Below are 57,671 nucleotides of genomic sequence, written 5' to 3'. Positions count from 1 at the left end.
CATGGAGATGCCAATGTGTCAGTGCCAATCGGGAGTCCGATTGATGGTATAAAGTTACTTGTATTAGATAGCGGATTACGATTGAGCCCTATCGGGGTTGCCGGCGAATTGTATATTGGCGGTATTGGCTTGGCTCGAGGCTATTTGCATCGTGCAGACCTAACAGCCGAACGTTTTATAGCTAATCCGTTTTCTAACGATGGTGAGCGGTTATATCGTACTGGTGATTTGGTGCATTGGAATGTGCAAGGGCAACTTGAGTACTTAGGCAGAACTGACCATCAAGTAAAAATTCGCGGCTTCCGTATCGAACTGGGGGAAATTGAAGCGTGTTTGCATGCGATTGATGAAGTGAATGAAGCGGTTGTTATTGCCGATAAAGGCCCTTCAGGCCAGCGTTTGGTCGCTTATGTCTCTGCTGCAGAAAGTATTGAACTTGACTCAGAGCAAATACAAAACCAATTGGCTGAAGCGTTACCAGATTACATGGTACCAAGTCTATTGATGGTGTTACCAGCGCTGCCGTTAAACAGCAACGGAAAAATAGATCGAAATGCGTTGCCACAAGCATCATTAACGAGTTCACAAATCTATCAAGCACCACAATCGGATAACGAAGCAATGTTGGCCAATATTTGGCAGGAGACATTAGGTGTTGATAAGGTCGGGCGATTAGATAATTTTTTTGAGCTGGGAGGCGACTCGATCATCAGTCTGCAGATTGTCGCTAAAGTCCGCCAAGTAGGTTATGTAGTAACGCCGAAGCAAATGTTTGAGCAGCAAGATATTGCGCGTTTAGCCTTGCAATTGGAAGCGCTTGATGTATCGTCAATTCCGGAACAAACGGTCACAGGGACTGCTAAGTTATTACCCATCCAAGCAGAGTTTTTTGCTAAACCAATGATTGAGTATAATCACTGGAATCAGGCAATTATGCTGCGTTCTGAACAGCATTTTAATGAACTAGCATTGCAAAATGCGGTCTCTGCAATATTACTTTACCATGACGCATTACGTTTACGATATACGCGCTCTGAGTGTGACCAATGGCAGCAGAACTATAGTGCTTTTGATGAGTTGCTGCTTGAAAGTAGCTACTGGTCGCGTTCGGTACAAGAAAAAGATGTCACGGCATTAGCAGAAGAAGCGCAGCGCAGCCTCGATATTGAGTCTGGGCCGATAGCACGGTTTGTGAATATGCAGCTTGATGATGGCAGTGCGAGACTCTTAATTGTTATACATCATTTGGCGGTAGATGGCGTGTCTTGGCGTACATTAATTAATGACTTTATGACAGCCTATGAGGCAGCTCAGCGCAATGAAGAGATAGCATTGGGGCTGAAAAGCCATAGCTATCAATATTGGGCAGAGCAAATTAGTCAGTATCCTCAGCTTTTTGAGGGCGAATTCTCATATTGGCAATCACACTCAGTAAAGCCTTTACAATTGCCTAATTTAAATGCGCAAGGTAGTCAGGCTATGTCTGAGAGTGGCGTAATCAGTGTGGTATTGGAGCAGGCCACAACGCAAGCACTCTTGCAAAATTCATCACACGCATATCGAACTCAAATTAATGAGTTATTATTGAGTGCGCTGAGTGAGGCAGTTTATGGATGGACCGAAGACACACACATATGTGTTAACTTAGAAGGGCACGGTCGAGAGACATGGGAAGACACTTCAGATTTAAGTCGTTCTGTTGGTTGGTATACGTCTTTGTTTCCTGTTTCTCTTACCCGAGCAAAAGCGCTATCAGGTACCATTAAAAACACGAAGGAGCAGTTACGCTCGGTGCCAAATAAAGGCATAGGCTATGGGGCGTTTAAATATTACGGAAGCCCACAGGAGCAAGCGGAACTACAACAGCAACCGATGGGTCAAATCGAGTTTAACTATTTAGGTCAAACCGATAATACATTTGAAAAAACGGAGCAAGGACTGTCATTAACATTGGCTGATGAATCCGTTGGCGCTTCTTTTAGCCCTAAGTATCCTCAACAGACAGAGTTAGTGATAAATGGCAAAGTATTTGCCGGTCAATTGCAATTTGATATTAGTTTTTCAACGGCCCGCTTATTACATCATGATGTTCAGGTATTTGCTGATAAATTATATCAGTCTTTGTGTGCCGTGGTTGAGCATTGCCAACAAGCAAGACCTACACTCACGCCATCAGATGCCCCACTGGCGAAAATGAGTCAAGCAGAACTTGACGAGCTCCCAATTGAACTCAGTCAATTACAGACGTTATATCCATTGTCACCCATGCAAGAGGGGATGTTGTTTCATAGCCTTTATGATGAAGGTGAAGCTTACATAAACCAAACTTGCTTAGAAATCGAAAATTTAGATGTGGAGCGCTTTAAGCATGCTTGGCAGCAAGTAGTGTCACGCCATGATGCATTGAGAACCGGTTTTTTGACCGAGCGACAACAAACATTGCAGTATGTAATGCGTAGCCTTATACCGCAGTGGCATGAATTAGATTGGCAATCTTACGACGAACATGAACTCCCTCAGCTGTTAACTCAGCAAGCGCAGTCAGACAGTAAAGCTGGATTCGATTTAACTAATGATCCAGGTTTAACACGTTTAACGTTGGTGAAATTAGCGGCTCAGAAATACCATTTCATATGGACTACGCATCATTTGCTTACCGACGGGTGGAGTAGCTCAGCCATGATGGGTGAGGTACTACAGGCGTATGAAGGTAAGACACTCCCTGTCGCACAAGGTCAATACGAACAGTATATTGCTTACTTAATGAAGCAAGATCAGGTGAGTAATCTTGCTTTCTGGGCGAAAGAAACAGGCCGCCTATCAGAGCCAAGCTATCTTACATCGGTCATTGGTGATGAACATACGGATGGGGAATATAATGCATATGCTATTGAATTTGACGAGCCGCAAACACAGAAACTAATTGAGTTTAGTCAACAAAACCGAGTCACACTGAATACGTTGATCCAAGGTAGCTGGTCGTTCTTACTGAGCCGTTATTTAAATCGCGCCAGTGTATGTTTTGGTGCAACGACTTCGGGTAGGCCCACTGATTTATTTGCTTCTGAATCAAGCCAGGGGATGTTTATTAATACAGTTCCTGTTGTTGCTACGGTTGATCCTGCCATGACTGTTTCTGCATGGTTACAAGCTTTACAAAACGATAATTTACAAGCTCGAGAACATGAATTCACTCCACTTTACGATATTCAGAAGCAAGCTGGGCAGTATTTAGAGCTAAATAAAGAAGGTTTGTTTGATACCTTAATGGTATTTGAAAACTATCCAATATCAAAAGCTGTACAAACCCGCGATGAACAAGACACTCAGTTTTCAGTACTCGCAGCGCGCGAAGAAACAACCTATCCACTCACCCTTGGCGTTTTAGTTGATTCTAGCTTAAGCATAACGTTTACCTATCAGGGCTGGAAAATATCAGCAGCAGGGGTTGAAACAATTGCTAAGCAGCTAAAAGGGCTGCTTCTAGCGTTCATAGCGAATAACACTCAATTATTATCAGCGCTATCACTTGTCACGCCAGCTCAAGCAGAGTCGTTACGCACACAAGGCTTTGGAGATGAGTTTGTCCCGTATATATCGGGCACAGAAACTCCGATATATATTCCCAATGGTGCAGCACCGACTTTACGAGCTGAGCAATATCAAGATGTTGTTTCAACATTAAACCAGCTGGCAGAGCAGACACCGGATGCAGAAGCCGTTGCGTGTGATGGTCTCAGTTATACGTTTAAAGAGCTGTATGAGAAATCATCGCAATTGGCGTATTACTTGCGTGAGCAAGGGGTGGTTGCAGAGCAAAAAGTGGGGGTTGCACTAGAGCGTAGCCGCGACTTACCAGTGGCCTTTTTGGCGATATTAAAGGCGGGAGCGGTGTATGTGCCAATGGACTTGAGCTATCCAGAGCAACGCTTAGCCTACATGATAAAAGACAGTCAGATGCAGCATATACTGGTGTCAGATAACCGCATTGCTGAATTGGCAGGAGAGGCGCAGTTACATTGTTTGCCAGAGATAACGCTCAATGATAGTTGGCAAATGGAAACGGTCTACCCAGCACAAGGGGCGTATGTTATTTATACCTCGGGCTCGACAGGCAATCCGAAAGGGGTGTTGGTAAGCCGGGGGTCCATTGGAATGCACTGTCGTTCAATAGGGCGTCGTTATGGTTTAAGCGCGTCAGACAGAGAATTGATATTCATGTCATTCTGTTTTGATGGGGCACATGAGCGTTGGTTATCAGCCGTGACACATGGCGGTACAGTGGTCATTAGGCCAGAAAAGCAGTGGGACTTACAAGAGACGTATGAAAACATGCACGCACAGCGCGTGAGTGTGGTGGTATTCCCACCGGTATTTTTACGAGAGTTGGCTGCGTATGTTGAACAAATAGGTAATCCTCCACCGGTTCGAGTGTATTGCTTTGGTGGAGATGCGATGCCACAAGCGTCTTTTGAATTAGCCCAACGGGTTTTAAAACCGGCATTCTTTATTAATGGCTATGGTCCAACAGAGACGGTTGTGACGCCGTTGACGTGGAAAGCGTTACCAGGAAGCAGCTTTGACAGTGTGTATGCGCCGATAGGTGAGGTGTTAGGACAACGTCAAGCATGGATATTGGATGACCAATTGAATCTAGTACTGCCGGGTATGATAGGTGAGTTATACATGGCGGAAGAGGTCGGGTTAGCAAGAGGGTATTTGAATCGTCCCGATTTAACCGCGGAGCGCTTTGTGGCGGACCCGTTTAAAGAAGATGGCTCACGCTTATATCGCACCGGAGATTTGGTGCGCTGGAATGCGGATAATCAAATGGAATATTTAGGTCGTACTGACCATCAGGTGAAAATCCGAGGTTTCCGCATAGAGCTAGGTGAGATAGAGTCCTTGTTACGTAAATCAGCGGGGGTGAATGAAGCGGTTGTCATAGCGGATGATACGCCGTCGGGCAAGCGTTTAGTGGGGTATGTATCAGGGCATGACGAAGGCTTATTAGATGTGGCTGCTCTAAAAGCGACGCTAGCACAGCAATTACCAGATTATATGGTACCCAGTGTGTTGATGGCACTGGCGGAGCTGCCAACGAATAGTAACGGTAAGATAGATAGAAAAGCGTTGCCAAAGGCACAATTAGAAAGCGAGAAAGCTTATGTTGCGCCAGAAGGGGAGCTTGAAACATTACTGGCTGAAATTTGGCGTGAGGTGTTAGGTGTTGAGCAAGTAGGACGTTTTGATAATTTCTTTGCACTAGGTGGGGATTCAATTAACAGCTTACGCTTAATTGCATTAGCAAAAAGTCATGATATTACATTGAGTGTGCAGGATATTTTCACCAGTACTGACTTATACTCACTTGCACTACAAAGCCTGAGTTCGGGCGAGAACACTATATCGCCTTTACTTAGGGCTGAGCGTGCACAGCAAACGTTATCTTATGCGCAAGAGCGTCAATGGTTCTTGTGGAAGTTAGCACCCGAAAGTGATGCTTACCACATTACCGGTGGTTTGATCTTAGAGGGCACACTGGACTTTACTGCACTGCAAACGGCATTTGACTATGTTCTTGAGAAACACGATGCATTGCGTACAAGGTTTGTTGAGCATCAAGATGCCAGTGTGACACAAGTAGTCGAACAGGGTGTGAAAGCAAATATTCAACGTTTAGATGGTTCTACTAAAAATGTAGAGTCAGATACATTTAAGTCTGATTTAGTGAAAAAGCCGTTTGATTTAACGACAGATAAATTGTTACGCGTTGGCTTAATTACGCATGCGCAAGATAAGCATGAGTTGATTGTGGTAATGCATCATATTGTGTCTGATGGTTGGTCGTTAAATTTGATTATTGCCGATTTTGTAGCTGGTTACTCAGCGGCGTTAAAAGGGGATTCACTGGCAGTCGAATTGCAACCACGATACAGCGACTATGCTCAGTGGCAAAAACAGTGGCTGGAAGAAGGAGAAGATGCACGACAGTTGGCATATTGGAAAACAAACTTAGGTGATTCTCACCCAGTTCTGGAATTACCTGCCGATTTGCAAAGTGATCAACAAGAATATAGTAATGGTATTGCTATTCACGCTATTCCAAAGGCATTGAAAGCACAATTAAGTCATTACGCCAAAGACCAAGGCAGTACTTTATTTGCTTTGCTTATGAGTGCGTGGCATGTCTTACTTCATCGTTACTCTGGTCAATCAGATATTCGAGTTGGTATGCCTATAGCGAATAGGCAGCATATTGAAAGTCAGAGCATTGTTGGCTTTTTTGTCAATACGCAAGTGATCCGCAGTGTGTTATCAGCAGATATGGCACTGGGACAAGTCGTGAATGTTATTACGGAAAGTTTACAAGGGGCTCAGGCGAATCAAGACCTCCCTTTTGAAAAGCTGGTTGATGGGCTTGAATTAGAGCGTAATTTAAACCGCTCTCCGTTGTTTCAAGTGATGCTAAATTATCAGCGTCAAGAAGATAACTTGTTGTCACAATTACCTGAATTGACGATTAGTGAAGCAAAGTTACCGACCAATAGTGCACAATTTGAATTGTTACTTGAAGCTATTGAAGATACTGAAGGCGAAGTGACGTTATACTTAAATTACGCTATTGAACTTTATAGTGACAACCGAGTTCAAGAGCTTCTTGATGGCTTTATGTCGATACTCACAGATATTGCATTACGTCCAGAGCAAACTGTGAGTAGTGTCGAGCTACTATTAGAGCACACGGTTGGTCATCTTATTGCCTTTGGCCGTGGTAATGAATGCAATAAGCCTAAAATGTTATTACATGAAAGCATCGAATACCATAGTGTGAATACACCGAACCAGATTGCTTTGAGGGATGAAGAAGAGTCTATTACTTATGGGCAGCTGGCACTAAAAGTGAGTCGGCTATGCGCTTATTTACAGGCGAATGATGTGCTTGTGGAAGACCAAGTTGGGGTGATTTTTAATCGTAATATCGATATGGTTGTGAGTTTACTCGCTATCCATCAGGCGGGTGCAGCATATGTGCCTATTGATCCTAATTTGCCGAGTGATCGTGTTAAATATATTGTTAGCAGCAGTACTTTAAAGCTTATTCTAACTGATGGTTCAGCAGCTAACTTTACTGAGTTAGCGCAATTGTCTGAAATACACGAGTTACAGGATATCGTTTATTCGTCGGATGAGCCTCACCACTATCCGCACATGTCAAAAGATAACTTAGCATATGTGATTTATACCTCAGGTTCTACTGGGCAGCCTAAAGGCGTTGCGGTAACGCATCAAGGGTTATCTAACTATTTGTCCTATGCGCAGGCAGCCTATTTACCAAATGTATCATCGAGTTTAGTGAGTTCAACACTCTCTTTTGATGCCACAGTAACGAGCTTGTTAGTGCCGTTATATAGCGGTAAAACAGTGACATTGCTGGCATCGGGGGACGAAGAACTCAGTAATTTAATTGCGCATTTACAACAAAGTAATGATGCGACGTTATATAAAATAACCCCTGCCCATATCGATGCGATGCTTGCCAGTGATTTACTCACCACAAATGAGCAAGCGCATTGCTTTGTCGTAGGGGGAGACAAGCTATTGAGCTCAACGGTTGCTCAATTGAAAGCCTTGTTCCCTTATGCACAGATCATTAATGAATATGGACCGACAGAAACTGTCGTTGGATGTTCAGTATTTAACATTGGTAATGAGACTAATGAGCGCTGGGATGTGATCCCTATCACAGATGCAATTGAAAATACTCAGCTTTACGTATTAAGTGATGCGTTAACACTGATGCCAATAGGTGTGCCAGGTGAATTATATATCGCCGGAGAAGGACTTGCACGTGGCTACTTAAACCAAGGAGCTTTGACCTCAGAAAGGTTTATAGCAAACCCCTTTAGCGACGATGGTGCGCGTTTATATCGAACGGGAGATTTGGTGCGCTGGAGCTTTGATGGAGAGCTTGAGTATTTAGGACGCACAGACCATCAAGTGAAAGTACGAGGTTTTAGAATTGAATTGGGTGAGATAGAGGCCAATTTATGTAATATCCCAACCGTAAATGAAGCCATTGTCGTCGCAGATGAAACCGAAAATGGGACACAATTAGTTGCTTATATTGTGGCTGATGATGACATCGAGTATGACGCATTAAAAGAGATATTGCGGAACAATTTACCGAGTTACATGATCCCCGATATATTTGTCACACTAGCGAGCTTTCCTTTGACTCATAACGGTAAAGTTAATCGAAGTGCCTTACCTAAAGTGGACCGAGCCGCGGAGCTTGATTTTGTTGCCCCCGAGGGGGAACTAGAGATTATGTTAGCCGCTATTTGGCGCTCAATCCTGGGTGTTGAACAAGTGGGTCGTCATGACAATTTCTTTGAATTAGGTGGGGACTCCATAGTCAGCTTACAAATAATTGCAAAACTTCGTCAGGCTGGGTACTTGGTAACCCCTAAACAAGTGTTCGAGCAGCAAAGCATAGCGCGCCTAGTTAACTGTTTGATTGTTATGGAAGATGAAGATTTAATTGAGCAAAGTGTTTTTGGGGAAGTTGAGTTACTGCCGATTCAATCCAGCTTCTTTAAAAATGAGATGGTCGATCGCTCTCATTGGAACCAAGCTGTAATGCTACACAGTGATCAAGCGCTAGATGATGTTGCACTTAATGCGGCGATAAGCCAGTTGGTTGAAAGTCACGATGCGTTGCGAATGCGATACTATCAAGATGAAATGGGGGGATGGAGTCAAGAATATACAGAGTATCGAGAGGATTTTGTTGAACAAAATATGTGGTTACATGATGTTGATGTGGCCGATATAGAGCAATTAGCACAACAGGCTCAAGAAAGTTTAGATATTACCCATGGCTCAATGATGAGAGTCGTGCAAATGCGAGTGAATGATGGCACATATAGGCTGTTATTCGTTATTCATCATTTGGTTGTTGATGGTGTATCTTGGCGGGTTTTATTAGATGATTTAGCCGTTGCATATGAGCAAGCTATTGAAGGTAAAAGCCTTACATTGGCGTTAAAAAGTCACAGCTATCAATACTGGGCTGACCGTGTACGTGAGTACCCGAGTCAATTTAAAGACGAGTTTGCGTATTGGTCTGAGCAAGTCACTCAGCCATTACAATTACCTAACTTAAATGCGCAGGGCAGTGCACTTGCATTGCATCGTGCAGCAGTCAGTGTCAATTTAGATAAAGTGCGTACTGAGTCATTATTACATGATGCGCCAAAAGTATATCGTACACAGATAAATGACTTGTTACTGAGTGCATTAAGTGAAGCTTTGTATCAATGGTTAGGTCAATCTGAAGTGTCTATAAACTTGGAAGGTCATGGGCGAGAACCATGGGAGCAAGGCGTAGATTTAAGCCGGACTGTGGGTTGGTTTACCACACTCTATCCAATTGTATTGCAGCGTATGCCCTCGTTGGCACACACAATCATCGCCAATAAAGAAAACTTACGGGCTATTCCAAACAAGGGGATAGGGTATAGTGCATTTAAATTTAATGGCACAGATGAAGAACAAGCGCAGTTACAGCAGAGCTCACTCAGTCAAATAGAATTCAACTATTTGGGGCAATTCGACAATGGCACAGTGCACGATAGTACCTCGGTTTGGCGTTTAGCATCTGAAAGCTCTGGGAAAGCAACGAGTGACAATATCGCTATGAATAGTGAGTTGGCGATTAATGGACAAGTATTAAATGGGGCACTGTCTTTTGAGATAAGTTTCTCACAAGCGCGTTTGAATAATGAAGATGTGGCACAGTTTGCCGCACATTTTGAGGCTGCATTACAGCAGGTTGTGGCGCATTGCCAAACGACGCAAGGCACATTAACCCCATCAGATGTGCCACTAACTAAATTATCGCAAACACAACTAGATGCGTTACCACTTAATCTGAGTAATGTGGATGATCTGTATCCATTGTCACCCATGCAAGAAGGCATGCTATTTCACAGTATGTTTGAACAAAGCAGTGCGTATATAAATCAAACCTGTTTTGAGGTGAAAGGGCTAGATGTAGCGCGCTTTAAACAGGCTTGGCAATCAGTGATTGCGCGTCATGATGTATTGCGAACTGGCTTTGTGTGTACTGATAACTTTAATTTGCAGTTTGTTGCGAAAGAAACAGATCAATCTTGGCAGGAACTGGATTGGCAAAATAGCAAGTTAGATAAGGCAGCCGTTATCACACAAGCACAAGCGGATCGAGAGCGAGGGTTTGATTTCATTAACGACCCCGGCTTAACGCGGTTAACACTGATACATACAGGAGCGACAGAGCATTATTTAATATGGACAAGTCACCATTTATTAACAGATGGTTGGAGTACATCTGTAATGATGGGGGAGATACTACAAGCATACGAAGGAATGAGTCTGCCGAAAGATACAGTGCAATATAAAGACTATATTACTTACCTAAAAGAGCAAGATGCTTCTACTAACCTGGCTTATTGGCAGCATGAAACAAATCGACTGACTGGCCCAAGTTACCTGACTTCGGTATTAAATGGGGATTCTGAGTTTAGGCAGTATGGTAAGCAGTATATTCATTTTGATGAAACACAAACTGTTAGCTTAACAGCGTTTGCAAAGCAAAATCATGTAACAATAAATACCGTTATTCAAGGTGCATGGGCATTACTGCTGTCGCGATACTTAAATCGGGATACAGTATGCTTTGGTGCAACCACCTCAGGTAGGCCAACCGATATGGCTGGTAGTAGTGCATGCTTGGGGATGTTTATCAATACCATTCCTGTGATTGCTGAAATAGATCCGGCACAGTCGTTAAGTACTTGGTTACAGTCAATTCAAACCGCGAGTGTTCGTTCTAGAGAATTTGAGTTTACGCCGCTTTATGATATTCAGAAGCAAGCTGGGGAACGTTTAGATCTGAATATAGAAGGTTTGTTTGATACCTTAATGGTATTTGAAAACTACCCGATCTCTGAGACACTCCAAAATGGAGAAGGAAAAGACACTGCATTCGATGTTGTTAATTCAGCTGAGGAAACCAACTATCCGGTATCTCTCGGGGTTGAAATCGAAGCATTATTGAAAATCACATTGACTTATCAACATGACAAAGTAAGTACGGTAAGTGCAAACATGCTTTCAAAGCAGTTGGAGTCTTTGATTTTAGCAATGGTATCTAACCAAAACCAATTATTATCAGCGCTATCACTTGTCACGCCAGCTCAAGCAGAGTCGTTACGCACACAAGGCTTTGGAGATGAGTTTGTCCCGTATATATCGGGCACAGAAACTCCGATATATATTCCCAATGGTGCAGCACCGACTTTACGAGCTGAGCAATATCAAGATGTTGTTTCAACATTAAACCAGCTGGCAGAGCAGACACCGGATGCAGAAGCCGTTGCGTGTGATGGTCTCAGTTATACGTTTAAAGAGCTGTATGAGAAATCATCGCAATTGGCGTATTACTTGCGTGAGCAAGGGGTGGTTGCAGAGCAAAAAGTGGGGGTTGCACTAGAGCGTAGCCGCGACTTACCAGTGGCCTTTTTGGCGATATTAAAGGCGGGAGCGGTGTATGTGCCAATGGACTTGAGCTATCCAGAGCAACGCTTAGCCTACATGATAAAAGACAGTCAGATGCAGCATATACTGGTGTCAGATAACCGCATTGCTGAATTGGCAGGAGAGGCGCAGTTACATTGTTTGCCAGAGATAACGCTCAATGATAGTTGGCAAATGGAAACGGTCTACCCAGCACAAGGGGCGTATGTTATTTATACCTCGGGCTCGACAGGCAATCCGAAAGGGGTGTTGGTAAGCCGGGGGTCCATTGGAATGCACTGTCGTTCAATAGGGCGTCGTTATGGTTTAAGCGCGTCAGACAGAGAATTGATATTCATGTCATTCTGTTTTGATGGGGCACATGAGCGTTGGTTATCAGCCGTGACACATGGCGGTACAGTGGTCATTAGGCCAGAAAAGCAGTGGGACTTACAAGAGACGTATGAAAACATGCACGCACAGCGCGTGAGTGTGGTGGTATTCCCACCGGTATTTTTACGAGAGTTGGCTGCGTATGTTGAACAAATAGGTAATCCTCCACCGGTTCGAGTGTATTGCTTTGGTGGAGATGCGATGCCACAAGCGTCTTTTGAATTAGCCCAACGGGTTTTAAAACCGGCATTCTTTATTAATGGCTATGGTCCAACAGAGACGGTTGTGACGCCGTTGACGTGGAAAGCGTTACCAGGAAGCAGCTTTGACAGTGTGTATGCGCCGATAGGTGAGGTGTTAGGACAACGTCAAGCATGGATATTGGATGACCAATTGAATCTAGTACTGCCGGGTATGATAGGTGAGTTATACATGGCGGAAGAGGTCGGGTTAGCAAGAGGGTATTTGAATCGTCCCGATTTAACCGCGGAGCGCTTTGTGGCGGACCCGTTTAAAGAAGATGGCTCACGCTTATATCGCACCGGAGATTTGGTGCGCTGGAATGCGGATAATCAAATGGAATATTTAGGTCGTACTGACCATCAGGTGAAAATCCGAGGTTTCCGCATAGAGCTAGGTGAGATAGAGTCCTTGTTACGTAAATCAGCGGGGGTGAATGAAGCGGTTGTCATAGCGGATGATACGCCGTCGGGCAAGCGTTTAGTGGGGTATGTATCAGGGCATGACGAAGGCTTATTAGATGTGGTTGCTCTAAAAGCGACGCTAGCACAGCAATTACCAGATTATATGGTACCCAGTGTGTTGATGGCGCTAGCGGAGTTGCCAACGAATAGTAACGGTAAGATAGATAGAAAAGCGTTACCAAAGGCACAATTAGAAAGCGAGAAAGCTTATGTTGCGCCAGAAGGGGAGCTTGAAACATTACTGGCTGAAATTTGGCGTGAGGTGTTAGGTGTTGAGCAAGTAGGACGTTTTGATAATTTCTTTGCACTAGGTGGGGATTCAATTAATGGATTAAAGGTGACCAGTCAATGGCAGCAGCGTCATCACTTACCATTCAATATTAGATTATTGTGGCAAGCGCCAGATCTGAGCTCATTAGTAAACGCCTTATTGAGTGATGCGATCCCCAGTGTACATAGTTTGAATTCGCTTATTGCGACGGGGCCAAATCTTTTTTGCTTACATGAAGGAAGTGGACTCACCATAGCTTACCGACCACTGGCGCAGCGTTTAGACGGGCGAGTAAACTGCATTGGTATTGCACCTGATGATGCTTTTGATATGCAATCTGATCTGCAACAGTTGGCAAACCACTACGCGAGTGAAATTTTACGGTATCAGCAATCAGGGCCTTATTATTTAGCTGGTTGGTCAATGGGGGCACCAATCGCTTTGTTGGTAGCAAATACACTTTCAGATTTGGGCCATACAGTTTCAATGGTGCAACTTATCGATAGTTGGAATCCATTTGAGTATCAAAATAGCGAGATTTTAATGTGGCACCAATGGATCTCAAAGTGGGTTATGCAACATGTTATTGCACGAGAAGATGAGGTTGAAGCTGTTGTCGAAACTTATATTGCAACTAATACTGAAGCGGTTATGCCATTGGTTGACTTATTGATGCAGTATAAAGAGAGCTTTAGCGAAGAGGTTACTAATTTACCTGCGACAGAATTGGTAACATTAATTCAAGTTGCATATCATTTGTACACTACCTCACGTCGACCGATAAATTACAAAGTGGTGAACTCTGCAGGCATACACTGTTGGTGGTCGAGTGACACATCCACAGAGAGTACTGCCAATTATTACTGTGGGTTGGGTCAATCTCTCCCTGAAACGAGGTTGGAGTATGATCACCAAGGCATAGTAATGAGTTCTGAAGTACTGGATGGCATTGAACAAGCGATGGAAAAATTTTTATAGGCGTACATTACTATTAAAAATAGCTGGGTAAAAAGTGCCGCTTTCTTATAGAAAACGGCACTTTTTATTGTCCTCTTTTTACTCTTTGCAAGCGATGACTAGAAGATGCTGAAAGTGGTATCAATGACCATAAATATTACAGGGCTGAAAAGGCGCACTATATCAAGATGTACAATAAGGAAAAGAGTGACGGGTGAAGTGAGAGAGGTTAAGTAACCCAATACTGACGATCGGGTTACTGTTGAGGTGTTGTTAGCTTAGATTGAGTGCATCCGCAATTTCAGCGGAGCGAATCGCTAAGATCGATAAAAGAGAATCGCTGATCCCATGTGTCGCTTCATTAATTCCTTGCGTAAATATTTTCGGTTTAAAGGTATCGGCAGTACGTAATTGATAGTCGCGAGCAATATCATTTTCCAGCCATTGAGTTACTGACTCTAATAAAGGTGGACGCGAGGAATAATGATAGCCTGTTGCAAGTATCATGTGGTCATACTTTTCAAGCTGACTATTGTGCTGGCCGTGACGAAGGGTTAAACAGATCTGATCCCCAGAGAGAGTCGCAGCGTCAATATGGGTATTATTTTTGAGGGAAAAACGGGTTTCGTTTTTTAGCCTTTGTGTGTATAAGCGGCCGTATATGTCATCTAATAATGGCTCATCGACAACCGCATAATTGGTATTTCTGAATTCAGTTAAAAAAGCACTGCGTTGCTCAGGTGTGTTTTGATACATTAAATCGGTGTAGCGTGGGTCAAAGATTTCATTGACAAAGGGACTTGAGTCAGCAGGCTTCATAGCGCCAGCGCGAAAGATAAGATCAACTTTTGGTTGATGCAAAATATTTTGCACATCGACAAATATTTCAGCGGCACTTTGACCCGCACCAATAACGGCGACCTTATCACCTGCTTTAATTTTATGTTTATTCATCAAGTATTGAGAAGAATGCCACACATTTTCATGTGTAAAGGCATCACTAAATACCTCAGGGACCTTTGCATTACCACCAGGGCTTAAAATGATATTTTTAGCATGACGAGTGTGCTCTAAACCTTCTTGATTTCTCGTTGTTATTGCAAGATATTCAACATGATTTTGCTCCACTACAGGCGTAATCTCAACGACTTGCTCATCGTAATGGCAATGTTCATTGAAGTGTGATGCGGCCCAGCTTAAGTAACTATTGAACTCTAATCGAGATGGATAAAATGTTTTTAAGTTAATATAGCTGTCTAGTCTGTTTTGATGATGCAAGTAGTTGACGAAGCTAAAGTGACTGGTTGGGTTCCTTTGGGTAACAAGATCTTTCAGGTAAGAAATTTGCATTGTCGTATCATCAAGTAACATCCCACCATGCCATAAGAAATTGGGTTGTTTCTCAATGAAGCAAACCTTGTCGGTGAGTTTACCTTGCTCTTGTAACGCAATGGCTAAAGCTAAATTAGCAGGGCCAAATCCTATCCCGATAACGTCGTATAATTTCATGTTTGCCTCAACAGAGCGCGTATGTGTGGCGCTTTAACGATTAGTATTCATCCTGAGACGAAAGCTTATGATAATTATTTAGGTTTTCCTTAGTTTCTTTGTGGTTTATTGCAAGTAACGGGCGAGTACAGGTATGTACGACAGATTGGTTATATAGAAATGCAGTAATCAAGTCTGCGATCGCTAACTTTATGCTCTGTTGCTTCGTCTAGAGGATCTAAGCAAATAAAGCCATGCAAATTATCAAGTGACTTGTGTGCTTTAAACTCTTTACTAGTGATTAGCGAAATAATTATGACAAGCGTGCGAGATACTGAGTTAAATGATGTGTCACTCAAAGAAAAAGCCATTGAACTTACGCAAAACTTAGTTCGATTCCCGTCCATTACACCAGATGACGCTGGCAGTTTTGACTATATATGTAGATATTTAGAACAGCTGGGATTCACGTGCAAAGAAGTAACACGACAGGGGGTTAGAAACCTCATTGCGTCAAAATCTTTTGGGGCAGGTAAAACCTTTGCTTTTGCAGGGCATTTAGATGTTGTGCCAGCAGGTCCTCTAGAGTTGTGGACCAGTCCCCCCTTCGCTGCAGAAATCATTTCAGAACGTGTGTATGGGCGTGGGGTTGCAGATATGAAAGGCGGTATTGCGTGTTTTATTGCCGCGGTAGAATCTCTGTTGACACGCTGTGATACGGGGACTCTCATGTTACTAATTACCTGTGATGAAGAGGGGGAAGCAGAGCATGGTACCGCCTCTATTATGGACACACTTAATGCGTTAGGGGATGAGCATTTGCCGGACTATTGCTTAGTTGGTGAGCCATCGAGTAAAGCCCGTTTAGGGGATACGGTGAAAATCGGTCGACGAGGTTCGCTGTCAGGTCATGTGCGTGTATTTGGTCAACAAGGCCATGTTGCGTATCCGCATAATTGCCAAAATGCCGCCCATGGTGCCATTGTATTAAGTCGCCGTTTAGTCGCGTTACAGTGGGACAGTGGTACTGTAACAATGCCCGGCACAAGTTTACAAATCACGCAGTTAAATAGCGGAGAGTTTGTCGATAACACAGTCCCTGGTACCACAGATATTTGCTTCAATATTAGATACAGTAGTCGACACACAGAGCAGTCGTTGAAAAAGCTCATAAGTGACACATTACACTCAGATGAGATCCGCTGTGAAATAGAATGGCAGCGTCCTTGTGCCCCTTACTTTAATGAAGCAAATAAATTTGTTGATACATTGAACTTGGCCATTGAAAACACGGTGGGTATTCGCCCGATATTGACCACAGATGGCGGCACATCGGATGGTCGATTTATCGCCTCAGCACGAACTGAAGTCATTGAATTCGGGCTGCGTAATGAAAACATTCATCAAGTTAATGAATCTGCATCTTTAAGCGATATTGGCGATTTAGCATTAATTTACAAACACATGATTGCAGCATTTTGTGTGAGCGATATGCGCGCTAATATACCGTTTGAGTCTATTGATGAAGCGTTGATACTGTGAGTGAAATTTACGTATTTGGTAGAGTTTTATTCACGCCTTATTTGGTATTCCAAACAGGGCTTTTGTAAAGAGAGTTGCTCAGATTATGAGTTAAAAGATAAGGAGGCTACGGCCTCCTTGAGTATGCTTATAGTGTTTAAAAAGTTGCGCCACCATCAATGGTGATGACTTGCATTGTGGTATGTGAAGACAAGTTGGAGGCAATAAAGACAATACTGTGTGCCACTTCATCTGGGGTAGCTATTTTTTGTAAAGGGATCCCTAACTTGTACTCTTTAGCAAATCCATCAATGACATTTTTAGCTCCGCTATCATCTTGCCACATACAGGTTTGCATCGGGGTTAATGTAGATCCGGGGGCAATAACATTACAGCGGATACCATAATTTGCAAGTTCTAAGCCTGCGGTTAGTGTTAGTTGGGTTACCGCTGCTTTTGACGCACAATAAGCGGCCATCTTTTGTCGCGGCGTCTGTGCTGCATTGGAACCCACGGTAACAATGCTACCGGCTTTATTCTGCTTGAAATTGTTGTAGCACGCCTGCAAGAACAGAAACACAGCACTGCAATTAACGGTATGACAATGTAACCACTGGTCAGTGGTTATGGCATCGATGGAGTCGTATTCTAAAACCCCTGCAATATTGATTAAGTTATACGGCGCCAAACCAGACGATATAAGCTCTGCTAATATCTGCTCAAGTTCTAATAAGTTGGATAAATCGCATTGAACACTTTTGTATAATACAGATGCGTCACTGAAATGTTTGTCAAAGCCAATCACTTTAGCGCCCAGAGCCGAAAATTGTTTTGCGGTGCTAAGGCCAATACCTTGCCCGACGCCGGTGATCCATACAATTTTGTCTTGATATTCAGCTTTAAGCTGCTTATCTAGCGACATGGTGTGCTCCTTGCTCTAATTCATGAATTAGTTGATTCAGTGATATCAGGGGATGATCAGCCCAGTAGGTTGCAGCAAAGAAGACATGTGATTGTATTGTATGTACCTGCTCAGGCAGATACCTTGCTTGATTCACATCAAAATCTATTTTGGCGGGCGTATCACCCAGCAAATGAATTTGCAGCATAATATCGTCAGTGGTCCCTGCACTTAAAATATGGCTGTGTGTTTCGACGCCGGCATATTTAGGGTTACTTGAAAAGGGCAGTAGGTTAATCGTTGGGCCAAATACGGTGAGTGACTTTCCTTGTTTTTGTCTGTCACGTTTTAATGATTCAACACGGTAGCTTTGTAGGTTTTTTAATGCCCTAATTTGTTGGTTGATCAAAACAGTGAGATCTTGCAAGGTCATATTCTCACACAGTTGTAGTGGCAGCGGTAGCACATTGCTTTGCACACAAGGGGTCGACAGCTCAGCCATCGATTGGCGATTCATCATGATCAACCCTAAAGTGACATGATAGTGTTTCGTTTTTGCCACTAACGACGCCGCAATCGCAGCGAGTAATACCTCAGAACTACTCGCACTTACTTGCGCAGCGGCTGATTGAATCGTGTGCCATTGGGTACGAGAGAACTGTTCGGTTAAACGCGTATTCGCCATGCTTACATCGGCTTTGCTGTCGCTAAAACTATGTATAACGTCTATGTCATCTAACCATCGATTCAAAGTCACCCCCGCGGCGGCTTGGGCCGTAAGGTATGATGTTTCTTGCTGGGCTTGTAGTAATGTTTGTTGATTGGAAAAGCGCAAATTTGGTAAGGGTTTACCTTTCATAAGCGCATTGTAGGTACGATTTAATGCTTGGCTAAATAAACCAAAACCATAACCATCAAGTAATAAGTGGTGGGCCAAAATCATCAAGTAATCTTGTGACGTGCCACGGAGTAAATATAACTGCATCAATGGCTGCGCGGATAAGTCGAATGATTGACCTAATTTAGGAGCCATAAACTGCTGAGCGTACTGAGCGACATCGTCTATATCGCAGTCGAGCTGAATAAATTCAATCGCCGGGGTATTGTCAGTCGGTTGAAGCTGGGGTGTATAAGCATCATCATGTGGAAAGTAGCAGCTTAATGTATTACTTGCGAGCCAGACATGATCGAATGCTTGTTGCAGCACCGAAGCTGCAACTTTTCCTTGAAATGCCAAGCATTCAGCAACATTGAATAACTCACCTCGACCGCTGATGGTGTGTAATAACCACATCGCGTGCTGAGACGCACTCAATGGCAGAGAATCTGCTATATGGTGCGTCATTAGTCGTCCTTTCGCTCTTCTAGTAATTCAACCCAAGCTGATAGAGTCGGGATCTGTGCCAGTTCGATGAAGTTAGTTTCAATACCTTGCTGTTGCCATAATGCAATTAAATTCATGACTTGCACCGAATCTAGTCCATAATCGATGAGACTTTCAAATTCATCAAACTCCTCAGGTTCACAATCTATGAGCGGGACAATATGTGCTTTTAAGCCTTCTAAAGTGGTTATGTCGAGGCTCTCGCTGCCTAAAACTTCGGCTGTGTTTATCACTTTACCGCAGCGCTTTGCAACAAAGTTTAATGCCATTGTATGCTCGTCATAGCTAAAATCAGCAACAGCATCACCGATGACAAATGGTTGTATGTCTCGCATGAACGCATCAACAGCGGTTGTCATCACGCCAATATGCGCATAAATCCCGACAATGAGTAATTGATCTCGACCTGAATCGCTCAAGCGGGTTTCAAAATCACATTTTTGAAAGGCACTATAGCGCCATTTGGTCAATACAATGTCTTTCTCGGTAGGTTGTAGCGCATCCATCACAGGCTGCTGGGCTGGGTCTTGTAAACCATCGCCCCACATATCACGCAGTAGTCCACGCTCGTTAAATCCCTGCTTAATTGGTTGGGCAGTATAGTAAACTGGAATGTTGTTTTCATAACAATGGCTTTTGAGTGCTTGTATATTGGCAACAACCGCGTCAATAAGCGGGTTGTTATCACCATAAAAGCCAATGAAGTAATTTTGCATGTCATGAATTAACAATGCAGCACGCTCTGGTTCTATTTGCCAATCAACACGATTTTCTGGCAGTTGTGCTGTGCGTGGTAGTGGGTAGTGACTTAGCTTTGGAATACTCATAATTTATCTTTTTATTATTGCTCAAATGTAGCACGGAGTGCTTTTTTATCGACTTTACCGACAGCAGTCAGTGGTAATGCTGCAACGAATTGAAACTTATCAGGCACCTTGAAATCGGCGATGCCAAGCTGGCGTAAATATTTACGTAATATTAATGCGGTTAGTTTGGTTGTCGCTGCGTCTTGAATAACAATGAATGCACAGCTTTTCTCACCTAAGGTACTATCTGGCATAGACACAATAGCAACGTGGGCAATGTCATTGTGCCCCAACAGTAAGTTCTCTACTTCCTCAGCGGCAATTTTTTCTCCGCCTCGGTTGATTTGATCTTTATCTCTACCTTCAACAATTAAATGCCCAGAAGGGAGCTGCTTAACGAGATCCCCCGAACTGTAGAAACCAGCCTCATCAAAGGCGTCAGCATTGTGTACGGGAGATTTATAGTACCCCCTAAACGTATAAGGACCACGGGTTAGGAGTCTACCTACGGTATTAGGCGGAACTTCATTGCCCGCTTCGTCGACAATTTTTATCTCATCATGGGGGCTAATTGGCTTGCCCTGTGTGTTGATCACAGACCATCTGTCGTCATCGTGTCGAGTGTAATTTACAAGGCCCTCAGCCATACCGAAAACTTGTTGTAATTCACAGTCTAAAATAGGCTTAACTTGCTCTGCAACTGTAATGCTGAGTTTTGCACCACCGACTTGAATCAGCTGTAAACTGCTTAAATCATACGCTGCGTGAGGCGCATGACTCAGCCACAATTGCAGTGCTGGCGGTACTAAAGCTGTGTGAGTAATTTGATAATGCTCAATGAGTGCAAAGCACGTTGTTGGACTGGGGTCTGATGCCAATACAACGCTTCCGCCGGCATGAAAAACCCCAAGTGCGCCGGGGGAACTTAACGGGAAATTATGGGGAGCTGGTAATGCACATAAATACCGAGTTTCTCCCGTTAGCTGACAAATATCGGCACTGGCAACCACGCTATATAAATAGTCATTATGTGTGCGTGGGATCAATTTTGGAGTCCCTGTACTCCCACCACTTAGTTGAAAAAATGCAACGTCTTCAGGATTTAGCGGCTGTGCTTCGAAGGGTTGCGCTGATAAGTAGCCTTGTTTTAATTCACTGTTCCCTTTGTGGTGGTCAACGATTAATGTATTTAGGCAGTTGAAGCGATTGAATAATTCGTTGCTGAATTGTTCATCAGCGAACAGATCATGCATCGATGAGGCAATGATGAGCTTGGGCTGTAAAATTTCACAGTAGCTTTGCAATTCTGTTTTTTGGTGGTTAAATAAGGCGCAAACCGGTGCGACACCTAACTTGAGCAGCGCAAAATAGCTAATGTAGAATTCAATACAATTAGGTAATTGAATTAACGCGGTATCATATTTTTTCAGCCCTTTTAACGCCAAATTAGCGGCTAAGTTATCACTGTATTGCGACAGTTGTAGATAGCTAATTGAGCGTTTTCCATCCGCAAGTGCAATACCGTTGCTATTGTTTGTCAGTTGTTCACTTAATAAGCTGGTTAATGGCTTGTCTTGCCAATACCCTTGTTCACGGTATAGTTTTGCTAAGTCGGCCGGCCAAGGCGTATATTCAATGCTCATAATTCAGCCTTTTCTATAGGGTTCGAAAGTTGTTGAATGTCATCTAAAGTTAAACCCAATGCATTCAGCATCGTTTTTAATTTTGCGTTTGTTTCTTGCCATTCCAATGTTGGATCTGAAGCTGCAACAATACCAGCACCTGCAAATAGCCTTGCTTGATTGTGCTCAAGTTGACCACATCGAATTACCACAACCCACTCACCGTTACCGTGTTTGTCACACCAGCCAATAATGCCTGAGAACAAAGCTCGACTATGTTTCTCTAAAGATTGAATATGCTGGTAGGCTGGATTAGTTGGTTTTCCACACAACGCAGGAGAAGGGTGTAATTGATTTGCAATCTCTAAGATATGGGTCTGTGCATTTTTAAGGGTGCCTTTTAACTCAGTGGATAAATGCCACATAGTGGCCGTACTAAGTAAAGAAGGTTGCGCAGGTACCTCTAAAGTTGTACAAAATGGCGCAAGTACTTTTTCCATATCTTCAATGACAACAGCATGCTCAAATCGGTCTTTTCCTGAGTTAAATAGTGCCTGTTTATTTGCCGCTTCTAATTCTTCTGTAGGTGCTCTGGGGATAGAACCGGCTAACGGGTTAGTCATAATATGTTGGTGGTGTTTTGCCAGTAATAATTCAGGGCTGACGCCCATTAAAGTTGCACTATCAGTAACAGGAAAAGAGAAGTGATAGCCACTGCGGCTTTGCTGTAATAACTGACACAGCACCCGCTCTTTTTGAATGGTATTTTCAAAGGTCATATCAACCTGTTTACTCAATACAATTTTCTCAAGATGTTGGGCATCAAAGAGTTTTTTTGCAGCATTCACAGATGATTCAAATTGTGTTTGACCTTGTAGATATTCGACAGACTGTAAAGGGTTCGGCTGCTTTGTGAGTGTACTTAGCTCGGCATTGAGCCAACTGCTGATAGCTGGCTTTTCCCAATATGTGGTTTTACTTGGGATGATAAAGTGTGCTTGTTGGGTTTTGCAAAAAGGCAGTACACCAAACGCGATAGCTTCATCGGGTTGATTGGCCAGTTCAGACTGTACCCGAGTGACCAGCTGTGTTGTTTGTGTAATAGAAGAAGAGAAGCGTTTCTTAATACCGTGAGTGACGATACATCGTTCACCAGACATAAATAAACAATCTCGATTACTCTGAAAGTTTAATGCTTTACTGGGTTCTGGCATTTCAAAAGCATGCTTCATATACATAAGTCACCTTGTCGTGATGGTACAGCTGTGCGCAGATTAACCGTGGTAATCTGACGCAAATATTATTTTTTCAAGACGAGGGTCATTGCAAAAGATTTAGTCTCTTACACACGATTTGCACTGTAATGGGCAATATGTTTTGGCAATTTAGGGCAGTCACTGCAGTGAGATTTATTCGGTACATCATGTAATAGGCAGCAGTGATCACGGATCCGATAGGTGTTGAGAGAGTCTGTGAGCATAATGGGTTTACTATACAGTGGGTTAGTTTGGTCGTTTATATGGCATTCGTTCAGCAATATGCGTCTTTCGTTTTTTAAATGTTCGGAATGACCAAGTGCGTGCTCGATAGCATGTAAAAACTGGTTGATCCTGAAAGTACAATTACTCCAAAGTACTTTGCTTGAGATCCCAAATTGCTGATTTAACCATGCATGCAATGGCGCTAGATGCTTGAAAATAAGGTCGTAATATCGAATTTCTGTTGGGCATCCAGATAAATTTATGCCCTGATTTGGCAGTTGTAGTTGCTGTAATTTTGTGTGCCAAAGGACATCTTTTAACGATAAAGGCAGCGATTGCTGTAAAACACTCTGTGCGACAATAATACTGGGGAGTATTTGCAAAGTGTAATGCATATGCCAAACCGAGGCTTGGCTTCTTGATTTCCCCACTCCTTTACGCTGCGAAAAAGTACTAATTTCATGACGTAACATGCCATTTTTCATCTGTTCATCCAGTGTGAGCGAGGTATGTTCAGTGTGTAAGCCGACCCCTTTACCATAGTTGGCAAAAGGACCGCTTAAATAAGGGGATAGAATGGGCAGCATATGACGGTATTGGGCCTTTAGTTTAAGTGGATAAGTGAACTTTCTACGACAAAGACGAATTGGCCCTGAATTTTTTTACTGGATCCTCGTCTTGTATCTAATTGAACTAAGTTAGGGTTAATTGTGTTAGGGCATTTAATAAAAAAAACGCGTTGGCGTTTTCTCGCTACCGCAACCAGCAGTGTGCTGTTTGGTTTGATCAGTGTGTCACTTGTCGCATTGATTAATGAGATCATTAATAGTGAAAGTGACCAGCTAGATCAAAAGTTTATTTATTTTGCTATTTTGGCGATATCAGGGGTGTGCTTACAATTACTTTCTAAACTTATTTCTGAGCAATTGAGTGAACAAAGTCAGGCAGTGATAAGAAGCCAGGTGGCAGAGCTGGTTATTTCCGCTAAATTAGAGAGCATGGAAAGGCAAGGTGGCGCTAAAATTAAATCATGTCTCACGGAACATAGTTTAAAAGTAGCTACCTTCTTTAAAAATTTACCTAACATACTTACGAATGCAATGATTGTGCTGGGCAGCCTGGGATATATGGCTTGGCTAGATTGGCAGGTATTTTTATTCGCCTTATTAACGTTATTTTTGGGCTCGGCAGGTTACAGTCTGGCAAATGCCAAAGCGTATAAGAAGGTTTCAGAAGCCGCAAAGTTGCAGGATGAACTCTTCGTGCACTTTGATGCGATTGTTGAAGGCGCAAAAGAGCTTAAATTGAACCAGAGTAAACGACAGGTATTTTTGAATGATGTATTGGACCAAGCCATTGAAAAACTGAAAACGCGTAGAGTAGCAGGCGCGAGTATTTATCATTTAGCCGCTTCGTGGGGTGGGTTCAGTATTTTTGCTTTCATTGGTGGGACACTTTATTACTTGTCAGGCGTTGACTCAGATAGTGGCAAGATAATGTCTGGATTTGCGTTGTTATTTTTGTATATGCTAACGCCATTGGAGGTGATGTTGGAAGCGATCCCACGTGCTTTTGAAGCCAAAGCATCGGCGAAGACCATTGCGGAGTTTCAAGATGACCTTGAACAAATAGAGCAAAATTCGCATCAGCAAATAGACAGTTTCACTCAGCTGCATATTAAAGATTTGAGCCATAGCTATTATCATGAACAAAGTGATGAAGTCTTTGCGCTTTCGCCCATTAATTTGACGATTAATGCCGGTGAGTTGATTTACTTAGTGGGTGGCAATGGCAGCGGAAAAACCACTTTTGCGAAAGTATTTAGTGGCTTGTATGCTGCTAACGATGGCCATATTGTTGTTGATAACACTATTATAGAAGCGCCAAGTTTAGATAACTATCGTCAACTATTTAGCACGGTATTTACCGACTTTTATTTGTTTGACCGTTTGTTGGGCGTTGCCAACCAAGCATTAGAAGACAAAGGCAACGCGCTGATCAAAAAACTGAATTTGCATCATAAAGTGGCTATTAAAGATGGCGCATTCACCACACGAGCGCTTTCGCAAGGGCAAAGAAAACGTTTGGCTTTGGTAGTGGCTTATTTGGAAGATCGTGCATTTTACTTATTTGATGAATGGGCCGCTGACCAAGACCCGTTATTTAAAGATGTATTCTATACGGAGTTATTGCCAGAACTGACAGCCAGAGGAAAAACCGTTTTAGTGATCACCCATGATGATAAGTACTTTCATATGGCTGATAGATTGTTACGAATGGAGAATGGCCACTTAAGTGAAGTTGCCGTGGGCAAAGAGCAGCAAAGTATTGCGTAGTTAATGTGCAGACGTTACGTAACAGCCCACTGAATCCAGTGGGCTTTTTTAATGCATTAACTGCTTAGATGACCCGTGAAAAGCGGGTTTGTTGTAATTGCTTCTGTAAATAGGCATCAAAACACATACAAATAATACGAATGAATAAATTGCCTTTGCTGGTAATGGTGATGTGTGTGTTAGACAGTTGTACCAAGCCATCATCAACAAGTGGCTGTAGAGCGAGTAGTTCATTAGAGAAATAGTCTGGGAAATGAATGTTGTAACGACTTTCTATGGTATTGATGTTCAGCTCAAAGTGGCAAATAAGCTGTTTTATCACATCAGCTCTGAGTGTATCGTCGTGGTTTAATTGCATGCCTTTCGTTATTGCACTGCCTGTATCAGAGACCGCGTGATAATACGCTTTTAGTTCTTTATGGTTTTGCAAAATCGCATGCCCTATTTGAGAAATAGAGGATACGCCCAGCCCTAGTAGGTCGCACGATCCATGCGTTGTATATCCTTGAAAATTGCGATGCAGCTTGCCTTGGCGTTGTGCAATCGCCAGCGCGTCATCTTTTTTAGCAAAATGGTCCATGCCAATAAATTGATAACCGGCTTGGGTCATTTGTGACAGGGTATTTTTGAATATTTGCAGCTTTTGCTGAGGCGTTGGCATATCTTCCTCTTTGAGTTTGCGCTGTGCAGCAAATCGTTCTGGTAAATGCGCATAATTAAACACAGAGACCCTATCAGGGTTAAGAGCAATGAGTTGTTCTATGCTCTGCGCAAAGCTGTCAGGAGTTTGGTGTGGTAAACCATAAATCATGTCTGCATTAATTGATTTAAACCCCAGCGCACGCGCTTGGCGTACTAAGGCTATGACTTTATCAACATCTTGAGGGCGGTTGACAGCGGCTTGGACTTGGTCATTAAAGTCTTGAATACCGAATGAGACCCGGTTGAAGCTCAGCGACTTTAAAGTACAAAGCATGGTGTCAGCCAATGAACGCGGGTCGATTTCAATACTGCGTTGTGCGTTTGTTGCAAAGGTAAAGTGATGCTCAAGTAGGGCAATGAGTCGGGTCATTTGCGCCTCATCTAAAAAGGTGGGTGTGCCTCCGCCAAGATGAAGTTGCTCTATGGTGTACTGTTTAAACAGGTTTGATTGAGCGTGGACTTCTTGTTCCAGCTTATCGAGATAAAGGTCAGCCTTAGATTGATGGCGGGTCACTATTTTATTACAGCCGCAGTAATAACAGAGCTGATGACAAAATGGAATATGAATATATAAGGACAAAGACCGGTTGTTCGATTGCGTAATGGCAGACTCAAGATTGGCTTGTTGATAGCCTGTTTGCAGCGACAATGCGGTGGGGTAGGACGTATATCTTGGACCAGAGACATTGTATTTTTTGATCAGGGAATCATCCCATGTAGGTAAATTTATCACGACGGCACTCACTCTTACTAGAAGAGGGTAGTGTAAAAGGGAATGTAGGTGGAGGCTTTGATCTATCGCAAACCAACACATGCCAATGTTCGGCACGTGTTGGTCATTTTCATTAGAGCTTAAATTGGTTGACCGTACTATTAAGTGCTCGGGCTAAATCATTCAGATCTTTCGCTTCATCGGCTAAGGTATGTGCGTGATGAGCGGTACTGTTTACCAAATCATTGATGGCACTTAAACTGCTATTGATATCCTCAGCAACGACGGTTTGTTGCTCTGTTGAGGTGGCAATCTGGTGGCTTTGTTCCTGCACCGTCGTTACCGAGCTGGTAATATCACGCAGTGAGTCAAGTACACCTTGAGTTTGTGATACCGAGCCTTCAGCTTGTTCTTGGCCTTGTTGCATCATGGTAGAAGCTTGTTGCGCAATTTGCTGTAACCGTGAAATCATTTTTTGGATGTCGTCCGTTGACTCTTGGGTGCGACTGGCTAAAGAGCGGACTTCGTCAGCAACAACAGCAAAACCACGGCCTTGTTCGCCGGCCCGAGCGGCTTCAATCGCGGCATTTAATGCCAGTAAGTTAGTTTGTTCTGCAATACTATTGATAACATCAATCACGGCACCGATATTACTGGTTTCTTGCTCTAATCCGGCCACCACTTTGGCGGCTTCTCCAATATGACCCGCCAGCTCAGTCATGTCGGCTTGAGCACGGGTTGAGCGGGTGGTGCCATCGGTGGTTATACGTTGGACAAGCTCAGCAGCTTGATTGGTTTCTTGGGCATTACGCGATATCTCAGTGACCGTGGCGGCCATTTCGGTCACTGCTGCACTCACACTATCCACTTGCTCTTTTTCTTGTTGTATTTCATTGTTGGTACTTGAAGATACCGCGCTGAGTTGTTCAGAGGCATTACCCAGTTGGGATGCCTGCGCAGCCGTATCTAGCATCATGGCGCGCAACTTATCAATAAAGGTATTCATGTGTTCCGCCAGCTGGCCCACTTCATCTTTACTGTGAATATCGATGCGACGAGTGAGGTCACCATCCCCAGAGGCTATTTCTCTCATGGTTTCAGCCAGTGTTTCTATTGGCTTGGTGATTAACTGCGTTGCCCACAAAATCATTAAAATTATAATTGAAATGATCACAAGCACCGCAATGATGGTGGTCATAACTGCTGCTTCTACCGGCTCTTCGATTAAACTAACAGGGATCATAATGCCCACATGCCAATCGAGAATGGGGCTGTCGAGTTTGACGCTATTGAAAATAACGTAATACTGCCGGCCTTTTAAGGTCACGTAGGCGGTGCCCGCTTGCGTACTTTTGATTGCACGGTTAAGTGCTTGGAAGCCTGATGTATCGTTAAATTGTGTCTCTAATCCATCTAAGCCTTCTTTTCCTTTGGGGCCTTCATCTGTAATAGAGAGCTTATGACTGGTTTGCGCCGATAAATGGACAACTTTTAAGTCACTGTCTAATAAGAATCCATAACCTTGATTATTGAAGCGAATATCTTCAACTAAATCATTAACCTTGTTCATTTGCAAGTCGATACCTGCGATACCAATGAGGGTGCGCTCTGCATTATAGATGGGCTCTTTGATAACCGCAGAAACATCCCCCGTATTGGCATCAACCGACACTGGGCTCACATGTAAGCCGCCTTTTTTCATGGCCTCTGGCCACCACCCGCGTTTATAAGCATAGTATTCTCGGCCATCAGCAAAACGCGATGTCCGTTCATTTTCCTTGAAATACTCTCCGGTAATGGCTGAGGCAAAGAATGTAGACAGGACATTTTCATCGTTCTCGGTCAGATTGACAAAATCTTGGTTGACTTCTTGATAGCCTAGTTGGTTATCAAGAGCGCTTTCTCGTTGGTTATAGTCACTGAAAAAATTGACCAAGTGGGTGCTGTTGGCAAAAGTGCTCACCAGTTTGCCATATTGTGCAAAGAAGCCTTCCATTGAGAGCTTTTCAGAATAAAGATAGCTTTGTGCTTCTCGCTGGATGCTATCCCGTGACAAAGTGGCAATATGATTAACAAAATAACTAGAGGCGATGACAAGTAAAATGGAAATGGTGCCGCCAATCAGTAAGAGGATCTTCTTCCTCAAAGATAAATTCTTAAGCATGACATATTCTTTTTATTAGGGTTGAGCAAACCTTAATCAAAGCATAACTGAGGTTGCTTTACCACTTTTTAGGCATGGATGACGAACAATATAGGGACACGTTTTGTCAGTATTTGTTCACAGTTGTAACTGTTTATTGCATTATTTACAGTGAAATAAAGAGCTTACCCGCTTTCAAATGACAATTAGGTATTAAACCACAGAATCGAGAGTCACTTTTTGACTATTTCCACCACCATCTATGACGACAGCGAAGTTTGTTCCTTTTTAAGGTTGAAGATTTAAATTGTATACAATATACTTTTGTGCGTTGTTAAAATGAGTACAAATCATGGAGCAGATTGAAGCTCAAGGAGTTAACAACATCAATAGAGAATCATCATTCAAAAGGATTAATAGTAAAATAATAAGAAAAGTGTGATGTGTGCATTGATACCATATGAAAGCTAGCACGCAACTATAAATTATAGACAAAGTGAATCAGCACTGTCGCCAATAGGGATATGGAACATGGTGAGTAAAAAATTACAGCTCGGGATCGCGATATTTTGCCTTTTTTTATATGAGCTAAATAGCGAAGAAAGTACTCATATGGCACCTGAAAGGACCGAAAGAAAAATAATAGAAGAAAAGCAGCCAGAAACACTTTTAGAGCATGAAGAAACACACAATCAGCGCATCAATATGTTAAAAATAAAAGCAGACACGATACGTACTTCGGCACTTGAACTTGGCGGGTTATCTGAGCCCAAAATTTTTAACTATGAAGGTGATTGGTGTGTGTTTAATCAAGATCTCTCTATAGAAGATCAAATATATGCACAGAGTCAACGGGAAGATTGGTATAAGAAGCAGTCACATGCTGAGCGAATTTCAATAGGACATAGGAATATTGGAGAGGACATGCTCAATTACTTGGATATGGACTTAGAGACACTTGAGCAATATGCTCAGCAAGATGATGTTGTCGCCTTACGTATGCTGGCGGAGCAAGTACAAGCACAGACTGAACTTCCTGCGGTTTACAAAGCTGCGGAGCGTTTGGCTGTACTGGGTGACTGGGAAACAGCGATCCCTACTTTGGTGATAAGAAAATTAATGGAAGCTGACTATATTGCTGACTCAGAGCCGCAAAAAGCCAAACGTCTCGTGATACAGGCGTTGGCTTATGCAGAAGTTGGGTTTCAGCATGCGCAAAGTGGGAGTATATATGCCATTTTAAATATTTTAAAAAGCAGACACGTGCTACTTCCATTTGTAAGAGACGTTGAGGCTCAAGAAGTCTCTGAACATGTTGAGAAGATATCCCACAAAATAGCAAAAGAGAGAAGAGCACAAGGGATAGACCTAGCTGCGATTCCTCGGATAGCCCTTTATGATTTTCAAACGTCTATTGCGATGATGTATGACAGAGGGGAAGACATTGAGAGCGTAGCGCTAATGGAAGACAATACTTTATTTCCTGAGCATTGGAAAAGCCAATATTTAAACACACCATGCATTAAGCGCCGTATTGCCACACGAGAGGCTAATTTTCACTTAATTCCCGCGATACAGCGAGAAATCAGCAGTTTACAAAAGCAGACCAGCAGTATGCCGTAACGACATGGTTGTGTAATGCAACCATTTGAATATAAAGTAAATAACTGAGTATTAAGTATGAGTAGAAAACAAGTCGGTATTATCGTTTTTTATACGCTTTTAGGCATATTACTTTATTTGAGTTACACGCCTGTGGTTGGGCTTATGCAGCTTAGCAACGACGATGTACTTCTTATAGAGAGCAAAGATAACGGCAGTGCGCTTGTTACAAAGAGCGAAGATATAGAGCTCAAAGAAACACGCAATCAGCGCATCAATCTGTTAAAAATAAAAGCAGACACGATACGTACTTCGGCACTTGAACTTGGCGGTTTATCTGAGCCCAAAATTTTTAACTATGAGGGCAACTGGTGTATTGAGCACCAAGATCTTTCAGAAGAAGATCAAAAATATGCACGTAATCAGCGTGAGAAGTGGTTTAAAGAGGAGGAAGTCAAAAAATTGCTCATCGAAAACAATAAAATGATAAACGCTGATATGCTGAATTATGTTGACATGAATATCAAGACGTTGAAGCAGCATGCCAAAAATGATGACATAGTTGCACTCAGAATGTTAGCAATGAAGGTGAATAAAGAAGTAGATAATACAACGGTTTATCGTGCAGCAAAGCGTTTGGTAGAACTTGGGGAGTTTGGAGAAGGCACTCGTGTCTTGGTTGTAAGATATCTTTTTGATGCTGAATCTAAAATTGATGTTAACCCCGATGAAGCAAAAAAAATAGCGATAAAAGCGTTAAGTTATGCAGAATTAGGCTTTCAGCATGCGAGTATATCAGGCTTGTATCTTATCCAAGATATGTTGAGTAGCAATCCGAAACTGCATGCGTTAATCGCTGGTATTCAGGACGGTGCGGTGTCAGAACACGTACAGCAATTGAGGCAGCAAATCACGAGCAAGCGTTTAGCAGAAGGGCTGAACGGTTTAGATGAAATTGACACTCCTAGAATTGCCTATAGCTATTTCCAAAGCTCTTTAGTAATGCTCCGTGAAAGATTCGAACAATTAAATATGTTACTGGACGATGAGTCGCTTTTCCCAAAGCATTGGAAGGTTCAGTATTTAGATACGCCTTGTATTAAACGTCTCATTGCCAATCGCGAAGCGCATTTTCATACAATCCCTGAAATTCAGCAACAAATCGCCAGTTTGCAAAGTGAACTCACAGCGCAGCCTTAGCAATATATATTGATATATTTCAAATGGTTGAATTTTGAATGGGCGAGTTTAAAGCATGAGTAGAAAACAAGTTGGTATTATCGTTGTTTCCGCGGTTTTAGGCACATTACTTTATTTGAGTTACACGCCTTTGGTCGAGCTTATGCAGCTTAGCAACGACGATGTGCTTCTTATAGAGAGCAAAGATAACGACAGTACGCTTGTTACAAAGAGCGAAGATATAGAGCTCAAAGAAACACGCAATCAGCGTATCAATTTGTTAAAAATAAAAGCAGACACGATACGTACTTCGGCACTTGAGCTTGGCGGTTTATCTAAACCTAAAATTTTTAATTACGAGGGCAACTGGTGTATTGCGGCGCAAGACCTGTCAAAAGAGGATCAAGCGTATGCTTACAATCAATATCAAGATTGGTTAGAAAAGAAAGAAATGGGGCCTCTTTCACATGTGAATAACAACCTTGTCTCTGACAATATGCAGAATTATCTAAAAATGGATGTTAAAGCGCTGCAGGACGCGGCATTTGGCGGTGACCTAGGTGCGTTACGCGCGTTGGCTTCAGGAGTAACTGATGAAATAAGCCGAGCGTTGTCGTATAAAGCAGCACAAAGGCTAACGGCAATTGGCGAGTGGGATGCAGGAATAAGTATATTAATTATTGATGATCTTTCTGAAGCCGAATTTATCATGGACGAAGATGCGACCAAAGCACAGCAGCATATCGTTCGTGCACTCAGCTATGCCGAAATAGCGTTTCAACAAGCCAGTACCGCAGGGTTATCTTCTTTACTGATTGTTCTTAAAGATAGCCCGCAGCTACAGAGGTTGATGAGTCGAATTGATGAGAGTCTGGTTGAGGGGTCAGTAAGCCGTTTAATTGCTGAACTTGATAAGACCAGACTGGCTGAGGGGTTAAGGCCTTTTGAAGAGATGACAGTACCTAGAGTCGCGTTAAGTGTTTTTCAACAGTCAATTGCAAAGATGTACGATGAAGGGGGTAATGCAGAATTCTTAAGGTTACTGCAAGATAAAACGTTATTCCCAGGTTATTGGCAAGTTCAATATTTGGATACACCTTGTATTAAACGGCGTATTGCCACACGAGAGGCTAATTTTCACTTAATTCCCGCGATACAAGAAGAGATCCGCAGTTTACAAAACCAACTCGATACAGTGCCTTAACCGGAATATGACGATGTCACATCATTATTGTTCGTGTTTAAACAAATAGCGCAAACTAAAGCTTATGTGAGCTGACCCTGATAATGATTAGTGGGTTGTAGTACAAACAAAAAAACGCCCACTGAGGGCGTTTTTAGTCAAACTCGATAACAAGTTAGCTGCGAGGGCCAGCTTGTTTGATGGCGTCTGAGACGTCATACTTGGTAAAGTTTTCTTGGAAGTCAGCCGCTAATTTTGCAGCGTACTCAGCATACTTTGCTTTGTCTTCCCACGTGTTAATCGGGTTAAGCAGTTTGCTGTCAACACCAGGTACCGCAACAGGCACGTCTAAGTTTAATGACTCAATATGCGTTGTTTCAACACCCGCTAACGTACCAGATACAATCGCATCAATCACAGCACGTGTGGTTGGAATATCAAAGCGCTTACCAATACCATATGGTCCGCCAGTCCAACCTGTATTAACAAGGTATACTTTAGCGTCGAATTCACGGACACGTTTCATCAGTAGCTCAGCGTAAACCCCAGCAGGACGTGGGAAGAACGGTGCGCCAAAACAAGTCGAGAAGGTTGATTCAATGTCTGACGTTGAGCCTATTTCAGTTGAGCCAACCTTTGCAGTGTAGCCACTTAGGAAGTGATATGCCGCTGCTTCTTCAGATAACACAGAAACAGGAGGCAATACGCCACTGACATCACACGTTAAGAATACAACTGCTTTCGGCTCACCGGCACGGTTCTCTACTTTACGCTTCTCAACATGCTCAAGTGGGTAAGCAGCACGGGTATTTTGCGTTAGGCTGGTATCGTTAAAATCAGGAACACGATTTTCGTCTAATACAACGTTCTCTAGGATGGTACCAAACTTGATAGCATTCCAAATGACTGGCTCGTTCTTCTGAGATAGGTCGATACATTTTGCGTAACAACCGCCTTCAATGTTGAAAACACTGCCTGGTGCCCAACCGTGCTCATCGTCACCGATAAGAAAGCGCGTTGGATCCGCTGATAAGGTTGTTTTACCAGTACCAGATAGGCCAAAGAATAATGCTGTATCACCGGCTTCACCCACGTTTGCACTACAGTGCATAGGTAAAACGCCTTTTGCTGGTAACAAAAAGTTTTGTACAGAGAACATTGATTTTTTCATTTCACCAGCGTAATGCATGCCAGCTAACAAGACTTTGCGCTCTGCAAAGTTGATAATCACGGTACCGTCACTGTTTGTGCCGTCGCGTTCTGGATCACATACAAATGAAGGCACATTCATTACCTGCCACTGCGGTAAATCAGCCGTGTTATATTTTTTAGGTTCAATAAACATGTTTTTAGCGAAAATGTGGTGCCACGCAGTTTCGGTTGTAACCACAACTGGTAAATAGTGCTCAGGATCAGCACCCACTTCAAGGTGAGAGACGAAGTGGTCACCGCCTTGTACATGTGCTTCAACACGTGTCCAAAGGGCATCAAATTTATCAGCATCGAATGGGCGGTTTACTTTGCCCCATTGGATGTCATTTTCAGTGCTTTGCTCTTTAACGATAAAACGATCGTTTGGAGAGCGGCCTGTGCGACGACCAGTTTTTGCAACGAAAGCTCCGTTTGCGGCCAAAGTACCCTCGCCACGAGAAATAGCGAGTTCGACAAGTTCAGCTGCAGTTAAATCGACAAAACGAGTAGCGCTTGAAGTCATGTTATTACCTAAAATGTGAGAATTGAACGGGATAGCTCTGAGTTCTTACTAACCTTAAGCTGAATTTATAGTAACAGATGATATTGAGATATTCGAGCCTTTGGAGGACCTGAAATCACATTAATTTGTGAAAAAACTTGAATAATTTCAATGATACCGGTGTCATAAAAAAGAGACTTTAAATGACACCGGTATCATTTTTTAAACATAAAAAAGCCATCAAAATGATGGCTTGGTATTCAAATTAGGTGCAAGTGGGTATTTAGTTAAAAATAGCCTTGATATCTTGTTCATTGAAGCGGTAATCGGTGAGGCAATAATGACAGCTGATGGTCACGTTACCGTGCTGTTGCACATCTTCTAAAAGCGCTTCTTGACCAACATTCACTAAGGCAGCAATGGTTTTCTCTTTGCTACATCCGCACACAAAATTGATTTCTTGCGGCTCGAACAGTTGCGGATTGTCTTCATGATACAAACGCGTTAACACTGTTTGTGCATCTAACTCTAATAATTCGTCATCTTTTACTGTGTGGCTAAGTGCTTCTAGATGGGTGAAGTCTTGCTGTGACTTTTCTTTATTGACCGGCAATACTTGTAAGAACAAACCTGCTGCTTTTACCGTTTCAGAGCCCGTTTTGGTTGCGAACCATAAACGCGTGGTTAATTGCTCTGATTGGGTAAAGTAGTCTTCAATACAGCCAGCAAGCGTGTCGGCAGTTAAAGGTACGATTCCTTGGTAGCGCTCACCTTTAACAGGGGTAATAGTAATGACCATATGTCCGTTACCGATCAAGTCTGCAATTTTGTTACCCGTTACGTCACTTTGTAAGCGCGCAATGCCCCGCATGTTTTGTTTATGATCACCGTTGATCACGGCATATTTCACCGGGCCATCACCTTGCAGCTGCACGGCAATATCGCCTTCGAACTTGAGTGTGGCCGTTAAAAGGCTGGTCGCAACCAGCAGCTCACCAAGCAATTGCTGAACGGGCTCTGGGTAATTGTGGCCTGCAATGATGTCACTGAATGTTTTTTCAATTTGTACCAATTCGCCGCGTACGTCTAGTTCGTCAAAAATATAGCGATGTAATAAATCAGGTTGCATTAATAAAATCCTAGCTTGATTTTAATTTCAATAGTTCACGTCTTTGCTTTTTATCTGGTTTGTTAACAGGATGTGGTGCAAAGAAACTGTTATTTTTTCTAGCAATGGCATTTTCTTCTCGCTTACGAACGCTAGATTCCGACTCTAGGTACGCCGTTTGGGCGATTGCCGCCGCTTGGCGTTTTTCAAAAAGCACTAAAATAGTCACTTCTTTTTCGTCAAATCCTTGCGCAAGCTTCACAGTAGCGCCTACTTCAGTGATTTTACTGGGTTTACAGCGCTGGCCGTTATAGTGTACTTTACCACCTTGTACCATTTCACGCGCAAGCGCTCGGGTTTTATAAAACCGAGTAGCCCAAAGCCACTTGTCGAGTCTTACTCCGGTGTTTTTGGTTGCTTGTACAGGTGAATTTTTAGTCACAATTTATTAACCATGTAGATTGTGTAGTATAAGCTGAAATCTATCATATTTTGGCATTCAAAAAAAGCAGGCTTAATCGTTGCCAGTATTGGTGTTAGGCTTGTAGAAAAGGTGTGTATTCAAGTTCTCACTCGTGTCATATTTGTGCGCTTGTTGAATTTTTGCTTAAAGGGTACACTGAGCTGCTTAATGTAGAATAAGAAAAATTGCATATGGAATTACAGTTACAACAGTTACAAAAAGCCTTATTAGGATTGCCTCACGCTAAACTAAGCCGCATGGTCGTATTGTTAGCTGTTATTTATATTGCTTATTTATTATCACAAATGTTTTGGCTATTGTGGCCACAACCTGCGAATCAACCACTTCCTAGTCAATCAGCGCTGTATTCATCAAGCAGTAATGTGATTAATACGCAAGCGATTACCAACCAACATTTATTTGGTCGCGCTGATGCCAAAGCACCAGAAAAGCCGAAGCCCGTTGTGTCTGATGCGCCAGAAACAACGTTGAATGTGCGATTGACGGGTATTGTTGCCGTAAGCTTAGATGATGCAGCCGGATTTGCGATTATTGAATCGCAAGGGAAGCAGTTAACATATGAAGTCAAAGAATCAATTCAAGGTACGCGCGCAACATTATCGCGGGTGTTGCCTGACCGCGTTATTTTGGATGTAAGTGGTCGATTTGAAACACTGATGCTAGATGGTATTGAGTATTCAAAAAATGTGGCAATGCCAGTGGCTTCAAAATCGACAGGTAAAAGCCCCAACCGCAAAAAATCATCTCAGCTGGTTGCCAGTGCTGACATATCTTCACAGCGCGATGAACTGTTGAAAGAACCTGGCAAGTTATTTGATTATATAAGAATTTCACGCGCCATGAAGGAAGGTCAATTGATCGGATATCGCTTGAGTCCAGGTAAAGATCCTGAACTTTTCCGCAAAATGGGGCTCAAAAATAACGATTTAGCTGTTGCCATCAACGGCTATCAACTCACGGATATGAAACAGGCTATGTCTGCAATGAATGAGCTGAGAAATAGCTCAGATGCAAGCATCACCATTGAACGAGATGGTCAAACCATTTCAGTACAATTCAGCCTGTAAAGTTACTACTTTTGGAGTTTAAATAAAATGGGTAATAAGCTACACCTCACAAAAATCAAAAAAGGGTTAGCTAAGTATGCAGCTCTAATGATTGCCGCTGGTCTGTCTTTATCGGTGTCTGCCATTGAGTACGCTGCCAACTTTAAAGGAACTGACATCAACGAATTTATTAATATCGTTGGTAAAAACTTAAACAAAACCATTATTATCGACCCAAACGTGCGTGGCAATATCAATGTACGTAGTTATGAGTTGATGGATGAGTCAATTTATTATCAGTTCTTCCTGAATGTGTTAGAAGTGTATGGCTACTCTGTTATGGAGATGGACAGCGGGGTACTGAAAGTTGTCCGTAGTTCTGATGGTAAAAAAGGGAATGTGCCATTAGTCAAAGGCAAAGAATTTGGTAACGGCGATGTGATGGTGACGCGCGTTGTACGTGTAAAGAACGTCAGCGTACAAGAGCTCGGGCCCTTGATCAGGCAGTTCAGTGACCAAAAAGATGGCGGTCATGTGACCAATTTTAGTTCTGCGAACGTGATGATGCTAACAGGGCATGCGGCATCGGTTAATAGGCTTGTTGATATTATTAAGTCAGTAGACCAAGCAGGTGATAAGCGTGTTGAAATTATTAAATTACACCATGCCACCGCCGATGATGTGGTTAAAGTAGTTGAAAGTATTTATAAAGGCACCGGTAAAAACAGCGTGCCTGAGTTCTTAATTCCTAAAGTCGTTGCCGATGGCAGAACCAACAGTGTTATCGTCAGTGGCGAGTCTCAAGCACGCAGCCGTGCGACTGAATTGATTAAACGATTAGACGGCGAGTTGGAAAGCCAAGGTAATACTAAAGTATTTTATTTAAATTATGCTAAGGCTGAAGATTTAGTCAAAGTATTGCAAGGCGTGAGTAAAACCTTGCAAGAAGAATCTAAGGGCAGCAATAACAAAACCCGTTCACGCAGTAATCGTAACGATACCAGTATTGAAGCGCATCCAGATTCAAACTCACTGGTTATCACAGCACAGCCAGATACCATGCGTTCACTCACCTCGGTCATTGAAAAGTTAGATATTCGCCGTGCACAGGTATTGGTTGAAGCCATTGTGGTGGAAGTACAAGAAGGTGACGGTGTTAACTTTGGGCTACAGTGGATCTCTGAAAAAGGCGGTATGCTGCAGTTTAATAATGGCAGTACGGTGCCTGTAGGGTCATTAGCCGTTGCGGCAAGACAAGCACAAGATAAAGATATAAAGAAAAATATTACAGGATCTGAATCAGGCAATACCAATGAGTTTATTGAAACACGAGAAGGTGACCTTGGTCCATTAGGTCAGTTACTAGGTGGTGTAAATGGCCTCGCGATGGGGATTGTCAAAAACGATTGGGGTGCAATAGTCCAAGCGATTTCGACTGATACGAAATCTAATATTTTAGCGACGCCTTCTATTACCACCATGGACAATGAAGAAGCATCGATGATTGTGGGTCAAGAAGTGCCTATTATTACCGGATCTACGTCGGGTGACAATAACTCTAACCCATTCCAAACGGTTGACCGCCAAGAAGTGGGTATTAAGCTCAAAGTGACACCACAAATCAATGACGGCAGCGCAGTACAGCTGACCATTGAACAGGAAGTGTCGAGTGTCAGTGGTGCAACTGCGGTTGATATTTCTGTGAATAAGCGCGCCATTAATACCACAGTGATTGCAGATGACGGTGGCATGGTTATTCTCGGTGGTTTGATAGATGAAGATGTGCAAGAAAGCGTGTCAAAAGTACCGTTACTAGGCGATATTCCATTTATTGGCCATTTATTTAAATCAACCAATACCAAAAAGAGCAAGCGTAACTTATTGGTCTTTATTCGCCCGACCATTGTGCGTGACAGTCGCAGTATGAATGAGTTGAGTCATGCGAAATATAACTTTATTCGCAGTGAGCAGGTAAAGCGTAATGAAGATGGCATTCAATTAATGCCGTCAGAAGATACCCCTGTGCTACCAGAGTGGAATGATGCCTTGGTATTACCACCGACTTACGAAGAGTTTTTAAGTGGCAAAAACAAGCAAGAGCAAGAAAACAATGACTGATAGCCAAGTTGATGTTCTCGCAGAGGACCATACTGCCGAACTAGATAATGCGCAGGTAATTCGTTTACGCTTGCCATTTGCTTATGCGCGCCGCGAAGGCATTTTGCTCAGTGACACGCCTGATGGTTTAAAAGTGTTTTATCGTGGCGAGCTGTCAGTTCCGGCATTACTGGAAGTACGCCGAGTTGCGGCAGAACCTTTTACGCTGGTACAACTTGAAGACGATAAATTTGAGTTATTGCTTGAAGAATCGTATCAGCGTGATAGCTCTGAAACGCAGCAAATGATGGAAGACATTGGCAACGAAGTTGACCTGTTTTCGTTGGCGGAAGAGTTACCGCAAACAGAAGATTTGTTGGCTGCGGATGATGATGCACCCATCATTAAATTGATCAATGCCATGCTCAGTGAAGCAATCAAAGAAGGTGCGTCTGATATTCACATCGAAACCTTTGAGCAAGACCTCGTGATCCGCTTTCGGGTTGACGGGGTGCTTAAAGAGGTACTCAAACCAAACCGTAAACTCGCCTCGTTACTCGTGTCGCGTATTAAGGTAATGGCTAAACTTGATATCGCCGAAAAACGCATTCCACAAGATGGTCGTATTAGTTTACGTATTGCTGGGCGCGCGGTAGATGTGCGGGTGTCGACCATGCCTTCTAGTTTTGGTGAGCGAGTGGTATTACGTTTACTGGATAAGAACAATGCCCGATTAGACCTAGAAGACTTAGGGATGACTGAGCGTAACCGAGAATTATTTGCCGGCATTATTAGTAAGCCTCACGGTATCATCTTAGTGACGGGCCCGACCGGTTCAGGTAAAAGTACCACGTTATATGCAGGTATGAGTCAGATAAACTCAAAAGATCGTAATATTCTGACGGTTGAAGATCCAATTGAATATGAAATTCCTGGTATTGGTCAGACGCAAGTTAATGCGAAAGTTGATATGACGTTTGCTCGGGGGCTACGCGCTATTTTGCGTCAAGATCCGGATGTGGTGATGGTCGGTGAGATCCGAGACTTAGAAACAGGCCAAATTGCCGTGCAAGCTTCATTAACGGGTCACCTTGTTATGTCGACACTACACACCAATACAGCGGCGGGTGCCATCACCCGTATGGAAGATATGGGGGTAGAACCGTTCTTACTGTCTTCTTCTTTATTAGGGGTGTTATCACAGCGCTTAGTCAGAACTTTATGTTCAAACTGTAAAGCCGGTCATCATGCTGATGACGGTGAATGTGAATTGTTAGGTATACCGAGCGGTCAGCAAACGACAATTTACCGCGCTGTAGGGTGCGAAGAGTGTAATTATAATGGCTATAAAGGCCGAACCGGTATTCATGAGTTACTGATTGTTGATGAACATATTCGTGAGCTTATTCATAACGGTAAAGGTGAGCAGGCGGTAGAGAAGTATATTCGTCAGCACAGTCCGAGTATTCGTCAAGATGGTTGTTCGCGTGTTTTAGACGGTAAAACAACGCTAGAAGAAGTATTGCGAGTGACTCGCGAGGAAGGATAAGCATGGCAGCATTTGAATACCGAGCTTTGGATGGCAAGGGCAAAGAAAAAAAAGGCATATTAGAGGCGGATACCGCTAAGCAAGTAAGACAAATGCTGCGCGAAAAAGCCATGATGCCTTTAGAGGTATTACCTGCGGCGGAGAAAGATAAGCAGCAGTCTTCTGAGGGAATACAGCTATTTAGAGGCTATAAGCCCTCAGTGGCCGATTTGGCATTGGTGACCCGCCAGCTTGCGACATTAATTCAATCATCGTTGCCGGTTGAAGCCGCAGTAATGGCGGTTGCTGAACAATGTGAAAAACCCAGACTAAAGCGCATGCTGATGTCGGTGCGCTCTAAAGTCGTTGAGGGTTACACCCTTGCTGATGGTATGTCAGAGTTTCCTCATGTATTTGATAACCTATATCGGGCTATGGTTGCTGCGGGTGAAAAATCAGGGCACCTAGATCAAGTATTGAATCGTCTTGCTGATTACACTGAACAACGTCAACATATGCGTAGCCAAATTACCCAAGCGATGGTTTATCCGACCATTTTGGTGATATTTGCGATTGCCATTGTCTCTGTATTACTAGGTACTGTGGTACCCCAGATATTAAAAACCTTCGAAAAGTCTAAGCAAGTATTGCCATGGACGACAGAATGGGTCATGGCCGCCAGTAACTTTGTTCAAAACTATTGGATGATTAGTCTCGTGGTTATTGTGGGTGGCATCTTTGGTATTAAGCAAGCGTTAAAGCGTCCGAAAGTGCGTTTTTGGTATGATAGCCAACTTATGATTTTACCCGGTATCGGCAAAGTCAGTCGCAGTATCAATACGGCGCGTTTTGCACGGACTTTAAGTATTTTATCCTCGAGTTCGGTCCCTTTATTAGAAGGGATGAAAATTGCCGGTAAAGTACTGGAGAATCAAAAGATTAAATTTGCTGTGGCTGAAGCTGCAACCCGAGTTAGTGAAGGTGCAAGTTTAAGAGCGGCGTTACATCAAACGAAATTATTCCCGCCAATGATGTTACATATGATCGCCAGTGGTGAAAAATCAGGCGAATTAGAACAGATGTTGGAGCGAGCAGCTAATAACCAGGATCGTGAATTTGAAAGTATGGTTAGTGTGTCATTGGCATTGTTAGAACCAGCAATGATTGCCAGCATGGCAGTAATCGTACTGTTTATTGTTATGGCTATTTTACAACCTATTATGGCAATGAACCAAGCAATTGGTTTGTAGTCAAAAATATCGATAATGTATATAAAAATACAAAGACATTAATAACTTTTGAGGTATAAATTGTGAATAAACAGTCAGGTTTCTCACTATTAGAAGTGATGGTAGTACTTGTGATCATTGGTATGATCATGTCTATTGTGGCACCCAATATCATGGGTCAGCAAGAAGAAGCGCAAATTGATAAAGCCCACTTAGATATTCAGCAACTTGAAGATGCGATGAGTATGTATAAGTTGAAAAATAAAAAATACCCTACCACAGAGCAGGGCCTTGAAGCATTGGTAAATGAAACAACAATAGACCCAGTGCCAAAGCGTTTCCCTGATGGTGGCTTTATTTCTAAATTACCAGAAGATCCGTGGGGTAGTCCTTACCAATTAGTTAGCCCAGGTGAAATGGGTAAAATTGATATCTTTTCAATGGGGCCAGACGGTGAAGTGGGTACCGAAGATGATATTGGTAACTGGGATCAAGAAGAGCAGCAATAAAAGCTGCATAGATTATGATAAAGCATCCTACCCTAACGCATAAATACCAACGAGGATTTAGTTTAATCGAAATCCTCGTGGTACTGACGATCATTGCTTTTGCGACCAAGTTGGTGACCTATAGTTTTGGCGGCGACATGGAAGAAGAGCTAGAAAAGCAGGCGCTCAGAACACATGGCATTATCAATTTAGCATCGGAATTTGCGGTGCTGAATCAAGTTGAACTTGGGTTTCACCTTGATAAGAAAACCCTAGAGTTTTTAGTGTTTGATGGGGAAAACTGGATAGCTTTTGATGCGGAAGAACTCTACAAGCCAATTAAATTTGAAGATGATTATAAGGTGAACTTGAACATTGAAGGATTAGATTGGGCACAAGATAACTTATTAGAGCAGTCAAATTGGCGCGCATTAATGGGGACTGGCGATGAGCAAAGCTTGCTTGAACTGAAGAAGCTAAAAGTACCTCAAGTCCTCTTGTTATCATCGGGTGAAGTCAGTGCCTTTCAACTAAGCCTTGAGTTGGATGACGACCCACAAAGCGTTTACTTTGTGGAAGGTGAGTTTGTAGCGCCTGTTAATTTACGCCGAGAGCCAGAATGAAGCAGAATACATTAGGCTTTACCTTACTAGAGGTGATGGTTGCGCTAAGCATATGTGCGATGGCAGGTATTGCGGCAATGCAGGTCACTGGAGAGCACATTACCCACATTGGCGCGTTAGAAGAACAAACTTATGCCTCTTGGGTCGCGGAAAATCAAATGGTCATGATGCGCGCCAGTGGTAAAAAATGGTCAGGGAAGAATAATGCCAAAGGGGAAGAAGAACTGGCTGGACAGAAGTGGTTTTGGCAGCAATCAGTGATAGCGACAGAAGATCCCAGTTTCGTTAAGGTGACGGTCACCGTTTATCAAGATGAAGCATTACAAACGTCGGTTTATGATCTCACTACCTTTATGTTGAAAGGCAAATGATAATGCGCCAACGAGGTTTTACTTTATTAGAAGTGATGGTTGCGCTGGGCATTTTAGCGTTTGTTATTTTAGCGACTCATCAAATATTAGACTCGACGTTGAAAGCCAAAGAAGCCTCTGAGGATGTTATTGGTGAATTAGAATCATTACAAACGACGTTTAGGTTAATGGACCAAGACTTTAATCAAATGACCAAGCGTGAAGTACGCAACGAGTCAGGTGATAGCAACGAAAGTTATATCATTCACGGGCGTTATGAGATGAATAGCCAATACGATGGTATTGTCTTTGTTCGTGATGGTTGGACAAATCCGATTAGCTTATTACCAAGGTCTGAGTTACAAGCCGTTGGGTACCGGGTGGTTGATGATAACTTAGAGCGTATTTATAGAATTTATGTGGATGAGCTTGATGGCTCAGAACCTCGCTCACAAATCGTATTAAAAAATGTGGAAGATCTAAAATTTGAGTTTTTAGATGATAAGCAAAAATGGCAAGAAGATTGGAAGAAAAAAGCCTTGCCGTTGGCGGTTGCCGTCACGCTGCAACTTAAAGATGCAGATCCTATTAGGCGTTTATTTTTAACCCCTGGAGATGGGAAAGAGCAGAGTGGGAATGAGCAGAACAGTGGAGATCGCTCATGAAGCAGCAGCGCGGCGCAGCACTTATCATTGTATTATTTATTGTCGCTTTGGCCGCGACTATCGCAGCTGAAATGGCGGCTAATTTAATGGTGCAAGTGCAAAGAGCACAAAATATTCAAACCCATCAACAAGCAAAATGGTATAGCTACGGTGCAGAAGAATTAGTGAAAAAGGTCTTACTGGAAAGTAAGAAAGAAGACACCGAAAAAGTACACCTTGATCAGCCTTGGGCACGTGAAGAAGTCCCTTACCCTGTTGATCAAGGGACATTAAGTGGGGAAGTGACAGACTTACAAGCTTGTTTGAATTTGAACGCGTTAGCAGCGCCAAAAGATAAGAATCAAGCGAACAATCAAACGAATCCAGCCCACAAAGCTTTATTAGAGCTGCTTAAAAATATTGAAGACCTTCCCTTAGATGAGAGTGAAGAAGCGTTAGCAGATAGTGTGTTTGATTGGTTGGATCAAGACAGTATTACATATCGCTCAGGCGCCGAAGAAGATGAATATATGTCTCGTAGGACTCCTTATCTGACAGCCAATAACTTGCTTGCCTCAGTTTCTGAATTACGGGTGATTAAGGGGTTTAATCCGTTAGTAATGAAAAAGCTGTTGCCCTATGTATGTGTTATACCAGGCAATACCGAATTAAAAGTGAATGTAAATACCATTAAATCAGAGCAAGCTTTATTACTCAGTGCGTTGATGAAAGGGCTATCTAAGTCCGAAGCTGAAGCGATTATTTCAGCGCGGCCAGAAAAGGGCTTTGATTCAGTCGATGAGTTTTACACGGAAGCTGCCAATCAAGGCGCTTCCAAAGACAGTAAATCGGATAAGGTATTTACCGTAGATAGTAATTATTTTAAGTTACGCGCGAAGGCCGAGTTTGATGAACGGCTTTTTACTATGACCTCAATTATACAAATAAACCAAGGTCAGGCGACTATACTAGCGCGCAAATTTGGAGGCGTACAGTGACAGAAAAATTGGTGATCCGAGTCGGACAGTCACACCAAAACTCAGTGCATTGGTTGATCTTTTCAACACATGATGAGCAAATAATCGCCAGTGGTGAACTGGCAAATGGTGCAGAGATAGGTGCACTGACAGAAAAAGCAGCACCACGAGATACCGTGTTGCTATTACCGAGTTCACAGGTGCAGCTCAAGTCAGTGGCATTGCCCACTAAATGGAACCGTAAGCTAGAACAAGCTTTGCCATTTATGCTTGAAGAGCAGCTGGCCTGTGATGTTGATGATGTTTTTATCGCCATTGGTAAGCCCGTCACTGATGGTGATCAACACAGTATTCAAATTGCTTTATGTGATCAAAAGTGGCTACAAGATTGGCTGGAGATATTTGATTCCGCCGAAATTGAGTTACATAGCATTGTGCCTGATGCGCTGTTATTGCCAGAACCGGAAGAAAATGCTTTAGCAATGGTTGAATTGGCAGATCAATGGTTATGTAGATTTGGGCAATGGCAGGTGAGTGCCATTGAAAAGAGCTGGGGTGCAGATTATTTACATGCACTTGCTCCTGCTGAAATAGCGCATTACAGTCCTGCTGATACTTTGCCAGATATTGCCCCTAAGGTAGCCAAAGAAAGCGAATATGATTTACCGTTGGCAATATTTGCTAAGCAACTAAAGCACCAAGGCTTTACACTGAGACAAGGGATATTTGCTGGTAAGAAAAAGCAGCCTCAATGGTGGCGTGATTGGCGCAGTGGGCTTATCGCAGCAAGCATTGCCGTGGTGTCGTTTATTGGGGTGAAAAGTACGCAACTAATTATGTTGCAGTCACAAGCGGATGCATACAAGGCTGAAGCTGTAACGGTATATCAAAAAGCGTTTCCTGGCAAAGTGGTTCGTCCCCACTTATTAAGACAGCAAATAAAAAATGAGTTAGCGGGATTGAGCGGCTCAGAGCAGGGGGGGTTTTTAGAGCTCACAAATCATTTTGTTGCCGTGTATGGTGAGGTTAAAAGCTTTACGCCTGAAACGATACGCTATGATCGTCGTCTTAATGAGTTGAGAGTACGTGCGCAAGCCGGTGGCTTTCAGGTATTTGGCCAAGTAAAAGCGATTTTAGAACAACGGGGCTTAAATGTGCAGCAAGGATCACTCAATAATGATGGCGATGTGGTTATTGGTGAGATCCGCTTGAGAGGTGAATCATGAAGCAACAAGCTATGAAGTATTGGCACTCGCTAAAAGAGCAAGAACAACGCTTGGTGATGGTTGCTGGCGGTATATTTATTATTTTCATTTTAGTGATGGGGATCTTTAGGCCGTTAAACGAGGGCGTTGAAAAAGCAAAAAAAGACAAACTTCGTCAACAAGAGCTCGTTGCTTGGGTAAATGCAAGTGTTGGCACCTTAAAATCGAGCGCTTCAACTAAGAATACGAACCGTGTTAACTTGTCACAATTGGTGAATCGAACTCGTGGGAAATATGGCATTAATATTAGTAAGATGCAGCCAAGTGATGGCTCACTGCGGGTGAATATTGATACGGTTGAATTTAATCAGCTTATTGCATGGATTGATGAGTTAACAAATACGCATGGCTTAACGGTTGAAAATCTTGATATTGCACAAGATGATTTACCCGGATTTGTTCGCGTTAGCAGATTGGTTTTAGAGAAGTGATGATGAAAAATATAATGGGCCTATTGTTGGCGTTTGTACTCGCATTTGTTGTATTTACAATCTATAGCATGCCGGCAGCGATACTTTTACAGTTATTAGAAAAAGAGCTTCCGCCTACGCTAAATATAGGCTCGGTATCGGGGACTGTTTGGCAAGGTAAAGTGAGTGAAATTCGAGTCAATAATATCCAGCTCAATAATGTTCGCTGGGATGTTCAGGCGAGTGCTTTACTTACCGGCAACTTGCAAGGCAAAATTAATTTTGGTAATGCCCGAGACAAGCAGGAGATTTCGGGAAATGGCCAATTCGTTGTGGGGCTCACAAATCAATCTATTGAGCTCAGTGATACCACAGTGAGATTTAGCGTTGAACAAGCAATGTCTCAAGTTACACTGCCGTTACCTGTACAGGCGAAAGGACGAGTTTTACTGGATATTGATACGTTCAATACCGGTGCACCTTATTGCAATGCGTTAGCTGGCGAGATCCGTAGTCCGGGTATTAGCGTACAAGGACTCACTGGTTGGTTTGACATTGGAGCTTTAGGCGGGTCTTTGAGTTGTAAATCAGGTAATATTTCGGTTTTGGTTGATCCAGATAATTCACTAGGCTTACAGGCGGATGCGACACTTGCAGAGCATTTTCAGTTCCGTGTAGCAGGAAATATAAAGCCACAGGCCTCTTTACCAAAAGAAGTGCACGATGCGGTAAAGTTTCTTGGTAGACCAGACTCTGATGGCCGTTATCCGGTGAACTTATAATTATGGATGGCATTGATTTTAAATATACTGCACAGCAACAAGCGGTGTTAAATCAGTACTTTTCAACGCGTGATACGGCATTTAATTTAGAACAGGTAGCTGGTTATTTTTTTGCTCAAATTTGCTCACCAGATGCAACGGAAGTTGAGCAATGGATGAAGGTAATAACCGCCGAAGATGATGCGATTTCTGAAGACGTGGTTTTTGCATTAATGGCATTACATCATGACATTAGTGAGCAGGTTTATAGCGATTGCTTTTGTTTAAAGTGGCATGAAGACACTCATTACCTTGATTGTCAGCAATGGAGTCGAGGGTTTTTATTGGGGGTTACCCCTTATTATGAGCGACTCATACATACCCAAGAAGTCAGTGAAGAGCTGAAACAAGCTTTACAAATGTCTACTGAGCAACTGAGCTTTTTTACCTTAGAAGAGTCGCAAGTTAAAACATATTGTCAGCAAACAAATACCGATATGACATTATTTATCCAACAACAAATGCAGCTGGCGGGCGAGTTTGCGGGTGGCTATGCACAGTTAATTGAAGCCACTGCAATAAGTAGTGGTTTATATGACTCTGAGAATGACTTTTAACTAACCTCAGGTTTGGGTAAGGGTTTTGGCATAGGAAATGTTTTGTAAACAAACTTACGTACAATCCAATGATGGTATTTTGTTCAATATCAAAGCGCTTTTATGCAGTAATAGCGGGCTATTACAAATGAACGCAACGCCGAGAGTGAGAAAAATAGCTTTATTGGGCAAAGTCGATTATCCAGAGCTGAGGTTAGCTAACCTAATTCTAACTCAATATGTGTGCAGCCTTGAGCGCAGCAAATAATGCCCTGTTGAGTGTTACTTGTCGCCAGATCAAGCGTTAATGGCTGTTGGCACGTTTCACATAAAATAGTTTTGCCTTTCCCCAGCTTTTTTAGAATAGTGCGTTGCTTATCGAAAGAGTGCGCGCGCTGCTTATTTAATTGACTAAAGTCCATTATCTGCCTTTTTATTTATTCAATATATTGCTAGTAACGTTACATACCTGCATGAGAGTAGGCGCGTATAAGTCAAGGTTGACGTCATTTTCTTCGCAATAACGTAAATGAAATTCACGTAATTTTTCATCGGTGGCCAGTGCTTCATTGATGTAACTTTGTTCTTGAGTGCTTAGAGAGACAGTGCGTGTAACGCTTTCCCTCGCTTGTTGTGCCGCAGGGCTGCGTGTTATTTTACTGGACTCACTTAATACATCTATCCCTTGATTTAGTAGTGTGTCGCGAGGTCCTTTAATCGACGGGTGATCAATGGTAAATAGCCCTAATATAATGATCACGAGTAGTAAAAATTTCTTCATAGCGGTAGTAACCTTGATCTTGATAGCTTAATTGCGGCTATTAGTGTAATAAAATGCTGCTTTTAAAAGCAAGTTTAGTGCTCAGAGACTGGATCAAATAATGCCATTTTATTCATTAATTAACCACCAAGCGCATCGTTTTATCGTAAAGTGTTGCTCAGTTTAGAGATTCTTGTGTGATTTTGTATCCATAACTTACTAAGCTTGCTTATAATATCCATATGAATAATAGGGTCACTGTAGCAAGTAACCTGTCGATCGTAGCGGCTTAAGGAGCTTAGATGGACAAGCAAATAAAGATTAAGAATATCCCATCCGAGGTCAAAATACAGAAACCGGATGACCTCCAACCTGATAGATTCAACCCTCGTAATCGTATTTATGTACGTGCGGTGAAAGGATTACATCAGTTACTACGGCAAAGAATCGGGTTTATTGGCATGCTGGCATTTATGGCGTTACCGTGGATCAGCTTTCATGGACAGCAAGCGGTATTATTTGATTTGTTTGAGCAAAAGTTCAATATTTTTGGTTTAACACTGCTCCCCCAAGATTTAACTATTTTGGCTTTTATTTTAATGATTGCCGCATTTGCTTTGTTTTTGGTCACGACTTTCTATGGTCGCGTATGGTGCGGTTATACATGCCCGCAAACGGTATGGACATTCATTTTTATTTGGTTTGAGGAAAAGTTTGAGGGCAAAGCTAATCAGCGTAAAAAGCTCGATCAACGAGAAATGAGCTTTGATAAATTTTGGCGAAAATCCGCTAAGCATATTAGTTGGGTGCTGTTTTCTTTGTATACCGCAATTACCTTTGCAGGCTACTTTACGCCTATTCGTACGTTATTACCTGAGTTATTGGCGCTGACAGCAAGCAGCTATGCCTTTTGGAGTATTGCTGTTTTTACGGTTTGCACTTATGGCAATGCAGGGTGGATGAGAGAAATTATGTGTTTACATATTTGTCCTTATTCACGTTTTCAGTCAGCGATGTTTGATAAAGATACTTTCACGGTAAGTTACGACGAAGCCAGAGGTGAGTCGAGAGGTCCTCGTTCTCGTAAGCAAGATCCAAAGGAGTTAGAACTTGGCGACTGTATTGACTGCAATTTGTGTGTACAAGTTTGTCCAACAGGTATAGACATACGGAACGGGTTGCAATATGAGTGTATCAATTGTGGGGCATGTATAGATGCCTGTGATGGCGTAATGGAAAAAATGAACTATGCTCCGGGTCTTATTTCTTACACAACAGAGCGGAATTTAGAGAGCTCAGCGGAACGCACTAAGCCCATCAGAGGGAAATTGGTTGGGTACTTACTCATCCTCATCGTTTTATGTGCAGCATTGGTGATGAATATTGCTATGCGCAAACCGATGGAGCTAGATATTATTCGTGATCGAAATCAACTTTATCGGGTTAACTTTGATGGCTTAGTAGAAAATACCTACACGCTAAAAGTGATTAATAAAGCACAATCCGCGCAAACATATACTGTTGAGATTAAAGGGCTCAGTCATTACCAAGTGATTGGTAAATTATCACTTCATGTCGAAGCGGGCCGTTCTATGAATTTACCTTTATCAGTGATCATTGATCCGTATGACTTAAACAAGCCAGTAACAGAGTTTACATTCGTTATTGCGCCAATAGATAACCCAGAACAGCAGTTATCACAACAGACTAACTTCTTTAAAGGAAGATAATTCAGTACACTACCTAGTATGAGTTAAAAGCGGGGTAAAGCCCGCTTTTTTAATATTTGAGAGTACTATGAGTGAATTTAGCTTTGCCAATTTAACACCAGACTTAATTCTCGATGCGATAGAAAGCATTGGCATTTATCCAGAATCGGGTTTGTTAGCATTGAACAGCTACGAAAATCGAGTCTATCAATTTAAAGCAGATGATAATTGCCGCTATGTTGTTAAGTTCTATCGACCCCAGCGTTGGACTAACGAGCAAATACATGAGGAGCACTCGTTTTCTCTTAATCTACTTGAAGCTGAAGTTCCTGTAGTTGCACCAATTGTGCGAGATGGCACCAGTTTATTTGAATATCAAGGTTACCGTTTTACGCTGTTTCTAAGTGTGGGGGGGAGACAATTTGAGATGGATAACTTAGATCAGCTTGAGATGCTAGGGCGCTATATTGGTCGTTTACATAGTGTTGCAGGAAATCATGTGTTCACTCATAGGCCAACAGTTAACACACAAGATTATTTACATCATGCCCGAGAGGCTATTTTATCTAGCCAGTTGTTGTCAAAATATATGGAAACGCCTTTTTTGACAATATTAGATCAGCTGATAGATAAAACGGAACAAACATATTATAAAACTGACCAAATCCGTTTGCATGGAGACTGTCATGCTGGCAATATCTTGTGGTCAAATGATAAATTGTTACTTGTCGACCTAGATGATTGTCGACAAGGTCCAGCGATTCAAGATCTCTGGATGATGTTAAATGGAGATAGACAAGAAAAAGCGATGCAGTTAGATACACTTCTGTGTGGCTATGAAGAATTTCAAAGTTTTGATCACCGTCAATTAGGTTTGATTGAACCTTTACGAGCGATGCGAATGGTGCATTATATGGGCTGGCTTGCGACTCGATGGCAAGATCCTGCATTTCCACGGAACTTTTCGTGGTTTGCTACAGACAAATACTGGGAGCAGCAGGTCTTAGCGTTAAAAGAACAATATGCGGTATTAAATGAACCCGCTATAAAACTAATTCCATAAATTTGAGAGAGACCGATGTTAAAGAAATTACAATTTGCAGTATTATTATTTTGTTTGCCCTTATTTGTTATGGCAGCCGATTTTACGGATGGTAAACATTACCAAACACTGACCACTGAAAAAAGTGCCTCACCAAAGGTAACTGAATTTTTCTCATTTTATTGTCCTCATTGTTTTCGTTTTGAACCTGTAGCGAAGGCTTTAGCGGATAATTTACCAAAAGGGGCTGTGTTTGAAAAAAGTCATGTAAATTTCCTTGGTGGCTTGTCTGCAGACGTACAAAGTAACTTAAGTTATGCCTACATTGTGGCTAAAAATGCCGGTAAGGGTGATGATATTGCTGCGAAACTGTTCGATAGTATTCATGTGAAAAAAGTGCCATTAGATAACATTACTGATTTAAAGAAGTTATTAGAGGTGAATGGTATTACGGGCGCACAGTTTGACGCCGCATTAGCAACCATGCCAGTGATCAGTGAAGAAAAAGCGATGCAAGATGCACAAGAAAAGTTTTCAAAGGCGGGAGCGCTAACAGGTGTACCTACCTTTATAGTAAATGATAAATATAAAATTAATGTGAGTGAGTTACAAAGCCAAGACGAATTAAATGACTTAGTAAAACACTTATTAAAAAAATAAGGATTGGAGAATTTAATGTTAAAAGTAATTAAAGCGGCAGCGGTAGCGATGATGATGCCGATGCTGGCCAATGCGGCTGTATTTGAAGAGGGCGTTCATTATGAAGTGATCTCAGAGCGCGGCACTAAAAAACCAGAAGTAACGGAGTACTTTTCGTTCTATTGCCCAGCATGTAATGCATTTGAACCCTTGATTGCTAAAGTTAAGCCGAAACTAAATGAAGGTGTTAAGTTCAAAAAAAGCCATGTTGATTTTGTTGGTACGCGAGATGAAAAATTGCAGAAGATTATGAGCAATGCGTTAGCTACCGCAGAGGTGCTGCCACAAAAAGATAAAATCGTGACTGCTATTTTCACTCATTTGCACGGTACGCGCGGTAAAATTAATGAACTTGCTGATATGAAAGATATTTTTGTCGCGCAAGGCGTTGATGGTGAGAAGTTTGATAAACTGTATAAGAGCTTTTCGGTACGTACAAAAGCATCGAAAATGGTCAGAATGCAAAAGCAAATGCAAGATAAGCGTGCTTTGACAGGCGTTCCTACTTTTATTGTGAATGGTAAATATAAGCTGCGTTTACGCGAGTCTAAAACAACCACACCAGAGCAAATTAGTGAACTAATCAATTACCTTGCTGCAAAGTAAATATTTGTTAGACTTAAAAAGCCCCGCATAAGCGGGGTTTTTTTGTTTAGGAGAGTCACGATGGAAAAGGTTTTGGTGTCGAGTTGTTTGCTTGGGCAGCCGGTTCGATATGATGGTCAGGCACAGCGGCTGAGCGACCCGTTTATATCTCAGCTGTGTGAGCAACAACGCGTGGTATCATTTTGTCCAGAGGTGGCCGGTGGGTTACCTACTCCTAGAGACGCAGCCGAAATTTTGATGCCACAGATAATTACTGTAACAGGAGTTGACGTGTCAGATGAATTTGCAAGAGGTGCAAAATTGGCTTTAAATCACTGTTTAGCAAGCAATATACGTTTTGCTTTGTTGAAGGAGTCGAGCCCATCATGCGGCAGAAATACGATTTATGATGGGTCGTTTACAGGTAATAAAGTCGCAGGCATGGGTTGGACTGCGAAGCTTTTAGAGCAAAATGGTATTCGTGTTTTTAGTGAGGAGCAGATCCCAGCACTGAGTAAAGCGCTGAGATCACTTTAATGAAAGCGCTTATTTACGTTGTAGAAATACACCTGACTCAACATGGTGGGTGTATGGGAACTGATCAAAAATAGCGATACGCGAAACACTATGCGTTTCACAGAGTAACTCTAAATCACGTTCGAGTGTATCTGGGTTACATGAAATGTAAATCACATTGTCGTAATTGGCGACAAGACGGCAGGTTAGTTCGTCCATGCCAGCTCGGGGTGGGTCAACTAGGATTGTTTGACAGTTGTAATCTTTAAGTTCAATGCCATTTAATCGCGAAAAACTACGTTCGCCTTTCATCGCCTGGGTAAATTCTTCACTAGACATTCGTAAGATATCCAAGTTGTTTACCTTATTTGCGGCAATATTAAATTGTGCAGAGTGAACTGACGGTTTAGATATTTCTGTTGCGAGCACTTTATTAAAACTACCTGCCAGAGCAATCGAAAAATTCCCGTTACCACAATATAACTCAAGTAAGTCGTTCTCTAATGGTACACAGAGTGACTGTGCCCAGGCGAGCATCTTCTCATTCACTACGGCATTAGGTTGGGTAAAGCTATTCTCAACTTGTTGGTAGGTATAGGTCTGTCCATTGACATTTAATTGTTCGGTCACATAATCATGTTCGAAGATCACTTTTTGTTTTCTAGCACGCCCAATAAAATCAACTTTATAGGTTTGCTTTAATTCAGTCCGTAGCGTCTCCATTGCTGCTTGCCACTGTTCGTCTAGTGGTTTGTGATAAAGTAAACTAATGAGAATCTCTCCACTTAGCGTAGATAGGTAATCAATCTGAAACAGCTTACGACGCAGTATTTCATTGTGACGTAATTTGTCCATCATAACGGACATTAGCTCACTGATAAGGGGGGCAGCTGGATCGAATTGTTCAACGCGTATTTTCTGTTTCGTCGCTTGATCAAACATGATGTGGTATAGATCATCACCTTCATGCCATACTCTAAATTCAGCGCGTTGGCGATACTGTGTTTTCGGAGAATCGTATACCTCTAAATCAGGAGCATCAAAACGCGCGAATTGTTGAGAAATACGCTGCTGCTTTTCTTCAAGTTGCTGGGCATAAGTGGAAGTATCAATTGTTATGACGGCCATGATCAGAATTACCTTACTATATAGAGACGCGCTATTTTAGGCACCGTTAGAGATTTGTCCAGTGTATCGCGAAAAACGCGCTTATTTTCTATACTAAATAACTTAAGCTTTATTTAAACCTGCCGATAATAAAGGCATTGTAGTTGGCTCTTTTAGCCTACTAGTTTCACCGTGTGGAGCCACATTATGAAAATAGGACAACTTAATCAATTGCTTAACCCTGCCAGCTCGTTTAGAGCAGGGAATAGCAAACCATTTATGCCGACCATTCAGAATAATGCAGATAGTTACTCTGGAGACAAAAGTAAATTGGCTGCAAAGTTTTTAGACGACAAGCTTGCTGAAGCTCTTGGTATTGAGAAAAAACCAGAAAAAGAGAAGCCACTGTTTGACTTTGAGTCGATTGTCAAAAATGTTTTGGATTTTGTGAAAGGCGCAGTTAATAAAGCTAAAGCAGACGGTAAAGACGATGACGAACTACGAAATATGCTAGGGGAGGCGCGCAAAGGTGTGCTGATGGGCATAGACGAAGCAACGGATGAGCTAAAAGAAAGTAGTATTTTTAATGATGAGATTGGCGAAGGTATTGCAAAGTCTAAAGAGGGTATTTTTAATGGCTTAGATGAATTCGAAAAGTCATTGTTTGAACCTCAACCAGACAAAATGTCAGTAAGTGCAGCGCAATATGCGAGTTTAGCAAACCAAGCTGATTATACTTTTACGACGGCAGAAGGGGATGAAGTACAAATTACTTTTAGTGACGCTTATTCTCAGAGCCAAGGTGCGAGTTATGCAAAAGGGGGCAACCGAGAAGGCTTTGCGTATGCTGAGCAAAATAGGCAAGAAGTGAGCTTTTCGATCAGTGTGAATGGAGATCTGAACGAAGATGAGCAAAAAGGCATTAATGAGATGATGAAAGATATTCGAGACGTCAGCGACTCTTTCTTCGGCGGCGACTATGATGAAGCATTCGACAAAGCAAAAGAGTTGAATATAGGCAGTGACCAAATAGCTAACTTTACGATGGATTTGAGGCAAACTAAAACTACTGCGGCAATTAGCCAATATCAACAAAGTAATCCGCTTAAAGATTTAGAGAAAGCACTACAACCTCTAGATAAACAATTAGAAACGATCAATGAAACTGCAAAGTCGTTTGGATTAGAGAGCCAACTGCCAGATATTTTGGAATGGATGAATCATGGTCAAGATAGGCTTAATAATTTTTTAGACTATGCTGAGGGTTTTTTTACGCAATTGAATAAGCCTCAAGAGCGTTAGCGATAATTAGGGATTCATTTTCTGCTTTGTGCGTGGCACACTGCGCGTCACTTTATAATGGCGGAGTATAGTTGTGTCACCACATGTATTGGTATTTGATTCGGGGATTGGTGGAACCAGTATTTTACAGCATCTTGAATCTAAGCTCCCACATGCACAATTTAGTTATGTGATGGATAACGCACTATTACCGTATGGTTTACAATCAGAAGCTGTTATTAAATCGAGACTTGCAGCGTTAGTTACACGCATTAAAGAATTAGATCTTCAAGTGGATCTCATTGTTATTGCATGTAATACGGCGTCAACCGCAGCACTAAATGCAACACGTCAATTAACGAATATTCCAATTGTTGGGGTCGTACCAGCGATCAAACCCGGTGTATTGCTGAGTAGCTCAAAGCATATCGCCTTGTTGGCAACGCCCGCAACATCAAGCAATGCATATACGTACGGACTCATAGAGGAGTTTGCACAGAATTGTAAAGTTGACTTACATCATTCAACCGTTTTAGTGTCGTTAGCCGAAGCTGCTTATTGGCAACAAGAGCTTGACAATAATGTGGTATTTGCTGAACTTCAAACACTCAATATTGATCAGAGTGTAGACGTCATTGTACTTGGTTGTACGCATTTCCCTATTTTAAAAGCTGCTTTGGCATCATTTTATGGCAGTAACGTTAAACTTGTGGATTCAGGAGAGGCAATTGCTCGACGTGTGTTGTCTATTTTGGCACATCCAAATAATACAAAAGGGTTTAGCGAAGAGAGAATAAAAAAGCCATTACAATTTTATGCAACGGCTCCTGATAAAGTAAGATCTGATGATCGTGTCATCTTGCAGTTAAACCTTAGCTATTAGCCTCTTCTTCTTCCGCATCATACTGCTTTTGTTTTGCAGCTCTTACTTTAAGCGTTCTTTGTTGGAACTCTTGGTCGTTTAATGCTGAAATAGCTTTGTCAGCATCTTGCTCGGCCATTTCTACAAAGCCAAAACCACGACGTTTACCTGTGTTTTTGTCTTTTAATAGACGAACGCTAAAAACTTGTCCTTGTTCTGAAAATAATTCTCGTACGATGCCTTCATTGGCTTTATAAGGCAAATTGCCCACGTAGAGAGTTTTAGTTTTAACTTCTTGCTTTGCTTCTTGCGGCTCATTAGAAGTAAATATAACAACTAAACCTCCTAAAAGAATACCAGCAGCAAATAAGATAGGTGCGCTTAATGCAATATTAGAAAAAACAAATTGCAACGTAAGAAAACCAAAGACAGCAAGTGCAATGGTGATTATAAAAGGCTTTTGATCCGATGATTTCATAATTGATCTACCAATAAACAGGGGATAAACATTAATTTAACAAAACGAGTGGCTATATTAGCGATATATATAAACTTCGCAATAATAAAACTGCAATTAACGAAGAATACTGCATTAAAAATAAGCGAAAATGGAAAATATTGCGAACTTTGCGCTTTTTTTGTTCGAACAAGTAGAAACTTAAAAAAAAGACTTGATCAAAAAAAGGATCTCCCTATAATGCGACCCCACTGACACGGAGCAACACGCTGAAAAGCAAAATGAAACGAGGTCAGCGTCAAGTGAAACTTAATTTTAAAAACTTTTAACTTTAAGTGTTGACAAAAAAATAGGAAAGCGTAATATGCGCAGCCCTAGCGAGATAAAGCAAAGCGCTTAATCATCGT

The 57,671-nt window shown here is 42.3% G+C and carries 42 protein-coding genes (1 of these 42 running past the window's edge); 26 read left to right on the top strand and 16 right to left on the bottom strand.

From position 1 onward, the window contains the following. A protein-coding gene (locus J8M01_RS04550) for a non-ribosomal peptide synthase/polyketide synthase (protein WP_211057169.1) crosses the window boundary here: on the top strand, positions 1-13,908 show its 3' portion. 2,415 nt of this gene lie to the left of the window's left edge; only the last 13,908 of its 16,323 coding nucleotides appear in the window; the start codon falls outside the window, past its left edge; it ends in the stop codon at positions 13,906-13,908. A 252-nt stretch (positions 13,909-14,160) separates the two neighbouring features. Here J8M01_RS04550 and J8M01_RS04545 read toward each other — a convergent pair whose 3' ends face one another. Continuing rightward, positions 14,161-15,396 carry a lysine N(6)-hydroxylase/L-ornithine N(5)-oxygenase family protein gene (locus tag J8M01_RS04545; RefSeq protein WP_211057168.1) on the bottom strand — a complete coding sequence of 412 codons (1,236 nt, stop codon included), beginning with the start codon at positions 15,394-15,396 and terminating at the stop codon, positions 14,161-14,163. Positions 15,397-15,690: 294 nt separating this feature from the next. Between J8M01_RS04545 and dapE the strand changes: the two genes are divergently transcribed. Then, positions 15,691-16,917: a succinyl-diaminopimelate desuccinylase gene (gene dapE / locus J8M01_RS04540; protein ID WP_211057167.1), complete on the top strand. Its 1,227-nt coding sequence runs from the start codon at positions 15,691-15,693 to the stop codon at positions 16,915-16,917. Positions 16,918-17,053: 136 nt separating this feature from the next. On the opposite strand, the gene dhbA is transcribed toward dapE, so the two are convergent. The 6 genes from dhbA to fhuF all read right to left on the bottom strand — a co-directional run bounded on the left by dhbA (position 17,054) and on the right by fhuF (position 23,677). Beyond that, positions 17,054-17,818, bottom strand: coding sequence for a 2,3-dihydro-2,3-dihydroxybenzoate dehydrogenase (gene dhbA / locus J8M01_RS04535; RefSeq protein WP_211057166.1), 765 nt, complete (start codon positions 17,816-17,818; stop codon positions 17,054-17,056). Then, positions 17,805-19,142 carry a condensation domain-containing protein gene (locus J8M01_RS04530; RefSeq protein ID WP_192509017.1) on the bottom strand — a complete coding sequence of 446 codons (1,338 nt, stop codon included), beginning with the start codon at positions 19,140-19,142 and terminating at the stop codon, positions 17,805-17,807. The genes dhbA and J8M01_RS04530 overlap by 14 nt, the downstream gene beginning before the upstream one ends. Continuing rightward, positions 19,142-20,008, bottom strand: coding sequence for an isochorismatase family protein (locus J8M01_RS04525; RefSeq protein ID WP_210996327.1), 867 nt, complete (start codon positions 20,006-20,008; stop codon positions 19,142-19,144). Before J8M01_RS04525 ends, J8M01_RS04530 begins: the two co-directional genes overlap by 1 nt. 14 nt (positions 20,009-20,022) lie before the next feature. Next, positions 20,023-21,630 (bottom strand): (2,3-dihydroxybenzoyl)adenylate synthase, encoded by a 1,608-nt coding sequence (locus tag J8M01_RS04520; RefSeq protein WP_210996326.1) that lies wholly within the window; start codon positions 21,628-21,630, stop codon positions 20,023-20,025. After that, positions 21,627-22,841 (bottom strand): isochorismate synthase, encoded by a 1,215-nt coding sequence (locus J8M01_RS04515; RefSeq protein WP_247670992.1) that lies wholly within the window; start codon positions 22,839-22,841, stop codon positions 21,627-21,629. The genes J8M01_RS04520 and J8M01_RS04515 overlap by 4 nt, the downstream gene beginning before the upstream one ends. 110 nt (positions 22,842-22,951) lie before the next feature. Continuing rightward, positions 22,952-23,677 carry a siderophore-iron reductase FhuF gene (fhuF, locus tag J8M01_RS04510; RefSeq protein ID WP_211057164.1) on the bottom strand — a complete coding sequence of 242 codons (726 nt, stop codon included), beginning with the start codon at positions 23,675-23,677 and terminating at the stop codon, positions 22,952-22,954. Positions 23,678-23,800: 123 nt separating this feature from the next. Between fhuF and J8M01_RS04505 the strand changes: the two genes are divergently transcribed. Then, the gene (locus tag J8M01_RS04505; RefSeq protein ID WP_211049835.1) at positions 23,801-25,426 is read left to right on the top strand and encodes a cyclic peptide export ABC transporter; all 1,626 of its coding nucleotides are present in this window, start codon (positions 23,801-23,803) and stop codon (positions 25,424-25,426) included. A 64-nt stretch (positions 25,427-25,490) separates the two neighbouring features. Here J8M01_RS04505 and hemN read toward each other — a convergent pair whose 3' ends face one another. Continuing rightward, positions 25,491-26,861, bottom strand: a complete 1,371-nt coding sequence (hemN, locus tag J8M01_RS04500; protein WP_211057163.1) for an oxygen-independent coproporphyrinogen III oxidase — start codon at positions 26,859-26,861, stop codon at positions 25,491-25,493. A 112-nt stretch (positions 26,862-26,973) separates the two neighbouring features. Beyond that, on the bottom strand, positions 26,974-29,004 hold the full coding sequence (locus J8M01_RS04495; protein ID WP_210996322.1) for a methyl-accepting chemotaxis protein: 2,031 nt from the start codon (positions 29,002-29,004) through the stop codon (positions 26,974-26,976). A 510-nt stretch (positions 29,005-29,514) separates the two neighbouring features. Between J8M01_RS04495 and J8M01_RS04490 the strand changes: the two genes are divergently transcribed. Genes J8M01_RS04490 through J8M01_RS04480 form a run of 3 tightly spaced genes read left to right on the top strand, consistent with a single transcriptional unit; the run spans position 29,515 to position 32,968 of the window. Next, on the top strand, positions 29,515-30,606 hold the full coding sequence (locus J8M01_RS04490) for a hypothetical protein (protein WP_211057162.1): 1,092 nt from the start codon (positions 29,515-29,517) through the stop codon (positions 30,604-30,606). 57 nt (positions 30,607-30,663) lie between these two features. Next, complete coding sequence (locus J8M01_RS04485) at positions 30,664-31,785, top strand: hypothetical protein (protein ID WP_211057161.1); 1,122 nt, start codon at positions 30,664-30,666, stop codon at positions 31,783-31,785. 55 nt (positions 31,786-31,840) lie between these two features. Continuing rightward, complete coding sequence (locus J8M01_RS04480; RefSeq protein WP_211057160.1) at positions 31,841-32,968, top strand: hypothetical protein; 1,128 nt, start codon at positions 31,841-31,843, stop codon at positions 32,966-32,968. Positions 32,969-33,122: 154 nt separating this feature from the next. Here the strand turns inward: J8M01_RS04480 and J8M01_RS04475 are convergent, their stop codons facing one another. The 3 genes from J8M01_RS04475 to hslR form a co-directional block, all read right to left on the bottom strand. Beyond that, positions 33,123-34,661 carry a phosphoenolpyruvate carboxykinase gene (locus tag J8M01_RS04475; RefSeq protein WP_192509006.1) on the bottom strand — a complete coding sequence of 513 codons (1,539 nt, stop codon included), beginning with the start codon at positions 34,659-34,661 and terminating at the stop codon, positions 33,123-33,125. 262 nt (positions 34,662-34,923) lie between these two features. Then, positions 34,924-35,769 carry an Hsp33 family molecular chaperone HslO gene (gene hslO / locus J8M01_RS04470; RefSeq protein ID WP_210996319.1) on the bottom strand — a complete coding sequence of 282 codons (846 nt, stop codon included), beginning with the start codon at positions 35,767-35,769 and terminating at the stop codon, positions 34,924-34,926. Positions 35,770-35,779: 10 nt separating this feature from the next. Next, complete coding sequence (gene hslR / locus J8M01_RS04465) at positions 35,780-36,190, bottom strand: ribosome-associated heat shock protein Hsp15 (protein WP_192509004.1); 411 nt, start codon at positions 36,188-36,190, stop codon at positions 35,780-35,782. A gap of 212 nt (positions 36,191-36,402) precedes the next feature. Here hslR and gspC point away from each other — a divergent pair, with 212 nt between their 5' ends. From gspC to J8M01_RS04400, 13 genes are all read left to right on the top strand, one after another. Next, the gene (gene gspC, locus J8M01_RS04460; protein ID WP_211057159.1) at positions 36,403-37,299 is read left to right on the top strand and encodes a type II secretion system protein GspC; all 897 of its coding nucleotides are present in this window, start codon (positions 36,403-36,405) and stop codon (positions 37,297-37,299) included. 27 nt (positions 37,300-37,326) lie between these two features. Next, positions 37,327-39,396 carry a type II secretion system secretin GspD gene (gene gspD / locus J8M01_RS04455; protein ID WP_211057158.1) on the top strand — a complete coding sequence of 690 codons (2,070 nt, stop codon included), beginning with the start codon at positions 37,327-37,329 and terminating at the stop codon, positions 39,394-39,396. Continuing rightward, positions 39,389-40,924, top strand: coding sequence for a type II secretion system ATPase GspE (gspE, locus tag J8M01_RS04450; RefSeq protein ID WP_247670991.1), 1,536 nt, complete (start codon positions 39,389-39,391; stop codon positions 40,922-40,924). The genes gspD and gspE overlap by 8 nt, the downstream gene beginning before the upstream one ends. Positions 40,925-40,926: 2 nt before the next feature. Continuing rightward, on the top strand, positions 40,927-42,153 hold the full coding sequence (gene gspF, locus J8M01_RS04445; RefSeq protein WP_211057157.1) for a type II secretion system inner membrane protein GspF: 1,227 nt from the start codon (positions 40,927-40,929) through the stop codon (positions 42,151-42,153). 62 nt (positions 42,154-42,215) lie between these two features. Then, the gene (gspG, locus tag J8M01_RS04440) at positions 42,216-42,641 is read left to right on the top strand and encodes a type II secretion system major pseudopilin GspG (protein WP_192509000.1); all 426 of its coding nucleotides are present in this window, start codon (positions 42,216-42,218) and stop codon (positions 42,639-42,641) included. 14 nt (positions 42,642-42,655) lie between these two features. Then, entirely contained in the window at positions 42,656-43,243 is a 588-nt protein-coding gene (locus J8M01_RS04435; protein WP_210996315.1) for a prepilin-type N-terminal cleavage/methylation domain-containing protein, read from the top strand. Beyond that, the gene (gene gspI / locus J8M01_RS04430) at positions 43,240-43,614 is read left to right on the top strand and encodes a type II secretion system minor pseudopilin GspI (RefSeq protein ID WP_192508998.1); all 375 of its coding nucleotides are present in this window, start codon (positions 43,240-43,242) and stop codon (positions 43,612-43,614) included. Before J8M01_RS04435 ends, gspI begins: the two co-directional genes overlap by 4 nt. Before the next feature lie 2 nt (positions 43,615-43,616). Further along, positions 43,617-44,258, top strand: coding sequence for a type II secretion system minor pseudopilin GspJ (gspJ, locus tag J8M01_RS04425; RefSeq protein WP_211052166.1), 642 nt, complete (start codon positions 43,617-43,619; stop codon positions 44,256-44,258). After that, positions 44,255-45,235, top strand: coding sequence for a type II secretion system minor pseudopilin GspK (gene gspK / locus J8M01_RS04420; protein WP_210996314.1), 981 nt, complete (start codon positions 44,255-44,257; stop codon positions 45,233-45,235). The genes gspJ and gspK overlap by 4 nt, the downstream gene beginning before the upstream one ends. Continuing rightward, a complete protein-coding gene (gene gspL / locus J8M01_RS04415; protein WP_192508996.1) occupies positions 45,232-46,440 on the top strand; it encodes a type II secretion system protein GspL in 1,209 nt (402 codons plus the stop codon). Before gspK ends, gspL begins: the two co-directional genes overlap by 4 nt. Beyond that, the gene (locus J8M01_RS04410; protein WP_211052162.1) at positions 46,437-46,910 is read left to right on the top strand and encodes a type II secretion system protein M; all 474 of its coding nucleotides are present in this window, start codon (positions 46,437-46,439) and stop codon (positions 46,908-46,910) included. The genes gspL and J8M01_RS04410 overlap by 4 nt, the downstream gene beginning before the upstream one ends. Before the next feature lie 2 nt (positions 46,911-46,912). Continuing rightward, on the top strand, positions 46,913-47,671 hold the full coding sequence (locus tag J8M01_RS04405) for a type II secretion system protein N (RefSeq protein ID WP_211057243.1): 759 nt from the start codon (positions 46,913-46,915) through the stop codon (positions 47,669-47,671). 2 nt (positions 47,672-47,673) lie between these two features. Further along, positions 47,674-48,267 carry a UPF0149 family protein gene (locus tag J8M01_RS04400; protein WP_192508994.1) on the top strand — a complete coding sequence of 198 codons (594 nt, stop codon included), beginning with the start codon at positions 47,674-47,676 and terminating at the stop codon, positions 48,265-48,267. Between the two features lie 197 nt (positions 48,268-48,464). On the opposite strand, the gene J8M01_RS04395 is transcribed toward J8M01_RS04400, so the two are convergent. Both J8M01_RS04395 and J8M01_RS04390 read right to left on the bottom strand, forming a co-directional pair. Continuing rightward, positions 48,465-48,668, bottom strand: a complete 204-nt coding sequence (locus J8M01_RS04395; protein WP_192508993.1) for a hypothetical protein — start codon at positions 48,666-48,668, stop codon at positions 48,465-48,467. An 11-nt stretch (positions 48,669-48,679) separates the two neighbouring features. Then, a complete protein-coding gene (locus J8M01_RS04390) occupies positions 48,680-49,027 on the bottom strand; it encodes a hypothetical protein (RefSeq protein ID WP_211057156.1) in 348 nt (115 codons plus the stop codon). A 281-nt stretch (positions 49,028-49,308) separates the two neighbouring features. Here J8M01_RS04390 and ccoG point away from each other — a divergent pair, with 281 nt between their 5' ends. The 5 genes from ccoG (at position 49,309) to J8M01_RS04365 (ending at position 53,578) form a co-directional block, all read left to right on the top strand. After that, positions 49,309-50,736 (top strand): cytochrome c oxidase accessory protein CcoG, encoded by a 1,428-nt coding sequence (ccoG, locus tag J8M01_RS04385; protein ID WP_210996309.1) that lies wholly within the window; start codon positions 49,309-49,311, stop codon positions 50,734-50,736. Between the two features lie 67 nt (positions 50,737-50,803). After that, positions 50,804-51,778, top strand: coding sequence for a serine/threonine protein kinase (locus tag J8M01_RS04380; protein WP_211057155.1), 975 nt, complete (start codon positions 50,804-50,806; stop codon positions 51,776-51,778). Between the two features lie 15 nt (positions 51,779-51,793). Beyond that, entirely contained in the window at positions 51,794-52,417 is a 624-nt protein-coding gene (locus J8M01_RS04375; protein ID WP_192508989.1) for a thiol:disulfide interchange protein DsbA/DsbL, read from the top strand. 15 nt (positions 52,418-52,432) lie between these two features. Beyond that, positions 52,433-53,062, top strand: coding sequence for a thiol:disulfide interchange protein DsbA/DsbL (locus J8M01_RS04370; RefSeq protein WP_192508988.1), 630 nt, complete (start codon positions 52,433-52,435; stop codon positions 53,060-53,062). 60 nt (positions 53,063-53,122) lie between these two features. Beyond that, a complete protein-coding gene (locus tag J8M01_RS04365; RefSeq protein ID WP_211057153.1) occupies positions 53,123-53,578 on the top strand; it encodes a DUF523 domain-containing protein in 456 nt (151 codons plus the stop codon). A gap of 9 nt (positions 53,579-53,587) precedes the next feature. Here the strand turns inward: J8M01_RS04365 and trmA are convergent, their stop codons facing one another. Continuing rightward, positions 53,588-54,685, bottom strand: coding sequence for a tRNA (uridine(54)-C5)-methyltransferase TrmA (trmA, locus tag J8M01_RS04360; protein ID WP_192508987.1), 1,098 nt, complete (start codon positions 54,683-54,685; stop codon positions 53,588-53,590). Between the two features lie 186 nt (positions 54,686-54,871). Between trmA and J8M01_RS04355 the strand changes: the two genes are divergently transcribed. Both J8M01_RS04355 and murI read left to right on the top strand, forming a co-directional pair. After that, a complete protein-coding gene (locus tag J8M01_RS04355) occupies positions 54,872-55,966 on the top strand; it encodes a DUF5610 domain-containing protein (RefSeq protein WP_211057152.1) in 1,095 nt (364 codons plus the stop codon). Positions 55,967-56,039: 73 nt separating this feature from the next. Beyond that, the gene (gene murI, locus J8M01_RS04350) at positions 56,040-56,828 is read left to right on the top strand and encodes a glutamate racemase (protein WP_211057151.1); all 789 of its coding nucleotides are present in this window, start codon (positions 56,040-56,042) and stop codon (positions 56,826-56,828) included. Here the strand turns inward: murI and J8M01_RS04345 are convergent. After that, positions 56,818-57,285, bottom strand: a complete 468-nt coding sequence (locus J8M01_RS04345) for an RNA-binding protein (RefSeq protein WP_192508984.1) — start codon at positions 57,283-57,285, stop codon at positions 56,818-56,820. The genes murI and J8M01_RS04345 overlap by 11 nt on opposite strands. Between the last annotated feature and the right edge of the window lie 386 nt (positions 57,286-57,671).

The sequence above is a fragment of the Pseudoalteromonas sp. MMG005 genome, assembly GCF_018101015.1.
Taxonomy (GTDB): domain Bacteria; phylum Pseudomonadota; class Gammaproteobacteria; order Enterobacterales; family Alteromonadaceae; genus Pseudoalteromonas; species Pseudoalteromonas aurantia.
Note: the sequence above shows the minus strand (reverse complement) of the source record. Positions and strands in the feature narration are given on the sequence as shown.

Bases quoted from the DNA above. Each gene is read 5' to 3' on its own strand.
- J8M01_RS04520 (WP_210996326.1), bottom strand. From the start codon at position 21,630: ATGAGCATTGAATATACGCCTTGGCCGGCCGACTTAGCAAAACTATAC.
- J8M01_RS04490 (WP_211057162.1), top strand. From the start codon at position 29,515: ATGGTGAGTAAAAAATTACAGCTCGGGATCGCGATATTTTGCCTTTTT.
- J8M01_RS04515 (WP_247670992.1), bottom strand. From the start codon at position 22,841: ATGAAGCATGCTTTTGAAATGCCAGAACCCAGTAAAGCATTAAACTTT.
- J8M01_RS04495 (WP_210996322.1), bottom strand. From the start codon at position 29,004: ATGCTTAAGAATTTATCTTTGAGGAAGAAGATCCTCTTACTGATTGGC.
- J8M01_RS04480 (WP_211057160.1), top strand. From the start codon at position 31,841: ATGAGTAGAAAACAAGTTGGTATTATCGTTGTTTCCGCGGTTTTAGGC.
- gspE (WP_247670991.1), top strand. From the start codon at position 39,389: ATGACTGATAGCCAAGTTGATGTTCTCGCAGAGGACCATACTGCCGAA.
- fhuF (WP_211057164.1), bottom strand. From the start codon at position 23,677: ATGCTGCCCATTCTATCCCCTTATTTAAGCGGTCCTTTTGCCAACTAT.
- gspC (WP_211057159.1), top strand. From the start codon at position 36,403: ATGGAATTACAGTTACAACAGTTACAAAAAGCCTTATTAGGATTGCCT.
- J8M01_RS04525 (WP_210996327.1), bottom strand. From the start codon at position 20,008: ATGAGTATTCCAAAGCTAAGTCACTACCCACTACCACGCACAGCACAA.
- J8M01_RS04400 (WP_192508994.1), top strand. From the start codon at position 47,674: ATGGATGGCATTGATTTTAAATATACTGCACAGCAACAAGCGGTGTTA.
- dhbA (WP_211057166.1), bottom strand. From the start codon at position 17,818: ATGTCGCTAGATAAGCAGCTTAAAGCTGAATATCAAGACAAAATTGTA.
- gspK (WP_210996314.1), top strand. From the start codon at position 44,255: ATGAAGCAGCAGCGCGGCGCAGCACTTATCATTGTATTATTTATTGTC.
- J8M01_RS04395 (WP_192508993.1), bottom strand. From the start codon at position 48,668: ATGGACTTTAGTCAATTAAATAAGCAGCGCGCGCACTCTTTCGATAAG.
- J8M01_RS04370 (WP_192508988.1), top strand. From the start codon at position 52,433: ATGTTAAAAGTAATTAAAGCGGCAGCGGTAGCGATGATGATGCCGATG.
- J8M01_RS04365 (WP_211057153.1), top strand. From the start codon at position 53,123: ATGGAAAAGGTTTTGGTGTCGAGTTGTTTGCTTGGGCAGCCGGTTCGA.
- J8M01_RS04355 (WP_211057152.1), top strand. From the start codon at position 54,872: ATGAAAATAGGACAACTTAATCAATTGCTTAACCCTGCCAGCTCGTTT.
- J8M01_RS04375 (WP_192508989.1), top strand. From the start codon at position 51,794: ATGTTAAAGAAATTACAATTTGCAGTATTATTATTTTGTTTGCCCTTA.
- J8M01_RS04390 (WP_211057156.1), bottom strand. From the start codon at position 49,027: ATGAAGAAATTTTTACTACTCGTGATCATTATATTAGGGCTATTTACC.
- J8M01_RS04405 (WP_211057243.1), top strand. From the start codon at position 46,913: ATGAAAAATATAATGGGCCTATTGTTGGCGTTTGTACTCGCATTTGTT.
- J8M01_RS04485 (WP_211057161.1), top strand. From the start codon at position 30,664: ATGAGTAGAAAACAAGTCGGTATTATCGTTTTTTATACGCTTTTAGGC.
- gspF (WP_211057157.1), top strand. From the start codon at position 40,927: ATGGCAGCATTTGAATACCGAGCTTTGGATGGCAAGGGCAAAGAAAAA.
- gspD (WP_211057158.1), top strand. From the start codon at position 37,327: ATGGGTAATAAGCTACACCTCACAAAAATCAAAAAAGGGTTAGCTAAG.
- dapE (WP_211057167.1), top strand. From the start codon at position 15,691: ATGACAAGCGTGCGAGATACTGAGTTAAATGATGTGTCACTCAAAGAA.
- J8M01_RS04530 (WP_192509017.1), bottom strand. From the start codon at position 19,142: ATGACGCACCATATAGCAGATTCTCTGCCATTGAGTGCGTCTCAGCAC.
- gspI (WP_192508998.1), top strand. From the start codon at position 43,240: ATGAAGCAGAATACATTAGGCTTTACCTTACTAGAGGTGATGGTTGCG.
- gspJ (WP_211052166.1), top strand. From the start codon at position 43,617: ATGCGCCAACGAGGTTTTACTTTATTAGAAGTGATGGTTGCGCTGGGC.
- J8M01_RS04545 (WP_211057168.1), bottom strand. From the start codon at position 15,396: ATGAAATTATACGACGTTATCGGGATAGGATTTGGCCCTGCTAATTTA.
- J8M01_RS04345 (WP_192508984.1), bottom strand. From the start codon at position 57,285: ATGAAATCATCGGATCAAAAGCCTTTTATAATCACCATTGCACTTGCT.
- J8M01_RS04380 (WP_211057155.1), top strand. From the start codon at position 50,804: ATGAGTGAATTTAGCTTTGCCAATTTAACACCAGACTTAATTCTCGAT.
- ccoG (WP_210996309.1), top strand. From the start codon at position 49,309: ATGGACAAGCAAATAAAGATTAAGAATATCCCATCCGAGGTCAAAATA.
- J8M01_RS04435 (WP_210996315.1), top strand. From the start codon at position 42,656: ATGATAAAGCATCCTACCCTAACGCATAAATACCAACGAGGATTTAGT.
- trmA (WP_192508987.1), bottom strand. From the start codon at position 54,685: ATGGCCGTCATAACAATTGATACTTCCACTTATGCCCAGCAACTTGAA.
- J8M01_RS04475 (WP_192509006.1), bottom strand. From the start codon at position 34,661: ATGACTTCAAGCGCTACTCGTTTTGTCGATTTAACTGCAGCTGAACTT.
- J8M01_RS04410 (WP_211052162.1), top strand. From the start codon at position 46,437: ATGAAGCAACAAGCTATGAAGTATTGGCACTCGCTAAAAGAGCAAGAA.
- hslO (WP_210996319.1), bottom strand. From the start codon at position 35,769: ATGCAACCTGATTTATTACATCGCTATATTTTTGACGAACTAGACGTA.